Source organism: Streptomyces sp. NPDC029216, from assembly GCF_040648015.1.
Lineage (GTDB): Bacteria > Actinomycetota > Actinomycetes > Streptomycetales > Streptomycetaceae > Streptomyces.
Map to the genome: position 1 here is coordinate 1 of NZ_JBEZWL010000060.1, position 43,067 is coordinate 43,067.

General features: G+C 70.0%; 39 protein-coding genes and 10 pseudogenes. 23 read left to right on the forward strand and 26 right to left on the reverse strand.

All coding sequences use genetic code 11. The features are described 5' to 3' along the window. Positions 1-133: pseudogene (locus tag AB0F18_RS21560) on the reverse strand (IS5/IS1182 family transposase); the annotation flags it as partial. Positions 134-397: 264 nt separating this feature from the next. Here AB0F18_RS21560 and AB0F18_RS21565 point away from each other — a divergent pair. Then, positions 398-925 carry a hypothetical protein gene (locus AB0F18_RS21565; RefSeq protein WP_362063030.1) on the forward strand — a complete coding sequence of 176 codons (528 nt, stop codon included), beginning with the start codon at positions 398-400 and terminating at the stop codon, positions 923-925. 192 nt (positions 926-1,117) lie between these two features. On the opposite strand, the gene AB0F18_RS21570 is transcribed toward AB0F18_RS21565, so the two are convergent. Both AB0F18_RS21570 and AB0F18_RS21575 read right to left on the reverse strand, forming a co-directional pair. Then, on the reverse strand, positions 1,118-1,537 hold the full coding sequence (locus AB0F18_RS21570) for a hypothetical protein (RefSeq protein WP_362063032.1): 420 nt from the start codon (positions 1,535-1,537) through the stop codon (positions 1,118-1,120). Continuing rightward, positions 1,537-1,800 (reverse strand): GlsB/YeaQ/YmgE family stress response membrane protein, encoded by a 264-nt coding sequence (locus AB0F18_RS21575; protein WP_362063034.1) that lies wholly within the window; start codon positions 1,798-1,800, stop codon positions 1,537-1,539. Before AB0F18_RS21575 ends, AB0F18_RS21570 begins: the two co-directional genes overlap by 1 nt. 447 nt (positions 1,801-2,247) lie before the next feature. Between AB0F18_RS21575 and AB0F18_RS21580 the strand changes: the two are divergent. Next, a pseudogene (locus AB0F18_RS21580) lies at positions 2,248-2,820 on the forward strand (glycosyltransferase); the annotation flags it as partial. A gap of 315 nt (positions 2,821-3,135) precedes the next feature. On the opposite strand, the gene AB0F18_RS21585 reads toward AB0F18_RS21580, so the two are convergent. The 3 genes from AB0F18_RS21585 to AB0F18_RS21595 all read right to left on the reverse strand — a co-directional run bounded on the left by AB0F18_RS21585 (position 3,136) and on the right by AB0F18_RS21595 (position 4,756). Continuing rightward, positions 3,136-3,636, reverse strand: a complete 501-nt coding sequence (locus tag AB0F18_RS21585) for a GNAT family N-acetyltransferase (protein ID WP_362063036.1) — start codon at positions 3,634-3,636, stop codon at positions 3,136-3,138. A gap of 146 nt (positions 3,637-3,782) precedes the next feature. Further along, positions 3,783-4,430 carry a hypothetical protein gene (locus AB0F18_RS21590; RefSeq protein ID WP_362063038.1) on the reverse strand — a complete coding sequence of 216 codons (648 nt, stop codon included), beginning with the start codon at positions 4,428-4,430 and terminating at the stop codon, positions 3,783-3,785. A 71-nt stretch (positions 4,431-4,501) separates the two neighbouring features. Beyond that, on the reverse strand, positions 4,502-4,756 hold the full coding sequence (locus AB0F18_RS21595; protein ID WP_362063040.1) for a hypothetical protein: 255 nt from the start codon (positions 4,754-4,756) through the stop codon (positions 4,502-4,504). Positions 4,757-5,153: 397 nt separating this feature from the next. On the opposite strand from AB0F18_RS21595, the gene AB0F18_RS21600 reads away from it, so the two are divergent. Continuing rightward, on the forward strand, positions 5,154-6,023 hold the full coding sequence (locus tag AB0F18_RS21600) for a hypothetical protein (protein WP_362063042.1): 870 nt from the start codon (positions 5,154-5,156) through the stop codon (positions 6,021-6,023). After that, on the forward strand, positions 6,020-6,853 hold the full coding sequence (locus AB0F18_RS21605) for a patatin-like phospholipase family protein (protein ID WP_362063044.1): 834 nt from the start codon (positions 6,020-6,022) through the stop codon (positions 6,851-6,853). The genes AB0F18_RS21600 and AB0F18_RS21605 overlap by 4 nt, the downstream gene beginning before the upstream one ends. Here AB0F18_RS21605 and AB0F18_RS21610 read toward each other — a convergent pair. Next, a complete protein-coding gene (locus AB0F18_RS21610) occupies positions 6,846-7,766 on the reverse strand; it encodes a DUF2199 domain-containing protein (protein WP_362063046.1) in 921 nt (306 codons plus the stop codon). The two genes, AB0F18_RS21605 and AB0F18_RS21610, sit on opposite strands and share 8 nt — an antisense overlap. A 613-nt stretch (positions 7,767-8,379) precedes the next feature. Between AB0F18_RS21610 and AB0F18_RS21615 the strand changes: the two are divergent. Together AB0F18_RS21615 and AB0F18_RS21620 are read left to right on the forward strand one after the other, a co-directional pair. Then, positions 8,380-8,760: pseudogene (locus AB0F18_RS21615) on the forward strand (transposase); the annotation flags it as partial. A 111-nt stretch (positions 8,761-8,871) separates the two neighbouring features. Then, positions 8,872-9,018: pseudogene (locus AB0F18_RS21620) on the forward strand (peptidase); the annotation flags it as partial. A gap of 57 nt (positions 9,019-9,075) precedes the next feature. On the opposite strand, the gene AB0F18_RS21625 reads toward AB0F18_RS21620, so the two are convergent. Then, complete coding sequence (locus AB0F18_RS21625; RefSeq protein ID WP_362063048.1) at positions 9,076-9,894, reverse strand: glutamate ABC transporter substrate-binding protein; 819 nt, start codon at positions 9,892-9,894, stop codon at positions 9,076-9,078. A 593-nt stretch (positions 9,895-10,487) separates the two neighbouring features. Here AB0F18_RS21625 and AB0F18_RS21630 point away from each other — a divergent pair. The 6 genes and pseudogenes from AB0F18_RS21630 to AB0F18_RS21655 all read left to right on the forward strand — a co-directional run bounded on the left by AB0F18_RS21630 (position 10,488) and on the right by AB0F18_RS21655 (position 16,229). After that, positions 10,488-11,212, forward strand: a pseudogene (locus tag AB0F18_RS21630) (transposase family protein). Between the two features lie 142 nt (positions 11,213-11,354). Continuing rightward, positions 11,355-11,792 carry a hypothetical protein gene (locus AB0F18_RS21635; protein ID WP_362063050.1) on the forward strand — a complete coding sequence of 146 codons (438 nt, stop codon included), beginning with the start codon at positions 11,355-11,357 and terminating at the stop codon, positions 11,790-11,792. A gap of 276 nt (positions 11,793-12,068) precedes the next feature. Then, positions 12,069-12,830 (forward strand): serine protease, encoded by a 762-nt coding sequence (locus AB0F18_RS21640; protein ID WP_362063052.1) that lies wholly within the window; start codon positions 12,069-12,071, stop codon positions 12,828-12,830. Positions 12,831-13,170: 340 nt separating this feature from the next. Beyond that, entirely contained in the window at positions 13,171-13,908 is a 738-nt protein-coding gene (gene uppS / locus AB0F18_RS21645; protein ID WP_362063054.1) for a polyprenyl diphosphate synthase, read from the forward strand. 50 nt (positions 13,909-13,958) lie between these two features. Further along, the gene (locus AB0F18_RS21650) at positions 13,959-14,954 is read left to right on the forward strand and encodes a hypothetical protein (RefSeq protein WP_362063056.1); all 996 of its coding nucleotides are present in this window, start codon (positions 13,959-13,961) and stop codon (positions 14,952-14,954) included. 825 nt (positions 14,955-15,779) lie between these two features. Beyond that, positions 15,780-16,229 carry a hypothetical protein gene (locus tag AB0F18_RS21655; protein WP_362063058.1) on the forward strand — a complete coding sequence of 150 codons (450 nt, stop codon included), beginning with the start codon at positions 15,780-15,782 and terminating at the stop codon, positions 16,227-16,229. A gap of 31 nt (positions 16,230-16,260) precedes the next feature. On the opposite strand, the gene AB0F18_RS21660 is transcribed toward AB0F18_RS21655, so the two are convergent. Together AB0F18_RS21660 and AB0F18_RS21665 are read right to left on the reverse strand one after the other, a co-directional pair. Continuing rightward, positions 16,261-17,484, reverse strand: coding sequence for an oxygenase MpaB family protein (locus AB0F18_RS21660; protein ID WP_362063060.1), 1,224 nt, complete (start codon positions 17,482-17,484; stop codon positions 16,261-16,263). 353 nt (positions 17,485-17,837) lie between these two features. Continuing rightward, the gene (locus AB0F18_RS21665; protein ID WP_362063062.1) at positions 17,838-18,359 is read right to left on the reverse strand and encodes a hypothetical protein; all 522 of its coding nucleotides are present in this window, start codon (positions 18,357-18,359) and stop codon (positions 17,838-17,840) included. 769 nt (positions 18,360-19,128) lie between these two features. On the opposite strand from AB0F18_RS21665, the gene AB0F18_RS21670 reads away from it, so the two are divergent. Both AB0F18_RS21670 and AB0F18_RS21675 read left to right on the forward strand, forming a co-directional pair. Continuing rightward, positions 19,129-19,260 carry a hypothetical protein gene (locus AB0F18_RS21670; protein WP_362063064.1) on the forward strand — a complete coding sequence of 44 codons (132 nt, stop codon included), beginning with the start codon at positions 19,129-19,131 and terminating at the stop codon, positions 19,258-19,260. Beyond that, the gene (locus AB0F18_RS21675; protein ID WP_362063066.1) at positions 19,257-19,745 is read left to right on the forward strand and encodes a nucleoside 2-deoxyribosyltransferase domain-containing protein; all 489 of its coding nucleotides are present in this window, start codon (positions 19,257-19,259) and stop codon (positions 19,743-19,745) included. Before AB0F18_RS21670 ends, AB0F18_RS21675 begins: the two co-directional genes overlap by 4 nt. Before the next feature lie 180 nt (positions 19,746-19,925). Here the strand turns inward: AB0F18_RS21675 and AB0F18_RS21680 are convergent, their stop codons facing one another. The 3 genes from AB0F18_RS21680 to AB0F18_RS21690 form a co-directional block, all read right to left on the reverse strand. After that, a complete protein-coding gene (locus AB0F18_RS21680; protein ID WP_362063068.1) occupies positions 19,926-20,177 on the reverse strand; it encodes a hypothetical protein in 252 nt (83 codons plus the stop codon). Next, positions 20,177-20,398: a hypothetical protein gene (locus AB0F18_RS21685; protein WP_362063070.1), complete on the reverse strand. Its 222-nt coding sequence runs from the start codon at positions 20,396-20,398 to the stop codon at positions 20,177-20,179. The genes AB0F18_RS21680 and AB0F18_RS21685 overlap by 1 nt, the downstream gene beginning before the upstream one ends. 290 nt (positions 20,399-20,688) lie before the next feature. Beyond that, positions 20,689-20,913, reverse strand: a complete 225-nt coding sequence (locus AB0F18_RS21690; RefSeq protein WP_362063072.1) for a hypothetical protein — start codon at positions 20,911-20,913, stop codon at positions 20,689-20,691. A gap of 566 nt (positions 20,914-21,479) precedes the next feature. Between AB0F18_RS21690 and AB0F18_RS21695 the strand changes: the two genes are divergently transcribed. The 3 genes from AB0F18_RS21695 (at position 21,480) to AB0F18_RS21705 (ending at position 23,522) form a co-directional block, all read left to right on the forward strand. Beyond that, a complete protein-coding gene (locus AB0F18_RS21695; RefSeq protein WP_362063074.1) occupies positions 21,480-21,887 on the forward strand; it encodes a hypothetical protein in 408 nt (135 codons plus the stop codon). Between the two features lie 56 nt (positions 21,888-21,943). Beyond that, positions 21,944-23,020, forward strand: coding sequence for a hypothetical protein (locus AB0F18_RS21700; RefSeq protein WP_362063076.1), 1,077 nt, complete (start codon positions 21,944-21,946; stop codon positions 23,018-23,020). A 205-nt stretch (positions 23,021-23,225) separates the two neighbouring features. Beyond that, positions 23,226-23,522 carry a hypothetical protein gene (locus AB0F18_RS21705; RefSeq protein ID WP_362063078.1) on the forward strand — a complete coding sequence of 99 codons (297 nt, stop codon included), beginning with the start codon at positions 23,226-23,228 and terminating at the stop codon, positions 23,520-23,522. A gap of 706 nt (positions 23,523-24,228) precedes the next feature. Here AB0F18_RS21705 and ligA read toward each other — a convergent pair. Then, the gene (ligA, locus tag AB0F18_RS21710) at positions 24,229-26,283 is read right to left on the reverse strand and encodes an NAD-dependent DNA ligase LigA (protein WP_362063080.1); all 2,055 of its coding nucleotides are present in this window, start codon (positions 26,281-26,283) and stop codon (positions 24,229-24,231) included. A gap of 241 nt (positions 26,284-26,524) precedes the next feature. Beyond that, entirely contained in the window at positions 26,525-27,313 is a 789-nt protein-coding gene (locus AB0F18_RS21715) for a hypothetical protein (RefSeq protein ID WP_362063082.1), read from the reverse strand. A 644-nt stretch (positions 27,314-27,957) separates the two neighbouring features. Here AB0F18_RS21715 and AB0F18_RS21720 point away from each other — a divergent pair. Together AB0F18_RS21720 and AB0F18_RS21725 are read left to right on the forward strand one after the other, a co-directional pair. Further along, positions 27,958-29,088: pseudogene (locus AB0F18_RS21720) on the forward strand (IS110 family transposase). A 46-nt stretch (positions 29,089-29,134) separates the two neighbouring features. Beyond that, the gene (locus AB0F18_RS21725) at positions 29,135-29,443 is read left to right on the forward strand and encodes a hypothetical protein (RefSeq protein WP_362063084.1); all 309 of its coding nucleotides are present in this window, start codon (positions 29,135-29,137) and stop codon (positions 29,441-29,443) included. 481 nt (positions 29,444-29,924) lie between these two features. Here the strand turns inward: AB0F18_RS21725 and AB0F18_RS21730 are convergent, their stop codons facing one another. The 7 genes and pseudogenes from AB0F18_RS21730 to AB0F18_RS21760 all read right to left on the reverse strand — a co-directional run bounded on the left by AB0F18_RS21730 (position 29,925) and on the right by AB0F18_RS21760 (position 36,891). Then, complete coding sequence (locus AB0F18_RS21730; protein WP_362063086.1) at positions 29,925-30,809, reverse strand: alpha/beta fold hydrolase; 885 nt, start codon at positions 30,807-30,809, stop codon at positions 29,925-29,927. A 102-nt stretch (positions 30,810-30,911) separates the two neighbouring features. Next, entirely contained in the window at positions 30,912-31,649 is a 738-nt protein-coding gene (locus AB0F18_RS21735) for a class I SAM-dependent methyltransferase (protein ID WP_362063103.1), read from the reverse strand. 18 nt (positions 31,650-31,667) lie between these two features. Next, positions 31,668-32,858, reverse strand: a pseudogene (locus AB0F18_RS21740) (glycosyltransferase); the annotation flags it as partial. A 290-nt stretch (positions 32,859-33,148) separates the two neighbouring features. Then, complete coding sequence (locus tag AB0F18_RS21745) at positions 33,149-34,366, reverse strand: serine hydrolase domain-containing protein (protein WP_362063088.1); 1,218 nt, start codon at positions 34,364-34,366, stop codon at positions 33,149-33,151. Between the two features lie 61 nt (positions 34,367-34,427). Then, positions 34,428-35,093, reverse strand: a complete 666-nt coding sequence (locus AB0F18_RS21750; protein ID WP_362063090.1) for a DUF4097 family beta strand repeat-containing protein — start codon at positions 35,091-35,093, stop codon at positions 34,428-34,430. Positions 35,094-35,181: 88 nt separating this feature from the next. After that, entirely contained in the window at positions 35,182-36,168 is a 987-nt protein-coding gene (locus tag AB0F18_RS21755) for a GNAT family N-acetyltransferase (protein ID WP_362063092.1), read from the reverse strand. 81 nt (positions 36,169-36,249) lie between these two features. Further along, a complete protein-coding gene (locus AB0F18_RS21760; protein ID WP_362063094.1) occupies positions 36,250-36,891 on the reverse strand; it encodes a hemerythrin domain-containing protein in 642 nt (213 codons plus the stop codon). Positions 36,892-37,034: 143 nt separating this feature from the next. Between AB0F18_RS21760 and AB0F18_RS21765 the strand changes: the two genes are divergently transcribed. Then, complete coding sequence (locus AB0F18_RS21765) at positions 37,035-37,928, forward strand: LysR family transcriptional regulator (RefSeq protein ID WP_362063096.1); 894 nt, start codon at positions 37,035-37,037, stop codon at positions 37,926-37,928. 199 nt (positions 37,929-38,127) lie between these two features. On the opposite strand, the pseudogene AB0F18_RS21770 reads toward AB0F18_RS21765, so the two are convergent. Beyond that, a pseudogene (locus AB0F18_RS21770) lies at positions 38,128-38,250 on the reverse strand (IS5/IS1182 family transposase); the annotation flags it as partial. A 7-nt stretch (positions 38,251-38,257) separates the two neighbouring features. Between AB0F18_RS21770 and AB0F18_RS21775 the strand changes: the two are divergent. Beyond that, positions 38,258-39,146, forward strand: a pseudogene (locus AB0F18_RS21775) (IS256 family transposase); the annotation flags it as partial. A 90-nt stretch (positions 39,147-39,236) separates the two neighbouring features. Here AB0F18_RS21775 and AB0F18_RS21780 read toward each other — a convergent pair. Next, complete coding sequence (locus tag AB0F18_RS21780) at positions 39,237-39,887, reverse strand: hypothetical protein (protein WP_362063105.1); 651 nt, start codon at positions 39,885-39,887, stop codon at positions 39,237-39,239. A gap of 284 nt (positions 39,888-40,171) precedes the next feature. On the opposite strand from AB0F18_RS21780, the gene AB0F18_RS21785 reads away from it, so the two are divergent. After that, positions 40,172-40,654: a hypothetical protein gene (locus tag AB0F18_RS21785; protein ID WP_362063098.1), complete on the forward strand. Its 483-nt coding sequence runs from the start codon at positions 40,172-40,174 to the stop codon at positions 40,652-40,654. Between the two features lie 57 nt (positions 40,655-40,711). On the opposite strand, the gene AB0F18_RS21790 is transcribed toward AB0F18_RS21785, so the two are convergent. Then, positions 40,712-40,939, reverse strand: a complete 228-nt coding sequence (locus AB0F18_RS21790; RefSeq protein WP_362063099.1) for a hypothetical protein — start codon at positions 40,937-40,939, stop codon at positions 40,712-40,714. A gap of 262 nt (positions 40,940-41,201) precedes the next feature. Continuing rightward, complete coding sequence (locus AB0F18_RS21795; RefSeq protein WP_362063101.1) at positions 41,202-42,266, reverse strand: hypothetical protein; 1,065 nt, start codon at positions 42,264-42,266, stop codon at positions 41,202-41,204. Between the two features lie 589 nt (positions 42,267-42,855). On the opposite strand from AB0F18_RS21795, the pseudogene AB0F18_RS21800 reads away from it, so the two are divergent. After that, a pseudogene (locus tag AB0F18_RS21800) lies at positions 42,856-43,067 on the forward strand (hypothetical protein); the annotation flags it as partial.

The window sequence follows — 43,067 nt, forward strand, 5'->3', positions numbered from 1 at the left end:
CAAGCAGGGCCTGACGGCCGACGGACAGGCGCCGCCATCGCGTACCGATCTCCCGCTGCCGGACGGTGAGCTGGTCGGTCAGGTGCCGCAGGGTACCGCTGGACAGATCGATCGACGACGGGCAGGCAAGCACGCGAAGCTCCTGGCGGACATGGGTGATCTTGGTCGAGAACCCGTCTACCAGGAGCTTCGTTGTTGCGTACAGCCCTTGGCCCCCAACAGGCCGACACCGCAGTCAGGTTGGAAAAGGCTCACTGTGAGGGCATGGTTCGAAGTGACTCCCGAAGGGGCTGTCCTTGCCCGCAGGGGATCGTGGATGCCTCCGATCAATGGAAAGTGGGATCTGCGGCCCGATGGGCCCTGATGTCGACATATTCCGCACCCGAAAGGACGGCAAATGACTCAAAGTGACTTGGATTCGACGGAATACCAGCTCTATCTGCTCAAGACGATGGATCCGCAGCCGGAGATCCTTGACAGAGCCCTTACGGAGATCGGATTCTCTAAAGATCAAATGGAGCAAGAATGGGAACGCGTTAAATCAGTAATTCTGATGCCGTCCGGGTCGGCAGGTCGGACACGGGACATCCTGAGAGACGTTCGGACCCACCAGGAGCAGGATGGGCTCGTCGAGCGTTACAAATTTCCTCTCTGGCCGGACTATGAACTCGAAATCGAATACCATTCGGCAGGGGATTTCTTCATGCGGCTCTGGTTCGTCCGAGCCCCCGGAAGTAGGCCACCCGTTGGTCAGCCAACGCCGTGGACCTGGCTCAAGGATGAGGTCCTCGCGCAGTACCAGGACGTCAAGGAACTCACGCTCTGGCTTCCCTACGAAACCTATGACGTACTGAATCCGCAGGATGGGAAGCGGTATTTCCTCCGCTTCGGATGGCACGTCCTGCAGGAAATCGAGGAGATGTAACCGAACAGCCCCCGGGGATTCCACCGCCGGGTGGAATCCCCGGGGGCTCGGTGACTATCCGCCGGAGAAGATCGCCTTCCAGACGCGGACGCCGGTCTGCTGCCGCAGCCAGGCGTCCGAAATCGGCGACGCCTGACGCCAGGTCGCCGACCAGCTGCTGGAGGTCAACGTCCTCTATCGGCTCCGCGCTGCTCAGGGGGTGCTCGGTCTGCGGAAGAAATACGGTGAGACACGGCTGGAAGCCGCCTGCGCGAGAGTCACCGCGGTCGGTGGTCCGTCCTCCCGCACCATCAAGGGCATCCTCATCGCCTGCACCGATCCCGATCCCAGCGGAGACGCCGGGGCTGCGGCTTTCCTCCACGGCTCCGCCCGGCTCTTCGCCACCGTCGCGACCCCCGAGACGACGACCAGGCCCACGGCGGCGAACTCGGCCGTCTCGACTTCCTTCAGGTCCCCTGCCAGGACGAGATCACCGGCCGCGAGACCGTCGCTTTGCAACGCCGCCTGCAGCGGGCGAAGTTCGAGCAACAGGTGACCGTGGAGGAGTTCGACTTCACGGCCTCCTCGAAACTGCCCGCCGCCCGGATTCCCCCGCCCCACGAGGGCCTTCATCACCTCCTCCGGCCCGCCACGAGGCGGTAGACCCCCAGCAGGATGAGGGCGCCGACGATCGCCGCGATCCAGGTGGACAGCTGGAAGAACCCGTCGATGGATTCGACGTGGAAGATCACCTTGCCGAGCCATCCTCCGAGGAGGGCGCCGGCGATGCCGATCAGGATCGTCACGACGCAGCCGCCCGGGTCCCGCCCCGGCATGATGGCCTTCGCGATGATCCCGGCGAGCAGACCCAAGACGATCCAGCCGATGATGCTCATGAGGCGCCCCTTTGCGACGGTGTGAGCTGTGTGGTCCTTCTGCGCCGTCCCACGGATTCCAAACGCGCAATCGCCAGGGCGGGTGAATGCCTCCCCCCGGATGACGCCATGTGTGTGCACGGCGACGTTGGGCACACGCGGCCATGACCGTACCCAAGACGAGCGTCCTCGTACGGGACTGCGCGGAACCCGAACCGCTGGCCCGCTTCTACGCCGCCCTGCCGGGCGCCCGCGTCGACCCGGCCGAGGGCGACGCCGACCTCCTCCTCGTGGCCGACCTCTCCGGCCCGGTGCCGGGCATCCGCCGGGACCCCGACCGCGTACGGCCCAGCTGGCCGCCGCCGGACGGCCCCCAACAGCCCCACCTGCGGATACTGGTCGCGCCGGAGGCGCTCGACGAGGCGAGGCGCAGTTGCGGTCGCAGAAGCCGCAAGCTCCGCGATCGTCGTGCCGACCTCCGCCCTCGCCAACCGCATCGACCACCTCACCGGACACCAGTTCACCGACCGGCTCACCGTCCTTCCGTGGGGCATCCCCGTAAGCGATGCCCGGGTACGCGATCAACCACCTGCCGACACAGGAGCCCTGTCTCTGGTACACGCCGGCCGCCTGGACGAGAACAAGTCCACCATCACCGCCATCGAAGCCCTCGCGCTCACGGACCAGCCGCACCACCTGACCGTGATCGGCCACGGAACCCTCCGGGAGCACCTGGAACAACGGGCCACCGAACTCGGGCTGCGGGAGCGCATCCGCTTCGAGCCGTTCCTGCCCCGCGCCGAACTCTGGCGACGCCTGCCGAACTTCGACGCCTTCGTCTTCACGACCAGGGGCCTGGAGGCGTTCGGGCTCGTCCTCATCGAAGCCCAAGCCCACGGACTCCCCATCGTCTACTCCGACCTCCCCGGCGTCAGACAGATCCTCCGGGGCGCCGGCGTTCCCTACACCCCAGGCGACCCCCACTCACTGGCCACGGCCCTCGACGACCTCGGCCGAGACTTCCACCGGCGCACGGCCCTCGCCAATGAGGCCCTCAACAATGCGCGCCGCTACGACATCGCGGCCACCGGCCGCCAGCTTCGCGACCTGACGCTCCGCGTGGGGAGGGATCGGTACAATAATGAGGCGGAGCCGTCCGCGTGGACCGAGAGGCGGGTACGGGCCGACCCATTGCTGAGTGGGCCCTGCGCACGGGCGCATATGATCGAGCTTCCTTCCCACTGGACGGGGAAACGCTTCCGCAGGTCCTCATCGACCCTTCGTGGGGTCGCAACACGCCGACAAGCCCGGCGGCCACGAGGTCGCCGGGTCGGCCGCGCTGCGGGTGGAGGATGTCTACGGGTGGCGAGTGAAGGAGTGCAGCCGGTCGACCTCGGTGAAGCCGACCCGGTCGTACAGGCCGTTGGCTGGGGTGCGGTCCCGTTCCGGGTCCCCGGCAGGGGCGTCGTCGTCGACGAAGAGGATCGTCTCGACCGCGCCCAGTCCGCTCAGCAGGCCCAGGGCGGAGCCGAGGAGGGCCAGGCCCAGGCCTCGCCCGCGGGCGGCGCGGGTGACGCCGATCCACCACAGCACCCCGATGCCGACGGTGGGGCCGATGGTGGCCTCCGCCAGGAGTTCCCCGCCTTCACGGACTTCCAGACGCTTGCCGGGCGGGTCCTGGCAGTCGGTGACGGTGCAGTGCGCGACGTGCGGCAGGCAGGTGACCGGCAGGTCCGCATGCATGTATCGCCACAGGTCGCGCCCGGTGAACCCGGCGGCTTCCAGCACCCGGCGGGTTGCGGGGCGGTGGCCGGCGGGCAGGCCCACCAGGCCCAGGGTCAAGGCGGGGGCGAACACGGCTCCACTGGCATCGCAGGGGAGGACCCGCATGAAGCGAAGGGGGACGGGTGAGTCCCCGTCCTGGGCAAGGCGCTCTCCGGCCCGGACGGAGAGCTGAACGAGGATCTTTGGGAGGAGCTCGTCCTGCCCGGCGAGGCTCTGGGCTATGCCGGTTCCAACAGGACTGCCGGCAGGGTGCCGCTCACGATCGGGCCTTTCGGCAGAGAGAGCCCGAAGAACTTCTCGACGACGCCCAGCGCGGTGCTGTGTACCTCCCTTTCGTCCCGCTCCGGGTCCGGGAGGCCGGCAGCGGTCAGCAGCTGCTGCAGGCGGGCGGCCGTCGCGGGCTCGCCGTCGACCCCCTGGTAGCCCCACGAGGCGTCAAGGTGCAGGTTGCAGGCGCTCAGCAGGCGGCCGTCGTGGAAGTACTCGAACTGCGGCGGGACCGGCTTGCCGTTCTCCTCCTCGTACTCCAGGAGGCAGACGTGCGCACCGTCGCGGGAGACCGGTGCCAGTGGCCCGAACTCGCCTGGCCAGCCGCCGTACGTGACCGCGTACGTCCAGTCACCGGCGCGTCCGAGACGCAGGCCGATGCCGTCGAGGGGATCGCCGTAGGTGTCGTCCATGAGCTCCAGAAGGGAGTCTGTGGTGTGCTCCCCGACCGCCACGGCGGAGTGCTCGGCCTCGTACTGCAGGGTCGCGGCGAGGCGCTCGGCGAGCTCTTGCGGCGACAGCCCGCGGGCGAGCACCACGTGGTAGCCCCCGAAGGCGATGGATTGCGGGGCAGCGAGCCAGGTCGTTCCGTCTGTCATGACCGTCATCCTGATCGATGCCTCTGACAACGCGCGCACGTACGGGCGTACCGCACAGCTTAGGAGTCGGGTCAGCGCAGGCTGGTGCCGTAGGAGTCGGTGAGCTGCCATACGCGGATGTGGGTGGTGGGTGCGGGCCAGATCTGGATGAAGTGGTGTTCGACGGGTGTGTCGTCGTCGATGATCTGGATCTGGTCGCCGAGGTCCCGGTCGCGTGCGTGGACACGGACACGGCTGTCGGTGTTCGTGTAGACGGCGAGGGCCGGCCATGCCTCGAACCGGTTGCCCCGGTTGGGCCCGGGTACGCACTCTGCGGCAACGGGCACATGAGTGAACCCAGCGCTCAGAACTGCGGTAGGGAAGGCAGCCGCCTCGATGGGCACGCTCTGCGGCAGCACCACGGCCGTCACCACGAGTGCCACTCCAGGCAGCTGTGCACGTCAGCTTATTCACCACTTCGTCCGACGGTCAGCCCAGCCCATGTGTCCATGCCCCAACCGGATACCGCACGGCATCCCATCTGCCGGCGGGACATCGCCGCATGGTCACTCCGACGAAGGACGTTGCAGGGGTGGGCACGGTCCGGAATGCCCGCCATTCCCTGATCCAGTCAGCGCCGCTGTGGTGCCGGCATACCCCGGTAGGAGCGGAAGACGCGGATGTCGCCCTGTCAGGAAGGTCGTACTCGCCAGCGTGGTGGTCACGGCGGAGAGGGGCAGACTGATGGCGATGCTGGTCGTGGGGTACAGGCTGGCCAACGACGTCGCCACCCGCCAGGTGACAGCTCTGGTGACCGAGACCGGCACCATGTACCGCGCGCACGGCCTCTACGGGAAACACGCACAGATCTCCAAGCCGGAACCATCCGTCGCCCTGCTGAGCCCGGTGCGCGCGGGCGAGAACCCGCTCGCCCGCCCCATCGCCGACCTCCGCACCCACCACGTCACGTACACGAAGAAGGGCTTCACCCGCGCCCTCATCCCACCGGCAGCCGTACGCCTGGACCTCGACGAGGACGCCCTGCGCACCGTGGACTCGCATCACGAGCTGTTCGAGGCCTTCACCGGCGCGGCACCACACATCCCCCCATTGTTGGATGAGGCGATCAGGGAATTCCGTACCGCGCTTGGACTGGCCAGCCGGCCGGCCAACGTGCCCTGGTCTCCCCGCGCCCGGGCGTTGCCGCCGAGGGTCGAGGCGATGCTGCGCACCCTGGCCCACGGCTCCCAGATCAGTTCCCCGGCCCGGCTGCCCGTAGGCTGGACGGTCACCGGCGGGCACGTGCGCCTTCACGTGGGCACCACGGGCGAGAGCCTCGACCGGCAGGCGGTGATCGAGCTGCAGGCAGCCCTCAGCGCCTGGCTCCACTTCACGAAGAACACCGTGCGCTCATCGCCCGGCTCCCGTATCGGTCAGCATCTCCGTCGTCTGGTGAGACCTCCTGGCCGTGGCGGCCGGACCTGCTGCAGCACTGCGACGGCTGCGAACGGGCCTTCCGCGCACCGAACCGGGCCGCTGCCGGGACTGTCCGCCCGAACCGTCCTGGGCCGCCGCCTAGGGTGGATCCCGCAACGGCAATGGATGGGGGAATGATGTATTCATCGGACAGCGCGCTCGTGCTCGGGCCGGGCGGGCCCGTCGGCACCGCCTGGATGGCCGGACTGGCCCACGGCCTGCGCGGCCTGGGCGTCGATCTGGGCGGGGCGGATCTGGTCGTGGGGACGTCGGCCGGTGCGATCGTGGGTGCGGTGCTGCTGAGTGGCCAGGACCTCGCGCGCTTCGCCGACCCCGCCGCCGGCGGTGGTGAGGGTCCCCGGCCGCCGCAGGCCGATCCGCGGCTCATGAGCGAGGTCTTCGCGGTCCTCGGTGCCGGCCTGCCGCCGGAAGAGGCCCGCCGCCGGGTCGGGCGGATCGCGCTCGACGCGGCCGATCCGGAGGCCGGGCGGGCCCTCGTCGCTTCGCGCCGCCGGCTCGTTGGTACGGACACCTGGCCGGCCGGGCGCCGTCTGCTCATCCCCGCGGTGGAGGCGGGAAGCGGCGTGCCGGTCGTGTGGGACCGCGACAGCGGCGTCCCGCTGGCGGCTGCCGTCGCGGCCTCCAGCGCGTTTCCCGGCGCGGCGCCTCCCGTCCCGGTCGGCAAACGCCACTACATCGACGGTGCGTTGCGTGCCGGCACCAACGTGGACCTCGCCACGGGCGCGCGTACGGCGGTGGTCGTGGAGCCGATGGCACGGGAGGCGTCGCAGGCGACGGGCGTGGAGAGGGTGGTGTCGCTGTTCCCCGACGAGGCTTCGGCGGCGGCACTCGGTCCGGACCCGTCGGACCTGTCGGCGTGGGTACCTGCGTTCCGGGCGGGGCTGCGGCAGGCCGACACGGCACGGGAGCAGTTGGCCGGAGCCTGGGGCGGTCGAGCCCTCAGCTGATCTTGTTCGGGGTCGGGGCGTACTGCAGGGAGCGCCAGATCCGCTGTGCCCAGGCCAGGGCGTCGGGGGCTTCGTGGGTGCAGAAGATCCCGGCGCCTGTGCCGGAGGGGTGCAGGGTGAACCCGTAGAACTCGTGGCGCGGGCGGCCGTTGTCCTGCGGGGTCTGCCAGAACGCGTAGCGCAGGCCGCCGTCGGGCAGCGTCTCACGCAGCCGCTGGGCGGGGCGGGTGTCGGGGGCGCCCGACAGCAGGGCGGTGAGGAAGTCCTCCGGTGTGCGGTCCGGGACGTCGTCGCGCTTCAGGCTGACGGCCGCGGTGCGGTCGGGGGCGGTGAAGTGGTCGTAACCGTCGGCGAAGCCGGCCGTGAGTCCTGCGTCGCGTACCACCCACCAGCCGTCGCCGAGGTCGGTGCGCACGTCCACCGGCAGCGGGTGCGGGAAGCGGCTGAGGACCTCGTCGCGGTCCCAGACCTCCGTCAGCACGCGGGCGGCCACGGGGTGGCGCACGTCGGTGACGACGGGCAGCTCGTCCGGGTCGGCGACCCGGGTGGCGACCTCGGCGCCGAGCAGGGCGTCGCCCCAGGGCTGGATCCGGTTCGCGAACGTGCCCGTGAAGGCGAAGTCCGCGTACCCCGGCTCTTCCCACTGCTCGTGGGCCCGCCGCAGGGTGGCGTCGTCCACCCGCACCCAGGCGCCGAGGACGAGCTCGGTGTCGTGGCTCAGCCGCACGGGCAGCAGGCAGCGGATGAAGGAGCCGACCCCGTCCACCCGCAGCAGGGCGCGCACGCCGAGCCGGTGAAGGGCCTCCTCGGGCAGGCCGAGGGCCACGTCGGGCAGGTTGTAGCCGAAGTCGATGCGCCGCTCGTCATCGAGCGAGTCACCGCAGCAGGAGCAGGTCGGGAGGTGCGTCGTCACCCGGGCACCCTACGCGGGGTGCGCGGGTGGGGCGGCACCGGGCCTGGGGGCATGGGTACGCGCAGGGTGGTGCTGCGGGCGCCGGACGCGCGGCCTGCGCGCGGGCACCATCTGTTTCAGGGGGTGGGGCCTCGCCGCTATGCGCGCCTGTGACGGAGACGCGCACCTACGCGGGGTCGGCGAGGATGCCGAGGGGGACCCGGTCCGGCGCACTTCGGCTGTTCACACGCGCCTGCTGCCGCAGTACGCGATCGTCGTACCCAGGCCGACGGCCGCAGCCTCACGACGTGTGGGAGGGGTTCATGAAGATCGACGAGACATGGACATCAGACGAGTCCGGCACATCGCACGAGGGCCGCGTCGGGGTAGTCCTCGCGGACGGGGCCGTGCCCAAGCCGGTGTGCTTCGACTCGGCGTCGGGCTCGGACGGCCGGGAGGTCAGCCACTGGAGCGTCTACGACGGCACCACCCACCCCACACGCCCGAAAGCGGACGCCCTGCGGCCCGAATGCTCATGCGGCTGGACCGGGACCGCCTACCCCGTGGAGGACTTACTCGTACTCGGCCTGTTCCCACCAGCACTTCTCGCTGGCGGAGCGGCGGATCTCCATAGGACGACGGCCGCCGCGACGGGCGCAAGAGCTTCTCCTGGCGCGACTACCAGGACCTGCTGATCGCCGCGCACCAGCAGCTCGGCGGCCCGATCGTGCTCGTCTGGGACAACCTCAACCTCCGCAAAGCCGCCAACCTGCGGGAATGGGCCGAAGCCCGGGACTGGCTCACCGTCTACTACCTGCCGCCCTACGCACCCGACCTCAACCCCGTCGAAGGGATCTGGTCCCTCCTGCGACGCGGCTGGCTCTCCAACGTCGCCTTCGCCGCCCCCGAACACCTCATCCAGCGCATCCGACGCGGCCTACGACACATCCAGTACCGCAGCCACCTCATAGACGGCTGCCTCGCCGAGACCGGCCTGACCATCAGACCCACCTGACCAGCAGCACGACATCACGAGTTCAATCTCAGTAACGCCATGGCGCAGCGCCGCCGCCTGCCCCGATTCTCATAAACGGTCCTTTGCGCGAGCAAGATCAACCACCGGCCGCCGGGCCTGAAGGCGGCGGGGGCGGTCTTCGAGGACTCCGAGGCCGTGGTCGACGGCACCCTCGTCTCGGCCCGGGCCCGGCCCGACCACCCGGCATGGATGCGGGAGTTCCTCAAGGTGCTGGCCGGCAAGGCGCCGGCGACCTGACCCGGGCGTGGCGAGGGGGCGTGTTCCCCTCCTGCCGCGCCCCGGGGCGTGGCGTCGTCAGCTGCTCGCGGAGGTGACCTGCGGCGCGGGCTCGTGCTTGAAGTTGGCCTGGCCGAAGTTCTTCTTCACGGCCGCCTCCCAGGAGCCGTCCTTGACCATCTTCTTGAGGGCGGCGTTGATCTTGGTCTGCAGATCCCGGTTGCCCTTCTTGATGCCGATGCCGTAGCTCTCGTTGCTCAGGTTCAGCCCGACGAGGCGGAACTTGCCCGTGTTGCCCTTCTGGGCGGCGTAACCGGCCAGGATCGCGTTGTCCGTGGTCATGGCGTCGACCAGGCCGTCCTGGAGGGCGATCACGCACTCCGAGTAGCCGTCGAGCTCAAGCAGGCTGGCCTTCGGTGCCAGCTTCTGCTTGACGTTCTGCGCCGAGGTGGAGCCGGCGGTGGAGCAGAGCCTCTTGTTGTTGAGGTCCTCGGCCTTGGTGATCGTGGCGTCGTCGGCGCGGACGAGCAGGTCCTGGTGGGCCGTGAAGTACGGGCCCGCGAAGTCGACCTTCTCCCGGCGCTGGTCGTTGATCGAGTAGGTCGCGGCGACGAACTTGACCTCGTTGTACTGGAGCAGCAGCTCGCGTTCGGAGCTGTCGACCCGCTTGAACTCGATCTGCTCGGGCTTGTAGCCGAGCTCCTTGGCGATGTACCTGGAGACGTCCACGTCGAAGCCGGTGAAGGTGCCCCCCGCTTCGCGCAGGCCGACACCGGGCTGGTCGAAGGCGATGCCGATGGAGAGGGTCCCCTTGGGTCCTTCGTCGCCGCCGCAGCCGGTGGCGGTCAGGGCGAGGCCGATCACAGCGGCCATCGCACCAGCCTTGGGGACCTTCATGTGGCAACTCTTTCCTCGGGGACGCGGGACGCGGAGCGGGATCGCCGATGCGCGTGGAACCGCGAGGGTACGTAGAAGCGTCAAGACGCGTGTAAGGGGAAGCTAAGAATGCTGCCGCCGCGATGTCACTGGATCTGGGCAAAACTTGAGGTAACGATCCGGCTCGATCGTCGTTTCTACGGCGATTATTGCTTCAAACGGGATAAAGGGGGAGTCCGCGGTGACAGGTCCGGTACGGGTCGATGGAAATGCACTGTTCCTTGATGAAGGGGTGTAGATCCGTTTTATCCAGACATCGCGGCTGCCGGAGTCCGGCACCCACGCACTGCCCCCGGGCCTGGGGGAGTTCCCCCTGCGCCGGGTCGAGGACTACCCGGACACCGTGCCGTATCGGGTCGCGGTCATTGAGCATCGCAGCTTCCGGGGCGGGTGTCGGCCTGGTGGACGGGGTCCGGCGGTCTGTGGCTGCGCCGTGTGGACGCGAGTGACCGGAAGCGTGGCCGCGGGCAGCGGCGGGGCCTGAGGACCCCGGGGGTCTGCCGCACGATCGGGTGACATATGAAGTGGCTTGCCCTGTGGGGCAGGTGGGAAGGATGTCGCTGTGCCGCACCCTGCGGTACCTGACCGGACGACTCGCTGTGCGGCGAGGGGAGATCGGGACCCGGTGGCGGCGTCTGACCGCCGGCCGTCAGGCTCTCCTCGCCCTGGCCCATCTGCGGTGCGGTGACACCTACGCCCAGCTCGCCGCCGGGTTCGGCATTGCGACCGCGTACCGCTACATACGCGAGGCCGTCGACGTACTGGCCGCGCTCGCGCCCACCCTGGCCGACGCGATGCACGTCGCGCGGACCAAGGCGTTCGTGATCCTGGACGGCACCCTGCTACCGATCGACCGGATCGCCGCCGACACCCGTACTACTCGGGCAAGCACAAACGTCACGGCATGAACGTCCAGGTCCTCACCGACCCGTTCGGCCGCCTGCTGTGGGCCTCGCCCGCGCTGCCCGGCTCTACCCACGACCTGACCGCCGCCCGCACCCACGGCATCATCGACGCACTCACCGACGCCGGCCCCAAGTGCTGGGCCGACAAGGCATACCAGGGCGCCGGCGGCTCCATCCGGGTGCCCTTCCGCGGACGCCGCCTCAAGCGGTGGCAGCGCCGCCACAACAGCACCCACGCCAAGATCCGCTGCCTCGGCGAGCAGGCCATGGCCACCCTGAAGGGCTGGCGCCTCCTACGCAAGCTCCGCTGCAGCACCAACCGCATCACAGCGGTCGTCCAAGCCGTCCTCGTCCTTCACCACGCGTCAACGTGAGGTTGGAAAAGGCTCACTCACACCGCCGTACCCAGCTCAAGCTCCTGGACAACTCTGCCCTTCCTGCCGTCCGCAGGGCACTGATCGGCCGGGAGCTGGAGCGAACCGAAGCCGTTCTGGCCAAGGTCCACGAGGAGACGACGTGACCGCACCGCACCGCCGCACTCTCACCGAAGACGGAGTCTCCGCGAAGACCGCCGCAGCCCTGCGGGCGGCGATGCAGCGGCTCCTCCACGGCAAACCACAGCACACCGACGGACGCCTCACCAAGGAGAACCTGTGGCGGGAAGCTCAGGTCAGCAGGGCCACCATGAACCGGGCCACCACCATCCTCACCGAGTGGGACAACCACATCGCCGCCCACGGCGTCGCCACGCCGGGTGAGGCGCGCCGCGACGACGAGATCACCCGACTCCGCCGGAAACTCGCTGAGAAGACCCGCGAGTGCACCGTCGCCAACAGTCGGCTCGAAGCCGCAGCCACCGCGATCGCAGCCCTCCACCACGACAACACCCAGCTCCGCCAAGAACTCGCCACCAGCCGCGCCCGCATCACCCCACTACGTCCCCGAAACGGCTGAACCACCCCCGCCGCCTCACAGTCAGGAGCCCACGTCTCATGAGACGTGTGAACCGACCGCGCGGAGAACCTCGTCCGCAACCCGGCTCAGACGCCCGCAGGGCCGACCCGACCTCCCGACGGCTTCGCGGTCAGCACCGGCCGCCTGACCCTCAACACCCCGAACCTCACCTGGCGAGTGCACAATGCGCGGTGATCCGCCTACTTTCGGTAACCTCCTCGGGTCATGTCATTAGGGGGTGCCCGCTTCGGTGTGCCGTCTCGTCAGGAGTACCCGTTGTACCGCAAATTGGCGGTATCCACCGTGGTCGCGCTGGGGCTGATCGCACCGAGTTCCTTCCCGGCCGCCGCCGTGGCCGGCGGCAGCGCCACCAGTTTCGACACGGCCCCGTACGAGGTCAGCGTCAGGAGCCAAGACTGGACTGGAAGCCTCAACCACATCTGCGGCGGCTTCCTCCTTGGCCCGAACAAGGTCGTCACCGCAGCCCACTGCGTCAACGGCGCCACGGCGTCCAAGATGAACGTTTCCTGGGGCGGCACCAAGCGTTCCTCCCTCGCGCAGAACTCCGCAGTCGCCAGCATCCACGTCCACGAGAACTTCGACGAGCAGACCAACTACGGTGACGTCGCGGTCCTGACCCTCTCCAAAGCGGCCACCGAGTCGTACGGGGTGCGCTTCGCCTGGCTGGCGGACACCGCACCAGCGGCTGACGCCGTCGGCACGTTCACCGGCTGGGGGCGCACCGGCCCGGCATCGACAATGCCGGAGGACCTGCAGGCCGCGCAGTTGTCCGTCATGAGCCGCGCCGCCTGCAAGAGCGCGTACCCGAAGACCGACCTTGACGGCAAGCTATGCGCCAGGGCCGCCGGCACTGGCAGGACGCCCATCTGCGAAGGCGACGATGGCGGACCGCTCGTCATCAACGGGCGCGTTGTCGGCATTGCCGCCCGGCGCCACGGCCCCTGCGACACGACGAACGCCGCGCCGTCCGTCTTCACCAACGTGGCCCAGTTCAAGAACTGGATCGAGAGCCGGTAGAGCGCGCCCCAGCCAGCGGCTCCCTGGCTCAGGGATGCGAGATCGGACCGGATCGAACTGCTGATGCCAGCCGATCCGGTCCATGGAGACACGGGGCCAATGGCGGCGGCGATGAGGCGGACAGTGGTCCGACACGGGTCGAAAGCAGGCGACGCCTGCGCCGAACCATTCCGCCAACAGGGTGACACCGTGTCAACCTGCCGAGGTTCCCAGCACACGGGCCACACCTTCACCAGGCGGCCAACTTGCCTCTCCCACACCACAGATGACCAGACGCTGTCGTCATTCACGCGCGCATCGGTGCCCCGTAGAAAGGCGGAAGATCGTGTAGAACGGCGCCATGACCAGCGCAGCGTACTCCCCGCCGCGGACAGCAGCCTTACCCCGCACGCCCCGGCACCTGGCCCTGATCCTGGATGGGAACCGGCGCTGGGCCCAGGCACACGGGCTGCCCGCCGCCGCCGGCTACCAGCGCGGAGGCGAGCGCGTGCTGGAGATGCTTCCCCACTGCGAGACGGCAGGGATCGAGGTAGTCACCCTGTGGCCGCTGTCCACCGCCAACTTCGCCCGGCCGGCGCACGAACTGGCCCCGCTCATGGCGGTCATCGCCAACGTGGTCACCCGGCTCGCGGCCGCCCGGCGGTGGAACCTGCGCCTGATCGGCAACACCGCGATGCTGGATCCGAACCTCTCGCGCACACTGGACGCCGCCGTGACAGCCACCACCCGGCCGCACGCCATGACCGTGAACATCGCCGTCGCATACGAAGGCCACGACGAGATCACCCGCGCGATCAGCCGGATGATCACCGACCACCGGCGAGCCGGCACGCTGGACCGCCTCGCCGACGGTGTCCGCCCCCAGGACTTCGCCGCCTACCTCGACACCGCCGGACAGCCCGACCTCGACCTGGTCATCCGCACCTCCGGCGAACAGCGCCTGTCCGGCTTCCTCCCGTGGCAGGCCGCAACCGCCGAGTACTACTTCAGCGACGCCCTATGGCCGGACTTCGACCGCGAGCAACTGCGCCGGGCCCTGCACACCTACGCCGGCCGCCACCGCCGGTTCGGACTCTGACCACCTCTGGCCCGCACGCCGCGAGGAAACGCCCCACCCATGGAGACGTGATGCCCTCAGACGTCGACTTCCACCTCCCCTTCCCCTCAGTCATCAGCCCCGACGCTGACGTGGCCGAGGCCCACACCATCGCCTGGCTCCTCCACCACGGCGTGCTGCGCAACCAGGAAGAGGCCCGCTACATCCAAGCCATGAGGCCGGGCGACATCGCTGGCCGGATGTACCCAGAGGCCCGGGGTGCCGATCTCGACCTCGCGATCGATCACATGTGCCTGGTCTGCCTGGTCAACGACCAAGTGGACAGCACCACAGGGCAGCGCGCAAGGCAGGCCGCCGCGATCTGCCACGATGTGCTGGCCCTCTTGCGGAGCGATCACAGCAGCCGGCCCACGACAGCGTTCGGGACCGCCTGGTGTGAAGTTTGGGACCGCCTGTCCCGCGGCATGTCACCGCAGTGGCGGGACAGGACGATCAGCGACCACGTCGCGTTCTTCAGCGAGCTTCTCAGCGAGCAGCGCCTGAGCCGGACGTTCTCCACCGTCGAGGACTATGACCGCAGGCGCCAGGTGAGCACAGGCACCCAGATCTGGCTGGATGTGACAGAGCGTGTGGGACGCTACGAAGTCCCCGACCGGGCTCTCGCGTCCGAGGTCGTGCAGGGCCTGCTCAAGGAGGCCAACACCCTCGTCTACCTCCCCAGTGACGTGCACGGGGTCGAGCGCGAGGAACTGCGCGGGGAGACGGACAACATGATCCTCGTCATCGAACACACCACCGGCCGCCCACGAGAGGACGTCATCGCCGAGATCCAGGCGGTGGTGCACGACGCGGCCGAACGGTTCCTGCGGCTGCAATCCGAAGTGCCCGGCCTGTACGCGAGGCTCCGCCTCGACGCCGCCGAGCAAGCGGCTCTCGCCTCGCACATCCGAGCCATGACGCACATCATCCGCGGCTCCTACGACTGGGCGAGGACGGGAACAGCCCGCGGCGACCTCAACGGCGTCGAACTGGCTGTCGCCTCCGGCTACGAAGACATCCACCACTGATGCCCCCTTCCCGGTGTCTGTCGGTGCTCCTCAGTGGCCAGCGGGCGGACCCGGAGTGGGCGCGCCTCTTCGACGTCGCGTGCTTCTCGGCCGAGCACCTCACCCGCAGACGGGACGGGGCCGGGGGTCGCAGCGATCTGGAGCACCTGCTGCCCCGGACCGGTGAACTCCTCTCCCGCCGGTGGCGGGGCCATCGGCTTGCCCTTGCCGCGTACGGGCAGTGGTGGCCGGAATGGCAAACGGCGCTCGCCAGCGCCGGCCTGCGTGTGCAGGCCCCGGGGACGGGACCGTTGCCCGACTTCCTCGTGGACAAGACCCGCATGCGGCCATGGCTCAGGTCGCTGGATGTGGAGACCCCGGCCGACCTCGTCACAGCCCAACTCGACCACGCTCTGCTCCGCCGTCGTTTCGGCTCCCCGTACGTCGTGCAACAGCCGCGCGGCACGGACGGCCACGGCACCTACCTCGTCCACGACGGCCGGGACGTGGGGCGCATCGCGCCCGGCGGTCCCTGGCTGGTCAGCCGGTACGCCGACGGCGTACCGGTGAACCACCACGGCCTGATCGGCTCCGGCGGCGCTGTCGTCGTCCTCCCCGCCTCCGTGCAGCTCACCGATCTCCGGGACGGCACCGCCCCCTTCGGCACGTACTCCGGCTGCGACTTCGGCGCGGTCCGCATGCTGCCGACTGCCGGACGTGAGCGCGCCCGCCGGGCCGTGGAGCGGATCGGACAGGCACTCGCGCAGGTGGGCTACCGGGGATCATTCGGCGCGGACCTGCTCGTAAACGGCGACGAGGGCTCTCGTACTGGAGGTCAACTGCCGGATGCAGAGCTCCACCTGGCTCCTGGGCGAGCTGGAACGCGCCGCCGGTGTCCTGCCCACTCAGCTACGGCACGTCCTCGAACAGCACGGCCACGGCACCGCAGGAGACCACCTGGCCGAGGCGCCCGGCGCGGTGCAGTTGATGCTGTGCCACGACGGGCCCACCGCCCGGCTGACGGGCGCGCCCCGTCCCGGCCGGTACGCGCTCACCAGCGCCGGAGATGCCCTCTGGCGGGGCGAGGGTCACGGCCTGATGGAATGCGGCACGGACGAGATCGTGCTGCTCCACCTGCCCCGGCCGGCCACCATCCTGGCATCCGGGGCCTCGCTCGCCCGCCTGATCAGCCGCCGCCCTCTGACGACTCCAGACGGCCGGGCCCTGACCGCCCACGGGCAGCGAGTGGTTGCCGCAGCCAGGTCCCTCTTCACACTCGAACTCACCGCAGCGTAGGCCACTACCGGGCCTCCGGTTGGTCGGCCGGTCAGCGTGCGGGCATCTGGAGGTCGTAGTCGCGGAAGTCGACGGCGTACCAGGCGACCATCTGCGACGCGATCTTGAACATCTGTGCGTGCACCGGAGCGAGGAGCGGGAACTTCTGCTGGACCTCGTACGCGGGGCGGTACAGGTGCGGGGCGAGCGTGGTGATGGAGGCGTCGAGGGGCGGGTTGGCGCGGATTTCCAGCACGTCGGCGACGTGCGCGTCCATCATCCGCACCATGGACCCCCCGATCGCGCCGGCGCCGGGGAAGATCTTCCGGTCCATCCAGTCCAGCATGTTGTGCGCCAGCTTGATGCCTTCGTCGGAGGAGGCCCGGTGGTTGGCGGCGGCGTCCGCGAGGACCTGGTTGGCCTGCTCGATGGTCTGGGGGTTGTACTGGTCCTGGATGCCCAGCAGTCGGCCGCCGACCCGCACCATGGCCGTGAGCTCGTCGATCTGCCGCCCGGTGGGGTGGAATCCGTACTTGGCCGCCAGCTGGACGTTGTAGGCGCCCACGTACGTGAGCTCCTCGACTTCCAGGCGCTGGCTGATCGGCATGCCGTCCCGGGCCTGGTTCCACCCGTGCGCCAGGCCCATGTGCCGGGCCGCCGCGTGCACGAGCCGCAGCTTGACCAGAGTGATCACCGCATTGCCGGACGGACCCCAGCTGTCGGTGCCGAGCATGTCCCACAGCGTGTTCATGGTGCGGGAGAAGCGACGGCCAATGTCCATCACCAGGTCGTACTTCGCGTACCACACCGACTTGGCCAGCAGCGGGTCGGCGAGCGCGGCGAACAGACCACCGAACGCCTCGGTCACCGTGAGGGCTTCCATGTTGCCCTGGATGAGCTTGAGGGTGTCGCCGTGCGCCACGCGGTCGACGGCCGTACGCTCCTGCGCCGTCAGGACGGCGTTGCGCTGCAGGAAATCTTGCAGCACCCGCGGGGCCATGTCCGGCACGGGCTGGTCGTTGCGGGTCCAGGCATGGAAGGCCTGGTTGGCCACTGCCATCTGGTCGTCGCGCACCAACTGGTCGATGACGTCGTCGGCTTCGGGGTCACCCTCCAGCGCCGCCTGGCCCGTTGGCAGCACCCACTGCGACTCGCCGGCCACAGCCGGGCCGCGCCGGTCGGTCGCCTGGGCAGCAGCGGAGGCGGGCAGTCCGGCGGCGGCCACACCGGCGGCCAAGGCGGCGAGCGTGGCTCGTCTGGTCACGAATTGATCCATGCGGACCATGCTGAGTGATCCACTTCCCCCAACTCCAATGGTCACCGTCCGTGTCACCCGGATGGACCACGAAGCACCATCTGGATCTCCTGCCCGGCGATGCGGACGCAAGGGGATCGCAGAACGAGGCCCAGCACGTGCGCTCGACCGTCAACGCCCCGGGCTTCCGGCAGTCCGCCGCTGGACAAGCCGGAGGAGCCGGAGAACCGGTAAAGGGCTTCACCGCCCGAGGCGGGCCGGGCTGTCAATCACTGCGACAGCCGCAGCAGCCAGACGTGGGTGGGGGTGGATGCAGACGTAGGCACGGAGGCGGGCGCTTATCCGAGGGTGGCGCTGGTGGCGGCTGCGGGTGCCTACAGAGGGGACAGGCCGAGCGGCGTGCCGATCTTCAGGTTGCTGGAACCGTCGAAGAGCTTGTCGCCGGCTTTGAACACCTGCTCGCCGAAAGCCGTGTTGACCGCGGTGGCGCCCTCGGAGGTGAGCTTGACCTCGGTTCCGGTGGCACTGACCGTCATCGCGTCTGCCTTCACCTTCGTCGGATCGACGGCGTACGTGCCCAGTGCGATGCGCTTGGTGGCGTCGCCATCGACGACCGCCGTAGCGGTGCCGCGGGTCAGGTCTGTCTGCCCCTTCGTGAACTCGATCTTGTGCTGCTGGGTGTCGACAAAGCGAAAGCCACCGGCACCGTAGTTCAGCGATCCCTGGAACGGCACCGGAACAATCGACCCCGCCTCCACAGGCACCGAGACACCGGCCGTCGCCCCCGCCACAGCCTTCGCCGGGGCGACCGGCTCCAGGCTGATGTCGTACGCCTTGAGCGCCGCGGCAGCAGACTCAGTGAGGACGAACGAGGTAGAACCGCCAGTGATCGTCAACGGCGCCGCCTGCGCCCGCCAGGGGACCTTCGCTCCGGACGTGCTGGGCCCTGCGACAGCCAGAGGGGTGGCCGCCGCCGCGAAAGCGACGGCAGCCGCCAGGACGACAATAGGACTACGCATCGGAAGTGCCTCCAGTACACGGGGGCCGGACCGTGCCCGGACGCGCGGTCCGCACGCAGACGCTACGGGCGAGACACCGCCGACCGCCTGGCGACACGACGACTTGCCTCTCGCCTCCACCGCTATGCCCGCAACCTCGTCTGCTATCGCAGACCCCGGCTCGGAGATCGCGCTCGGCATCGAGCTCAAACACGTCGCCACCTGAGCCCTCGCCAACTGCTCCACCCGCGGCTATGCCGCCTCCGACAGCGTGTGGACCGAGCCTCCAAACCGCTGTCGTTACGGCCAAGTTCCGCCGCATCAGGGACCTCTGCAGTGAACACACGAGCAGCAAGGCCATCGGCTTCAGGTACCGGTGCCGATCGGGGCAAGGAGACCTTCGACCAGATCAAAGAGACGGTTGCCGCCCACGTCGGTGACGCACGCGTCGGTGGCAGCCTTCTGCGCCAGGCCCGCATCGCGATCCGCTTCGTGGCGCTGAACCAACCGGCCGGCTGGAAGTCGCAGCCACCTCGATCGCAGCCCTCCACCACGACAACACCCAGCACCCCCAAGAACTCACAACCAGGCGCGCCCGCGTCACCCCCGCTCCGTCCCCGAAACGGGTGAACCACCCGACCTCCTGACAGCCAGGAGCCCACGTCTCGTGAGACATGCGAACCGCGAAGAACACCTCCACGTCCACGTCGTGCCCCGCCAGGACGGCGACGACCTGCCCCTGCCCTGGACCCCGCAGCACGCCGCCCGCACCGCCGCGCAGAACGGAGCCTCCTCGTGACCGGCATCAACCTCGTCATGGCCCGCGAGCCCATCCCCGCCGGCCCGTCCGTCTTCCTCGCCGGCCCCACCCCGGACAAGAGCGCACCCGTCCCGTCCTGGCGGCCCGCCGCCGCTGAAGCCCTGGCCGCCCAGTGGACCGGCGCCCAGCCGCTGACCGTCCTGAGCCCCGAGTCCCGGCACGGCCAGCGCGCCGACCGCTACGAGACCCAAGTCGACTGGGAGACCGAGGCCCGCTCCGCGGCGAGCGCGATCCTCTTCTGGATCCCCCGCGACCTCAAGACCATGCCCGCCATGACCACCAACGTGGAGTTCGGTCTGGACGTGTCGACGGGCCGGGCGGTGCTGGGCTGCCCGCCCGACTGCCCCAACCCCGAACGCAACCGCTACCTGATCTATGTGGCCCGCCGCCACGGCGTGCTGGTGTGCACCACCCTGACCGCCACGGCCGCCGCCGCCCTCTCGCTCGTCCCCGGCAACCACTGATCCCGCCGCACCGACCGATCACCACGGAAGGAATCCCTCATGGAACGCCTCTACCTCAACCACCCCAACCGGTAACCCGAGCCCGAGAGATCATCGGACCGGTCCCGGCCCGACGAACAGAGCCCCGGACCTCGCGTCCGGGGCTCTGCTACGGCCAGGTGTTCGGGGTGGTCCGGGGAGTCAGTCGGTCTCGACGTAGGCGACCAGGACGAGCGTGCCCAGGGCAGTCGGCACGTACAGGATCCGGACGCCGTCCTCGCGGTGCTCGCGGATCGAACCGTGCTTGGACAGCACGCCGATCTCCGGATCTTTCGAGACGGCCGCCAGCACCGGGTCGAGGCGGAGCCGCTCGGCTTCCGTCATCTTCTCGATCTGCTCCTGCGCCACGTCGTAGAAGACGATGCGGGCGCGCCTGGGCGCGTGTCGGCCCATCAGGCGACGTGCGAGGTGGGAGCGGAGTCGTCGAGCGGGGGCTGCCCGAGCTTTTCGCGCAGCTCCTCCCAGGAGGTGACGGCGTCCAGGTCGACGCCCTCACCGGCCAGGCGCTCCAGGACGTAGGCGATCTGCGGGTCGCCGTCAGCCATCTCCCGCGCGTCGGCCCGCAGGGCCTCCTGCTCGGCCGGGTCGAAGACGATCCGCATCGCGGCCTCCAAGTCGTAGATGCTGCAACGAGGCTAGCGCAGGAGTACACGACCGGAACCCGGAAGGCGAAGAGGAAGCGGAGACCACCTAGGACCGTGCTCGACGGCCGTCCCGGACTACCAACAAATGCTGAGGTCCGGACGGCCGTCGGTCCGCCGCGCGGTAGAACTATCCCTACTCGATCAAGAGCCGCCCGCTACGCGGTCGGCGCGGCCCGCTCGGCGACCGGGCCGCTCCTGTCTCCGCCCCGCTCCCCGGCCTCCGCCCGGCCCGCCAGCACCGGTACCGGGTTGTCCGCTTCTCAGCGCCCCGGCGGAGAGGTCGCCGACAACGAGGGCGTGGCGGCCGGGGCCTGCTTCGTCGCCGGCGCCTGTACATCGGTGCTGACCTCCGACCCCAGGAGCACGTAGAGCAGACCGATGACCGCGACGCCGACGAGGATCGCGGCGCCCTTCTTCTCATCCTGGTACGCGGCCCAGGTTGCAAAACCGCCTAGGGCCAGCACAACAATGACCGTCAGGGTCATCGGGACCTCCCAAGTCCAGACCCTGGGCCCGCTCGCCGCGAACGGCCAGAACTCGGCGAGCGGGCCCACTCCGACACCACGGAAGATGTGGCTTAGCTCGCACTGTAAGCACACGCCAAGAGGAGTACACGAGACGGCCCCCCCTCGCCGTGAGCTGCAAAACTCAGCAGCACCAGGCACAACTGAGGTAGCACCACCCGACGCTCAGCACGCTCTGCGCCCACACGCCTCACGTGGGGAAAGCCATCCGCTTGCCCGCCACGTTCTGCTCGTCAGCGTCCTGTGCGCGACCGTCCTGGGTCGTGGCCCTGTGCCGCGCGCACCGGACAGACATCGTCGCCGTGGTCCGCGCCTTGGCCGACCTCGTGGCCACCTTCCTCCGGTACCGCCGGAAGAAGCCATAGCGCCGGTGCGCGGAGGGCACCCTGCGGCCGGGAGAAAAGAAAGCGGCCGGCGCCCACTTCCGCCGAGGCGGGTGGCAAGGGCGCCGGCCAACCGAAAACACACACTCCGGGAGGGTGGTGGCAGCCCGCGGCACCGAACACACACCCCACCCAGGAGGCCCCATGCCCTTCCCCCTGATCCGCCCCGCCGGCAGCGCGACGCAGACCGCAGCCGCCGCATCCGCGTGGCCAGCCACTGCCGCGGCCGCCGATGCCGAACTCGCCCACCTCGCCGAGCTCCTGGCCGAGGCCGGCGTCACCGCCCTCCCCGCTGCGGGCGTCCTGGCGGTCCCCGGCCTCGCCGCCGGCCCGGGCGACACCGTCGGCATCCGGGTGCGCACCACCAGCAACCCGCCGCACGCCCTGTACGTCATCGCCGCCGGCCACCTCACCCCGCACGCCAGCGCCGGCAGCGCCTTCGCCCACCTCCACCCGCTCATCGAGGCGGCCGCCCGCCCCTGCGACGGATGCGGTGCCGAGGCCGGAGAGCCGTGCAACCCGGGCTGCCTGCCCGACCCCACGACCGACTGACACCCCCGACCGGCGGGGCGCCTCGCGCGCCCCGCCCCGTGATGAAGGAGACGAACGTGATCCGCGCCGGACGCCTGCAGTACGTCCAGACCATGTCCGACCTGGCCGACGCCCTCGGCAAGAAGCTCACCACGATCCGGAACCAGAAGCCGTACGCGGCGGAAGGCCACCCGGCGCCGATCAGCTCGCCCGACGCCCGCAACCAGCTCTGGGACTCGGAGCAGACCAAGGCCTACTACGCGGGCGAGCCCATCCCCGAGCTGCCGCAGGTCGACGACGACGAGGACCTCCTGGACCGCCACGAGGCCGCCGAACTGCTCGACATCGCCCCCGTGACCTGGAACACCTACAAGAAGGACCCGGACCTGGCTGCCGGCATGGTCCTCGTTCCTGCCGGCCCCAAGGGCACCGAGCACTGGCCCCGCCGCCTGGTCCTTGCCCATAAGGACAGTCGGCCGGGCCGCGGCGCCGGCGGCGGCCGTCGTGAGGGGAGCGGCGACATGATCCCCCGCGACGAGATCCTGCCGCGGATCGCCGAGCTCCTGGACGCCGACCCCGCCGTCACCGTCGAGACCGTCTCCGACACCCTCGGCATCACGAAGTTCCCCACTGCGCAGTCCGGCCTGGCCACCCTCCGCGGCCGGCGCATCGCCGACCTCGTCGAGCAGCAGCCCGGCCTCGACCTGAAGGACGCCGCTCTCCAGCTGGGCTACCCCGCCATCACCCACCGCGCCGCCGTCGCGTTCGCCGAGCGGGAGCTCCGCGCCCGCAGCACCCAGCCCTACCTGCAGCACACCGCCGACGTCCTGGCCGCGGCCGGCATCGCCCAGCAGGCGCAGGTCGAGATGCGCCAGCTCGACGGAGGAGCCCTGGCCGCCGCCGTGCTGCTCGACACCGACCAGCCGGCCGCCGCCGCGGTATGGGACTCCCGCTACGGCTGGCGCACCTCGACCAGCCGCCGGCACCCCATCGGCAAGGACACCGACACCGCGCCCGAGGGCGAGGGGATCCGCTACCTGGGCAGCGGGCTGCGGCCCGAGCCCGAGGAACTCCTCGCCGCACTGCGCGACGGCCGCAAGGGCACCAGGCGCCCCAAGGCCGCCACGGACGAGCCCAACGGCAGCGAGGACTGAGGAAAAGCCATGCCACACGAAGAAGAACCCGAGCCCGTCTACTGCTTCTGCAACTCGTGCGGGGACGAAGTCGACGAAGGTGACGAGTGCTGCCCCGACGGCGAAGTCGAACCGGCCTACGACGACTGATCGGAGCCCAGACAGGCGCACAACCGCACGCTCCGCACCCGACCCCGCACAAGCGAGACAGAAGGAGAACGCAGACATGGACACGTCGTCGAGCCCCATCGCGGGCCACCCCGCTACGGGCAAGAACCCGCCCCCGGACAACGCCGGCACCGCCGAGTGGATGCGCCAGCTGCGCCGTACCGTGCGGGAGGTCGAGATGCGCGAGCAGGCCCCCGAGCTGGTCGCCCGCGCTCCGCACGTGCTCCACGCCGACCCGCAGCTGCTGCGCCGCCGACACGCCGACAGCCCGGCCCTCCTCCAGCTCCTGGAGATCGTGGAGAACCGCGGGCCGGCGGTCGACGTCGTGCTGTGTCAGCCCCACGGCGCCGGCTGAAGAACCGGTGGACACCAAGCCGTGGCGGCCATGCCCGCGCGACCCCACAGCGAAGAGCACCCAGGCCTTGAAGTCCTCCACACGGGGGGGCACCGGGGCAGATATCTTCACGACGACGGACGCCGACGCACTCGACGCCCTCCGCCAGCCCCAGGTCGAAGCCTGCTCGATCTGCCCCGCCGCCCGAGAGCTCGGCATCACCGACCCCTGAGCTGGCCGCGCACGGGCCGTCCTGACGCAGCCCGCCCTTTCGTTCTCCGACTCGCTCCTGGTCCACGCGAGGCAGGCGGCGGAGCGCGGCACCGGCAACGTGGCCCTGGACTTCTTCGCGACCGGCGTCGTCGACCTGGAGCGCGCCGTCGAGGCCAGCCCCGGCCGCGGAGCCGGCGCTCCACCCGCCGAGGACACCCCCGCCCTCGGCGAGCTCGCCAACCGCGTCCGCACTTCGACCGCACCGGCCTGGTGGCCTGACCGGCAGGGACGACCAACGCCCGGCCCTGGACGAGGGCCGAGCGTTCCCATGTCCGCCTGGGAGAGCTGCCGTGCCCCGAACGGCCTGCTGCGCCCGGCTTGCCCACGATGTGCGCAGGCTTGCCCAGGCCGTCGCGACCAGGGCTTGCCCAGGGGGGTGTGAGGCTTGCCCGGGGCCGCAGATCGCCAGCTCAGGAGGCTTGCCCACAGCTGCGAGGGCCGGCGGGCCCGAGGGCTAGGCGGTGGGGAGGAGGTCGGCGACGAGGGCGGCGAATTCCTCGGGGTCGAGGATGCGGATGCCCAGTTCCTCGGCCTTGGTGCGCTTGGAGCCAGCCTTCTCGCCCGCGACCAGGAGGGTGGTTCGCTTGGACACCGACGACGATGCCCTTCCGCCGGCCCGCTCGATCAGCTCGTTCATCTCGTTGCGAGACAACGCCGCGAGGGCGCCGGTCATGGAGCCGGTGACCACGACGGCCTGTCCTGCCAGCGGGCCGCCCGCCGAGTCCTCACCGTCACCTCCTGCGTCGGTGGCGGGTTTCTGCGGCTCGGTGACCTGGGTGCCGACCTGCTGGGCCTGGAGCTTGTCGAGGAGCGGGGCGAGTTCGACTAGTTCGGCCGCGATGACGCGGGCCTTCTCGGTGCCGATGCCGTCGACTCCGGCCAGCGTGTCCGCGTCGGCGGCCCGGATCGCGGCCATCGACCCGAAGTGCGCGGCGATCCGGCGAGACATGGTGCGCCCGGTGCCGCGGACGCCGAGGGCGCAGAACACGCGGCTCAAGGCGGCCCCGCGGGCGGTCTCGATGGCGGCAAGGAGGTTGCCGGCGCTGGTCTCGCCCATCCGCTCCAGACCCAGGAGCTGCTCCCGGGTCAGGGTGAACAGGTCGGCGATGTCCTTGACCAGACCGGCTTCCACCAGCTGGATCGCCCGCGTGCCGCCGAGACCTTCGATGTCGAGCTGGTCCCGGCCGGCCGCGTAGATCACCGAGGCAACGGCCTGACAGCTTCGGCCGCGCACGCACCGCCACCGCTGTTCGGCGGTGTCGATCGCGTCGCCGCAGCGGGGGCACGCCTCGGGGAAGACGATCGGGCTCTCGGCGCCGGTGCGCTGGTCGACCAGCGGTGCCTCGACCCGTGGGATCACGTCGCCGGCCCGGTACACGAACACCTGGTCGCCGACCATGAGCCCGCGACGGGTGATGTCAGCCGGATTGTGGAGCGTGGCGTAGGTGACCGTCACCCCGTCGATGACGACGGGCTCCAGGACGGCGCGCGGGGCGATGATCCCGGTCCGGCCGACGTTCCACTCCACTGCCAGCAGGCGCGTCACCTTGTGCTCGGCCGCCAGTTTCCGGGCCACCGCCCACCTCGGGGCGCGCGAGCCGTTGCCCGCCTGCTGCTGGTCCTCGGCGGAGTCGGCCTTGACGACGACACCGTCGATCCCGAACGGCAGGTTCGCGCGCAGACCTGCGATCACGTCGATGCGTTCCTGCACCTGCTCCACGGTCTCGCATCGCATCGGGGCGGCGGCCGTGCTGGCGGCCGTGTTCGCGCCGAGCGCGGCCAGGGTCTCCAGCAGTGCGACGTGGCCGAGGTCGTCCAGGCCGATCGCGCTGTAGGCGAAGAACGTCAACTCGATCCGGTAGGGGCGGTCTTTGGCCCGAAGAGTGCCGGCCGCTCCGCTGCGCGGGTGCGCGAAGGGCGTGGCCTCGTGGGCGAGCCGGATCCGGTTGGCCTCCTCGAACTGCGCGGTCGTCAGCAGCACCTCGCCGCGCAGCTCGACATCGATCGGCTCGGTGAGTACCGGGGGCAGGCCGAGGACGGCGTCGGCGGCGTGGGTGATGTCCTCGCCGGCCAGGCCGTCGCCGCGGGTGAGGACCTGGACGAGCCGGCCGCCCCGGTACCGGGCGGCCACCGCGAGGCCGTCGAGCTTCGGCTCAACACACCAACCGGCCACAGGGCGCCCCAGACGCCGTTCCAGTCCTGCGGCCCACTCGGCGAGCTCGTCGGCGTCGAAGACGTTGTCGAGAGAGAGCATCGGCACCGAGTGCGGCACGTCACCCTGCACAGCCCCGCCCGCCACCTTCCCGGTCGGCGACTCGGCAAGCGCCTCGTCCGGGTGGGCCTCCTCATAGACCGCGATGGCGCGCAGCAGCCCGTCGTACTCGTCGTCACCGAGCGGGGTGGTCCCGTCCCCGTAGTACGCGGCCGACGCCGCCACGGCGGTGGTCACAGCCTCCGCGTAGGCGGCAGGAGAGAGGAGCAGGGCACTGTTTTCAGTCATGAAGGTCATCATCCTGCCCTGCACTGACAACCGCGGAAGCCTGTCGCACCCCGAACTGACCGGCTGCCCAGCTTGCTGAACCCGGCTTGCCCACCGTGCACGCAGGCTTGCCCCAGCCGGAATGCCCAAGGCTTGCCCATGGAGTGGCGAGGCTTGCCCGGCCCGCAAGATGCCCGCCATACGACGCCGAGTTCGACGAGCCAGGGAGCGGCGGCCCGGCGATGCCTCCCGCCACGCACGGGGCGGCCTGCTACTGGAGGTTCAGGCGGATCGGGTGCGAGGCGTCCACAGAGCACGTAAAGATGCGCAGCTCGCCGAACCGGCCGACGTTGAGGTCCGGATCGCGGCCGCTGTCCATCGTGAGGAACAGGCGGGCCCTCGCGCCGCAGGCACAGTCGATCGGGACCAGGTCCGTGAGGTGCCAGCTCGGCCAGCCGCCGGCCTTCCATCCCCTCAGGCAGGCCAAGGTGCGGTGGTAGTCGATCCCGTGCTGGTCGGCCCAGTCCTCCGCCTCGCCGAAGAGATCCTCTGGCAGTTCGTCCTTCTCCGGGAGGTCGGTGGCCTCGACCGGGTCGAGGAGGCAGGGCCGCGGCACATACGAGGCCACGGCGTCCACCGGTCTGGGGACATCCTGTGCGACGGCGAGCGAAGCGGCCGAACGATAGTGCATCTCGACAGCGGGCCCCCAGTAGTACCCCTGCCCCGGCAGCTCGGAGTGTTCCTGGGGGCACCACAGCACCTGCAGCACGTCCATGCCTTCCGGCCAGTCAACCGCGGGCACGTCCTGCTTGAGGAGCTGCAGGACCCCGATCAGGGGCACGCCGGAGTCGCTGGGGACCGGCACCCGGCGGATCCGCTCCCACGTGATCCTGTCGAGCACGGTGGCGCCGTCCATGATCCGGGAACGGATGCGGGATTCCTCCCTGATGACCTCGTACGCGTCATCGGCTTTGCTTGCCCGCCGGGCTCGCGCGACCTGGTCGATCCGCTGCAGAGTCTCCCGATCCGCGTCGGAGAGCTTCTCCCGTACTTCGACCATGTGTGGCCCCTGACACCGGGGCCACTCCTGGTCGGCCGGCCACAGCAGAGGGCCACCGACGTGGCTGCTGTGCGGTGACGGCTCACCCGTCCGGGGGCGCAGCAGGGTGGCCTTGCGGGCGTAGGGGGCAAGGGCGGGTATGCCGGCGAGTAGCGCCTCGACGGTCGGATTCACGGCTGTCACGCGGACGATGGTCCGGTGCGCTGCCGAGGTGGGCAAGCCCCATCGCCACGACGACACCTCTAATTCGTTAGTAATGAGAGGTTTTGGACCTCTGATGGGCCCGGGGCGGCGTTGTCCAGCCCGGGGCAGGACGTGTGTGGTCCGGTCGGTGCCGTGGTGACCCCTACGACACCTCCGACCGTGCGAGGTCTTTGTAAAGACTGGTGGCGCTGGGCGCCGGCCGGTCCTCGCACGTTCTGCCCCACGGGCCCGTCGGGCTCGGGATCCTCGATGGATGAGCTGCCGCACGGTGACGCGTTTCTCCTCACGAGCTCCGAGCTCTGGACACGGCGCGCGCCCGTGCGGCCTTGCGGCGCCGCGCACGGCTGATGAGGTGGCGGACCACAGAGTCCTGGAATTAGTGCGCCGTGCGGCCCCGCGTGCTCGCCTTCGAGAACGGCACCGGAGAAGGGGCGGGATCCATGGACGTGTTCTGCGGGATCGACTGGGCGGAGGGACACCACGACGTCGCGCTCGTCGACGACACCGGCAAGCTGCTGGCCAAGTGCCGGATCAACGACGACCTGGACGGCTACCGGCTGCTGCTCGACCTGCTGGCGGAACACGGCGACACCGCGGAGACGCCGATCCCGGTGGCCATCGAGACCAGCCGCGGCCTGCTGGTCGCCACGCTGCGGCAGGGCCCCGGAAGATCTATGCGGTCAACCCGATGGCTGCCTCCCGCTACCGCGACCGGCACGGAGCCAGCCGCAAGAAGTCGGACTCGGGTGACGCCCTGGTCCTCGCCAACATCATCCGCACCGATGCGCCGGTGCACCGCCCACTGCCCGCCGACACCGACCTGGCCCAGGCCGTCGCGGTCCTGGCCCGCGCGCAGCAGGACGCGGTCTGGAGCCGCCAACAGGTCGCCAATCAGCTGCGGTCCCTGCTGAAGGAGTACTTCCCGGCGATGATCGAGGCGTTCCGGGACAAGCCGGGAACCCTGACCCGCCCCGATGCCCGCCGCATCCTCGCCGTCGCACCCACGCATGCGCTGGCTGCCAGGCTGCAGATGTGGAGGCTGACCGCCATGCTCCGGCGGGCCGGCCGCCGCCGGGGCATCGAAACGGACGCTGAACGAATCCAGCAGCTCTTCCGCGAGGAAGCTCCGCGGCAGCTGCCCCTCGTCGAGGAGGCCATGGGCAAGCAGGCCCATCATGCTGAGCTTCCCCGGGATCGGTCCCCAGGTCGGTGCCCGCATTCTGGGCGAGATCGGCGACGACAGGAGCCGCTTCGCCACTGCTGGAGGACTGAAGGCGTACGCCGGCTCGGCCCCGATCACGCGGGCCTCCGGGAAACGCCGCTACGTCGGACGCCGGTTCGTCAAGAACAACCGGCTCAACCACGTCGGCCACCTTTGGGCCTTCGCCTCGCTCAGCGGCTCCGCCGGCGCGGACGCCCACTACCGGCGCCGCCGGGCAGGAGGAGACTGGCACATGCAAGCCCTGCGGCACCTGTTCAACCGCAGGCTCGGCCAACTTCACCACGGTCTCCTGGCACGCGTCCCCTTCGATGAAGCGACCGCGTTTCCCCCTCCTGCCCCGGCAGGCTGATCGCGGTCCATGACAGGCTGTCCCTTCTGAGCGCGGAGGGGGAGTCATGGCAGAGGTCGGGGGATGGATCTGGGAACGCAACCTGCGGTTGTTCCTGGAGTTGCTGTCGCACTACGTGGGCTTCGGGTTCGATGCCACCGACTGGGAGACGGTGGCACTGGCGGTCAAGGGGACCGACGACGAGCAGCCCGACGGCTGGTACTCGTACCCCCTGGTCGGTGAGCAGCGACAGGTCGAGGTTCGGCTTGCCCGTGCGGTCGGCGGTGACGAGCTCATGGTGGCCGTGAAGGGAGCCCTGACGCCCGAACTTGAGGTCCGGGCAGACACCCTGCTGGCCGCCTTTGCAGCTGGATGACCAAGGTCAACTTGACGGCTTAACTGCATAAGGTTCTCCGCGATAGCCGGGGAAGAGGACCTACCCAACGACGGGGCGCCGCAGCGGCGTATAGCGCGCCCATCTGGAGCCTGATTCGGCAGGGCCCACTGGCCCTATCCGCCAGGCGTTGCGTGCCTGGCCGGGGGAGGCTGTCGTTGCCCGGCCCGAAGCGGCGGCGAAGGAGGCCATCCCCGAGTGCTTCTCATCCCGCCCTTCGAGCCGATGCTCGCCCAGGCCGCCGAGTACGTCCCCGGCTCCGGCGTCCTGGCGAGCGGCTTCGCGGCGGAGCAGAAGTTTTGGAAGCTTCTTGGCCAGGCCGACCATCCTGGGTCGGCGTGGAGCCCGGGTGACGGCCGTGGCGAAGGCTGTCACCCGGGCGGCGTCCGATCTCAGTGGCGGGGCGGTGGAGGGTGCACCCACAGGGACGCTCTCGTTCCTTGTCCCACCACCGCCGAACCGTTCACCCCGTTCCGGTCGCGCCCTCGGCGGACGGGACGGGGAGCGTGGCAAGTTCGCCCAGAACGCGGGCGGCCGGCGCGGGGTCGACCAGCCACTTCAGGTGGCTGCCCTCCAGCGTGCGGACGTCGTACGCGTTGTCCGGCGTCAACTCGTTGCCCTCGCGGATCAGGCGGTCCTGCATGGCGAGGGGCAGGCTCGTGTCGTCGGCCAGGCGGATGTAGGTCTTGGGGATGCGGCCCCAGGTCGCGGCCTGCGCTCGGTCGGCGGAGCCGCCGGCGTCCAGGTTCTCGTCGGGCTGGAAGGTGTTGAGGAAGGTGAGGAACTGCTCGTCGGTGCCGTCGGCGAAGAAGGCCCCCTTGAGCGCCGCGAGCGCGTCCGGGTTCGCCGTGCGGAAGTTGACGCGGAGCAGGCCGAGCTCGGCGGGGTTCCCGGCCAGCGCCGGGGCGAAGGCCGCGGGGTCGACCGTGGCCATCTCCGGCTCGGCGTAGTAGTCGTTGACGTCGAGGTCGACCGGGGCCCAGGCCGAGACGTAGACGAGGCGGTCGATCAGGTCCGGGCGCGCGTTGGCCGCGGCCGTGACCGTGGCACCGCCGCGGCTGTGGGCGACGAGGATCACGGGGCCGTTCCGCTTGGCCCGTTCGAGGATGCCGATCAGGTGCGCGACGTTGTCGGCGAGCGTGACGCCCTTGATCGAGCCGGGCGCGCTCGCGAGACCGGCGGGGTCCTGCGGTGCCTGATAGGCGTGGGTGAAGGTCGCCTGGAACCCGTGGCCGGGCAGGTCGACGGCGACAGAGCGGTGCCCTAGGAGGCCGAGTTCGGCCTGAAGGGGCGCGAAGGAGAAGGAGTTCGCGAATGCTCCGTGCACGAGTACGAACGTCGGTTGCATCTGTTTCTTCACTTTCCGGCCGCCACGGGGGCGGGCGGCCATGGAGGGGCCCCGGGTGCGGGGGACGTCTTGGGTGCGTGGGCTTGCCGGCGGCCTACGCGATCACTCCGAGGTCCGACGCAGCACCATGCAGACGAAGCCGAAGCTGTCCCGGTAACCGTGCAGCCACTGCGAACGCTGGGCGTTGGCCGTTTCCAGCACCTGCGCGGCGGCCGGATCCGCGGGGTGGTCCAGAGCCCATGCGGCCAGCGAGCCCCAGCAGGCCCACTCGTAGGCGTCCAGCTCAGCCCGGGTGCTGACGTGGCCGTGGACCGGGGTCCAGCCGTCGGCGACGAGGCGGTCCACCGTCGTCGCCAGGTCGTCGAGGTCACCGAACATCTCGACGGCCGCCGGTGACGGGTCGCGGTCCCAGAACGACTCGCCGATCAGGACGCGGCCGCCGGGAGCCAGGTGCTCGCGGGCTGCCGCGAGCGTGGGCAGGAGACCGCCGAAGGCATGAGTGGCGCCGACGCTGATCACCAGGTCGAACGGCTGTCGAGAGACGAAGTCCGCGGCCTCCTGCTGGTGGAGGACCAGGCGCTCGTCGACTCCGAGTCTGCTCGCTGCCTGGCGGGCCTGCGTCAGGGCGACTTCGGAGACGTCGACGCCTTCGGCGTGCAGGTGTGGGCGCGTGGCCAGGGCGCGCAGCAGCCATTCCGCCGTGCCGCATCCGAGGTCGAGGACTCGCTCGTCGCCACGCGGCAGGCCGCGTTCGAGCAGCCGGCTGACCGAGTCGTCGTCGAGCGGGGACTTGATCGGGTGGTCGGCATGGGCGATCTTGGAAATCTGTTCGCGGCTCATCGGCGCGGCGTGCTCCGTGTCGAGGAGCAGCTTCGCGGCCACCGTCGTCCCGTCGGTGCGGATCGTACCGGCGAGGGCCTTCGCCCGCGCTGCCGTTTCGGGGGTCAGTGCCGTCCTGAGGGCGGCCGACAGGGACTCGAAGGTCGGGGTCGGGCCGTCGTGGGCCGCTCCGATGCCGAGTTCCGCCACGCGGGCGGCCCAGTGCGGCTGGTCCACGAACTGGGGGACCACCACCTGGGGTGCACCGGCCAGGGCCGCGGTGGTCGTGGTGCCTGCGCCGCCGTGGTGTACGACGGCGGCGACCCGGCGGAACAGCGCCTGGTGGTTGACGTCGCCGACGGCGAAGCAGTCGTCCGCATCGTCGAACAGACCCAGGTCTGCCCAGCCGCGGGAGACGAGCACGCGGCGGCCCTGTGCGCGGGCCGCCTCGACGGTTGCCCGGGCGATGTCGGTGGCTGCGGCCATGGGCATGCTGCCGAAGCCGACGTACACCGGCGGGGTGCCGGCGTCCAGGAACGCCTCCAGGCCGGCGGGCAGGGGGCGTTCGTCGGGCAGAATCCACGCACCGGTCTGCACGACGTCGAGGTCCGGCAGTTCCTGCCACGGGCCCAGGACCGGGTCCACCGCCAGCCACGGCCGTTCGGTGAAGACGTGCGCGCGGACGTCGTCCACGGGGGCGAGGCCGATCGCCGCACGGTGGGCGTTGAGGGGCTGGAGGTAGAGGGCGTTGACCTTCTGGGTGTCCAGGTCCCACAGGGCCCGGCGGTCGGTCGTGTCGGCCGGAGCCGGCGGTCCGGGCCGCGGCGGCGGCGGGTAGTGCGGGGAAGGCATCTCGAACGGGTGGAAACCCGCGTACACGTAGCGGATGCCCAGCTTCTCGGCCACCGAGCGGGCGCCGGCCGGCATCGGACCGCTCGCCACCAGCACGTCACAGTCCTCGGCCGCCTTGCCGACCATGTCGAAGTGCGCGGCGACCAGCTCGGCCGCGAACGCGGCCGCGTCCGACGGCGGCGGTCCCGTCCGCAGCGCGCGCACGTCCCGCCCGAAGGGCACCAGCTCCGCACCGACACCGGCCAGAAGTTCGGCGAACTCCTCGTCCGGCGGTGCGCACACGCGTACCTCCGCGCCGAGCTTCCGCAACTGCGCCGCCAGTCCCGCCAGCGGCGCTATGTCGCCGCGCGATCCGTATGCCATCAACAGCACACGCATGTCGTGATTCTCATTTCTATAGGTGCCGGCATCGGCCGGCGTCGGTGCGGCAGCATCCGGGTCTTCCGGCTTGCCTGCCTCGCGCCCGTTTGGGCGGGTTCGTGTCGGGAGGTGCTGATCAGCGGGATCAGCGGGCCCAGGGGAGTTCGCGGGTGCCTTCGGATCCGGGTACGGAGACGAGGGCGTAGCAGTCCATCGCGACGTGGGCCCCGGCCCGCTCCGGGCGCGGCATGGGTGCAGTCCGACCACTGCCCCATCCGCATGTGCTGAGGGAACGGACGTGCCGGCGATCAGTCCTCGATCGCCTGGTACAGAGTGGTCCAGAAGTCGTGCATCAGGTGGACCGAGTCGGGGACCGATGTGCCGACCTGGGTGAGGAGGATGCCGACGACGTTGTTCACGGGGTCGGCGTAGGTGGAGGTGCCGGCGCCGCCGTCCCAGCCGAACTGGCCGACGGGAGCGTAGTCGCCGCGGTAGGTCCGCACCGCCATCCCGAAGCCCCAACCGCCGTGCTGGCCCTGGCCGAAGGAGATGTGGACGTTGTTGGTGGCCAGCTCGGTGCGGGCGGCGTTCTGCGCGGGGGTGAGGCGGTTGGTGGTCATCAGCTGCACCGCCTGCCTGGACAGAACGCGCTCGCCGCCGTGCTTGCCGCCGTTCAGCAGCATCTTGAAGTAGGCGTGGTAGTCGTCCGCGGTGGAGACCAGACCACCGCCACCGCCATGGAACGCCGGAGGGATGTTCCACCGGCCGCCCTTGGACTCGTCCCATACGTGGAACTCGCCGGACTCCGGGTCGGGCGCGTAGAGGACCGGCAGCCGTTCGATCTTGTCGTCCGGGACGTGGAAGCCGGTGTCCTCCATCCCCAGCGGGCCGAAGACGTGTTCGCGCAGCGCCTCCTCGAAGGTCTTGCCGGTCACCCGGGAGACCAGTACGCCGGCCAGGTCGCTGGCGAGCTGGTACTGCCAGTGGTCGCCGGGCTGGTGCATCAGCGGCAGCGCGCCCAGGCGGCGCAGCCACTCGTCCTGCTCGGGCATCGGCGTGGGCAGGTTGGGCGTCAGCCCCTGTGCGAAGACCTCGTTCATGATCGGCGTACCGATCGAGGTCATGTCCATACCGAGGCCGAAGGTGGACGTCAGCACGTCCCGGACGGTGATTGGACGGCGCGCCGGGACCGTCTCGTCGATCGGGCCGTCGAACGCCTTCAGCACCCGACGGTCGGCCAGCTCCGGCAGCCATCGGTCCACCGGGTCGTCCAGCCGCAGCCGGCACTCGTCGAGCAGCACCATCGCCGCCGCAATCGAGACCGGCTTGGAGGTGGACGCCATCCGGAAGATGGTGTCCCGGCGCATCGGCGCGCCGCCGTCGTGCTCCATCGCGCCGAGCGTCTCGACGTGCGTCTCGTCGTCCTTGCTGTACAGGGCGACGACGCCGGGGATCTTGCCGGAGTCGACGTGGCGGGCCAGCACGTCGCGGATCTTGCGCTGTCCGGAAGCGGTGAACTGGGACATGGTGGGGTGCTCCCTGGTCGGGTGGAAGTGTCGGGAAGGAGGAGGTGACGGATGAGGGGGGTCAGAGGCTGCGGGCGGAGATGTCGCCGTTGCCGCTGGTGGCGCTGATCTCCAGCACGGGGGAGCCGTTGTTCTTCAGGGCGTTGCTGACGCGGCCGTGGCGGGGGTCGGCGTCCAGCGTGGCGGAGACGCCGGGGGCGGCGGCGATCGAGATGTCGCCGTGCTGGGTGCGGAGCACCACCGTGCCGCGCACCGCCTCGCCGATGGTGATGCCGCCCCGCGTGGTGGAGATCTCCGCGGGGCCGCCCAGCCGGCCGACGTGGACATCGCCGTCGACAGAGGTGAGGCGCAGGCCGTCCACGTCGGCGATCTCGATGCGGCGGTGGGCGCCATGGACGGCGACGTCGCCGAGCCGGCCTTCGGTGCGCACCTCTGCGGCGGCGGAGGCGGCCTCGACGCGGGAGCCGGTGGGGAGCTGAAGCGTCACCTCGACGGATCCGGGGTTGCTCAGCACCTGGTTCCTCGCCTCCGGCGCGATGACGCGCAGCACGCCGTCGCCGAATTCGACCGTGGTCTGCTCCGCGGCCTTCACATCGCGGCCCTTGCCGGCGTCCGCGGGACGCACCTCGACGGTGGTCTCGGCGCGGTCGGCGGCGAGGAGGCTGATGCGTCCGGCGGGTATCTCCACAATGGCGGCGATCGCGTCGGGGGTGTCGAACTTCTGCATGGGACGTTCTCCTTGGTGGGGTGGTCAGGCCGTGGAGTGGTCAGGCCGTGGAGTGGTCAGGTGGTGGAGTGGTCAGGTGGTGGAGTGGTCAGGTGGTGGGCAGGTCGAGTTGGTGTTCGTGGGTGCTGCGGTGGAAGCGGAAGCCCAGCTGCCGGTTCACGGCGAGCATGTGTGTGTTGTCCTGTGCGTTGTCGGTCTCGATCTCCACGATTCCGGGCTGCTCGGCGCGGAGCCTGCGCACCATCTCTGCCTTGACCCACAGCCCGAGCCCGTTGCCGCGGTGTGCGGGCACCACGACGGTGTCGTACTGCAGTGCCCGGCGGGTCTCCCCGGCACGGATGACGATCTCGGTGTATCCGGCCATCTCCCCCTTGCAGAGCGCAGCGGTCGTCAGCAGTACGTCACCGCGGTCGGCCAGCACTTCGGCCATGGCCCGGACCCGGTCGGCGGTCCAGGTCTGGCTGCCGTAGTCCATGTCGCCCATGGGCATGTCGTTCATCGCGTTCTTGGCAGCGGCGAACGCCTCGGCCAGGTCGTCGGGGACCGTGCCGGTCCAGCAGGCCAGTTCGTAGCCGGGATGCTCGGCGTCGGCCGCGGCATCGTCGGCCCGCGCGACGTCGAGCAGCAGGTGGTCCAATGCCAGCACCCGGCGGAAGCCGTGGCGCTCGCTGAACGCCTCGCCCGGGCTGTCGGCCGCGGCTGTCGCGACGAGGCTGCGCCGGCCCTCGGCGCGGCAGGCCGCAACGACCGCCGACAGGAGGAGGGTGCCGGTTCCCAGGCGCCGGTGTGCGGGATCGACGTGGAGTTCCAGTTCGGCCAGGTGCTGCTGGCCCGTTGAGGTGAACAGCCGCAGGCCGGCAACACCGACGGGGGCGCCGTCCGCCGCGGTGGCGAGCCAGGCCAGCCGGCGGCTGCCGAGGGCAGGCTGGGTGAGCTGGGCGTGGATGTGTCCGGGGTCGGGGGTCGGTACTCCCGGCAGGTCGTGGGCCGTCGAGGCGGCGACGACCTGGTGCCACGCGGCGGCTTCGGTATCCGAGGCGCGTTGGAGCTGAGTGACGTGTGCGGAGGGGGACACTGTGATGGCTTTCGTGGTAGATGTCGAGGGGCGAATTCGGCCGGGCGATGGACCGAGAGAGCGGCGGGTGGTGAAGGTGTGTCAGGCCGTGGTGCCTGGACTCCAGCGGTCGAGAGCGGTGTAGGCCGGGATCCATCGGGCGGTGCAGGCGGCGTACTCGTGCGCGGGCAGCTGGGCGAGGAGCCTCGTCATGGTCTGCTTGTCGGCGCCGTCCAGCAGCCACGGCAGCAGAAGTGGTGCGTCCTTGCCGATGTGCTGGGCGTGGACCTGGCTGAAATGGGCCCACTGCTCGGCGGTCAGCGTCCGCCGCATCAGCGGGAAGGCCGTGTCCTCCTCGTGCTTGAGGTGTCCGGCCAGGCCGCGGGTCAGCGCGTCGGTGAGCTGGCCCAGCCGCAGCGGGTCGGCTCCGGGCTCGGTCAGCAGCTCGTCGATGGCCTGGATCACCGGAGCAATGGCGGCGTGCTCGGCCTCCATCACCTCCAGCAGCGCCAGGTCCTTCGGGCTGCCGGCCAGATTCTGCCGCAGTGACGGCCACAGCGCGCCGTCCTCGGCAGCGTGGTGCGCGCGGAGGGCCTGCTTGAACAGTGTCCATCCGGCAGCAGTGGCCAGTACGCGCACGGGGTCACGGTCCGCGGCGGTGGTGACCCGGTCGAGCTGGGCCAGTTCCCGGCGCAGGGCGCCATGCATCGCGTACATCACGGTCAGGTCGATGGCGTCGCTCATCGGGCCGGACGAACGCGGCGTTCTTCACGGTTCTTCATGCGTGCATGCATGACTCAAACGATCTTGCGATCCGTGCATATGATCAAGCCACAATCCCACGCGGTTCGATAACCGCTGGGTTATCGACAGGGGGGCGGGGGCCGGTGGAGCTGCGGGACATCGAGATATTCCTCGTACTGGCGGAGGAGCTGCACTTCGGCCGGGCCGCACAGCGGCTGCACGTCTCCCAGGCACGCGTCAGCCAGGCCATCAAGAAGCAGGAGCGGCGCATCGGGGCCGAGCTGTTCGCCCGCACCAGCCGCACGGTTCGCCTGACGGAGGTCGGCCGGCAGTTCCGCGACGACCTGCAACCGGTATACGCGGGCCTGCACGAATCCCTGGAGCGAGCCCAGCTGGCGGCCCGCGGCATCACCGCACAGCTCCGCGTCAGCCTGATGCCCTTCAACGTCGTCGATCTGCACCCCTACTGGAAGGCGTTCCGCGCGCGCCACCCGCAATGGGGCCTCCAGATCCGCCAGACAACCTTCACCGATCCGTTCGGCCAGCTCCGCAGCGGCGCCATGGACGTCATGATCGTCTGGCTGCCGGTGGAGGAACCGGACTTCACCGTCGGGCCGACCTTGTGCACCGACCCGCGAGTGCTTGCCGTGGCCACCGACCACCGGTTCGCGGCACGGGACTCCGTACCGGTGGAGCTGCTCGCCGAGTTCCCACACGCCACTGCCCTCGGCCTGCCGGACTACTGGGAGGACAGTTACCTGCCCTTCTCCACCCCACGCGGCCGTGCGATCGAGCGCCTCACGAGCGCGGCCTCGGACAACGCCGATCAGCTGATCAGCCACATCGGCATGGGCGACATCATCCACACCTTCCCCGGCCATGTCACCAGATACTGGGGCATGTCGAACATCCGATTCCTCCCCATCCCCGAGATGGCCACCCTGACCTTCGCTCTGGTCTGGCGGACCGAAGCCGAAAACGACCTCATCCGCGCCCTGGCCGACACCGTGCGCGACCTGGGTGTATTCCGCTTCTGACGCAGCCTGCCGACCCCACCACGTCGTAGGCGCCGCAGCCTCGCGGCTCGGTCACCAGGCTCGTGATCTCTTTACCGAGGGCGAGCCGGACTGCGGTGCCCAGATCCGGGAAGTGCAGCTCATCGACGCCGTCGCGCGGCCGTGTCAGGGCGATGTGGACTACCTGGTCCTGCCCTCCCCTGCACGCGTTGACGCACCTTCATCGGGGTGAGGTCAAGCGTCGCCAGCAGATCAGCGCGCATCCCAGGGTGAGGAACGTTTCGTGGATGCCGTCGCGGACTTCCCAGCGGATCCGCAGGCGGCGGAACCAGTGCAGGTGAGCGAACGCGCTGCCGCTGCTCTACCTGCACGGACTGTCCTCTGGGGACTTCGTGCCGGCGCTGGAGCAGTTCCTCGGCGGCACCGCGGGCCTGTCGCCGGCCACGGTCACCCGGCTGACCAAGCAGTGGGCCGACGACCACGCCGCCTTCCAGGCCCGTGACCTGGCCGACCGGGACTTCGTCTACGTCTGGGCCGACGGGGTGCACCCCAAGGTGCGGCTCGGACAGGCGCACTCGTGCGTCCTGGTCCTGCTCGGCGTCCGCCTGGACGGCACCAAGGAGCTGATCGCCCTGGCCGAGGGGCTGCGCGAGTCGACCGAGTCGTGGGCCGACCTGCTGCGCGACTGCCGCCGACGCGGCATGCGCGACCCCGAGCTGGTCATCGGCGACGGCGCCATGGGCCTTTGGAAGGCCCTCGCCGAGGTCCTCCCCGCCGCCCGCCACCAGCGCTGCTGGGTCCACAAGGCCCGCAACGTCACCAACTGCCTGCCGAAGTCCGCGCAGCCGGGCGCGACGAAGGCGATGCAGGAGATCTACAACGCCGAGGACCGCGGCCACGCCGAGAAGGCGATCGACGCCTTTGCGAAGACCTACGGCGCCAAGTTCCCCAAGGCCGTCGCGAAGATCACCGACGACCGGGAGGAACTCCTGGCGTTCTACGACTTCCCTGCGGACCACGAACCCCATCGAGTCGACCTTCTCGACGGTCAAGCTCAGGACCAAGGTCACGCGAGGTGCGGGCAGCCCGGCGGCCGCGCTCGCGATGGTGTTCAAGCTGGTCGAGTCAGCTCAGGCTCGATGGCGTTCGATCACCGGCGCCCATCTGGTGCCCCTGGTTCGCGCCGGCGCACGCTTCGAGAGCGGCGTCCTCGTCGAACGCGAGGAGCGGGCCGCTTGAACGGCTGAAGGAGCCACACCGGACCCATGGCTGAGCCGATCTGTCCTCCGTCGGGCCACTTCGGGGTACCGAGAGCTTGGTGCGGCTGGACTACCGGGCCCAGCGTCCCATGGCCGGCGCGGTTCCGATCAGGCACTCGATGTCGGTCGGGAAGCCGACGAGGGCGTAGGCGGTCAAGCGCAGGTGGCCCTCAAGGCAGACCAGGTTGTCCTGTCTCTCGCCGACGAGGATGAGCGGAGGAAATCGCTCGCCTCTGCTGAGCGCGTAGGCCGCGTCGATGAACGGTTCGTTGGGCACGTCGAACGCCCGTAGCCCCGCGTTGATGCGTGCGGCAGCGTCGGTCGGCTGGCGGCTGCCACCCGACAGTTCGACCCAGTAGGAGTAGTCGAGGTAGCGCACGCCGGCCGCCTCGTCGGCGGACAGGAGTGCCCTGGCCCACCTGACGTGAGTGGGGAAGTTCTCGAACAGGCCGCGGTTCTCACCGTACCCGCGCGTGGCAGCGAGCAGAGCGCGACGTGCGAGGTTCGCTCCAGTGTCGGAGAGGTCCGGATGCGTCAGCAGCTGCTCGGCTTGCCCGGCTGCCGCCAGGTGGGACCGGAGGTTCTGGCCGAACCGCCCGCTGGATAGCTCGCCGCTCAAGAAGCAGGCGACCATCTCGTCCTCACTACTTACACCCAGTAGCTGCACGACCGTCAGCATAGGACCGACCCCGTTGGGCGCAGCAGCCTGCTCGCTCGTCATCTCGTCCACAGATCTTGACTATTGCTCCCCAGAAGAGGGCCGCCGACTTCGCGGGTCGCCTGGACCGATGTGCTCGGCGAGGACGACCGCTGCCACACGTGCTCGCCTGGACCGGCGTGGTGTCCGCTTCCGGCTGACCGGACGTGCGATCGACGCCCGGGCACCGGGGGTCGCTCGTCCGAGGCGGTTTCGGGGCAGGGCCGTGTCGCTTCTGGGTTCGCGGCATTGAGCGGGCATGAGCACCCTCAAGCGCGCGGCGGTGGCCGCGCTGGGCCGTCGCGGCCGTGGCGGCACCCACAACACCCAGTGCCACGGCAGCGCCGGCCTACAAGTGCGCGTCCAGCGCGCAGGACATCGACGACAGCAGCTATGACGGGCCGTGGCCGGACAACTGGAAGATCACGGTGAAGACGTGCGCGGCCCGCTCCGGGGGCACCGTGTACGCCTACGCCGAAGCGAAGTGGGACGGCACCGCGTTCCGCGAAGTGGACGATGTGACGATCTTCGACGGGGCCAAGCTGCGGTTGCAGATCAAGCAGTCCCGCGACGGCACCGACCCCGTGGTGATCGAACGCGACTTCACCGCGATCGAGGACCGGTTGGAGGACAGCACGTCGAGCGGCAACTACAACGGCCACTACCGAACCCCGACGATCAGCCACCGGGCCGGCCGCGGAGCCCTGGCCGACTCCACCCTGTTCCTGGACTGGCACGGAGACGGCCGAGGCTACGGACGCCACGACTACACGGCCTCGCCCACCGTCTGAGTCAGCGCAGCAGTGCGGGCCGCCACCCTCGCCGGGTGACGGCCCGCACTGCTGCGCTCAGGCTCCGCCGGTATCCGGACTCCACACGGCCGGCCCGCCGCCGCGCCACTCGATGAGCAGCGCGTCGTCCAGGCGGACGTCGTCCGGGTCCAGGCCGGCCCGCCGCAGGAGCTCCAGAAGATCGCCAGGGCCGAGGGCGCGGCCGAGGATCTCGCCGTCTACGCGGACGCGGCGCCCGCCCTCGGCGTCCGGCGGGTAGACGATGACGCGCAGGCCAGGGCTCATCCCTCCACCGTGCCGGTACCCGGTCATTCGAGCACTCCGAGGGCGGTGTCCGGGCGACAGTGGAGACAAGCCGGCACGTCGTCGGCCAGGAGCCGGCGCAGCTGCTCGGCGGCGGCCGGGACGCAGACCTGTCCTGGCTCGAGGTCTGCTTCTTGGGCCAGGACAGCGTGACATCGGCTGACGCGCCACTGATGCTGCGCTCGTGGACGCTGACCGTTCCAGCAGGAGCGGGCGCGCCAGTGCGGCTGGGTCGTGCTGCGTGTCAGGGGGTGGAGCGGAGTGAGTCGTTCGCCCTCTGCATGGCGTCCAGGAGGTGCTGTGTCGGGGCGCGGAAGACGTGGTCGGAGTCGGCGGCCTCCACCGCCGACGTGGCGACGTTGATCGCTTCGGTGAGATCGGTCGCCGACTGGGTGCGGTCGAAGCGGCGCGACAGGGCGTAGGCGAGGTCGTACTTCACTGCGACGGGGTCGAGGAGGCGCGCGCGGTCGGCGTCGAGGGTCCGCCTCATGACGTCGATTGCCCGGTCCAGATCGGACTCGGCCCCGGCGCGTTCGAATCGGTTGAGCAGGGAGTCTCCCAAGCTGCTCAGCCACTTGACTGCGGCATTGTCATCGGCAGACGCCACTGCGCCACCGGCTTCACAGCATTCGATCACCCGGTCCAGATCCGCCGGGTCGGCCGTGGCCGCCAGCCGGTGCCGGAGCGCCTGCACCAGGGTGGAAAGAATGGCTTCCCGCTGGTCGACGGCACGGGCCAGCGCCGTCTCAAGCAGTTCGATGGACTGATCGAGATCCTCCGCGGAGCCGCCGTTCTCGAACCGGAGCAGCAGCAAGAGGCCCAGATTAGCAGTCATTCCGGGCCGGAAGGGGTGGTCGGGATCGAGGTGGGTCACGATCTGCCGGGACAGGATGAGCGCGCTCTCGATCTCGGCCGGGGACTTCGTTTCGGACGCCCCCTGTTGGAATGAGGCGGCCATGGGAACCACCCGCTCCGCGAGTGTGGGAAGCATGGGATTCGGGATGTCGTCCAGCCCCAGGATGAACGGCAGCTCGAACAAGGCCAGCGCGGCATCGTAGTCGGCGTGTCCCTGGCCCTCGGGCACCAGCCGAGACCGGTGCCAGCGAAGCCTTGCCAGCAGGTGCTGCGCGACGGCCGTCAGGCTGACGTCGATGTCCGCGTTGCCCTCGGCGAGTATCGCGTCGAGCTGCAGCACTTCCGGAAGGTCGCCTGACGCCAGGACTGTGCGCAGGTCGCCGGAAGCGTTCGCGCTTTCCATCTTCCTGTTGATGAGGTGGATCAGTTCCCACACGTCGTCTCGTCTGTTCATGCCCCGACCCTGGCAGATCTTGAAGCGATCGGCCAAAACAGCTCTCGCGGGATCAGGCACTCCGGTTTCGGGGCGAGTTGCGCAGTGAACCTTGAGTTCGTCGATCTTGATCGCCAGCGTGTCCGAGATGCGCGCTGATCTTGTGCATGACGGGCCTGTGGGAGCGGGTAGCTCCGCAGCTGCACCGGCGCCGTTGCCGTCCGGGGTGGCTGTGTCGGGCGGATGCAGAGGAGGAGCCGGTGGTCAGGTGAGAGGGGTGACCGGTCCGGGTGGAGCGGTTCCGGCTGACGGACACCCCGCTGTACGGCGTGCACGGCGGCACCTTCGCGGCGGAGCCGGCCGACCGCCTGTAGGCCGTCCGGGGGAGGGGCGGGGGTCGCGGCGACGGCCCCCGCTTCCAGCTGCCTGGCGCCGGTTCGCGGTAACCCGCCCGGGTGAATCCGGGCCTCGTGTACGCGTACGCGGCTCGTGCGGTGTGGCCCCAACTCACCTCGAAATCGAGGCCATTGACAGCAAGCAGGATCTTTCGTCATGTTTCGGGCGCTGCCCGATCGTCGGGCCACCGATGCGTGATCGGAGTGCGACTCAGATGGTGCGTTCGGTGTGGGAGCAGTACGACGAGAACCAGGCCGCGGGCCGGCTGCGGGTGCCAGTCGCTGCCTGGCGGTGGGCGGCCGGTACGGGCCTGGTCCCGCCGGCGGATGCCGGCCCTGGCCTGTGGTCGCGGGCGGTGGTGGAGGCCGCCGACCCGGAGCAGGTGCGCGCGGCGCTGCGGGGGTCGGTGGGTGCGGGGTGGGCGGC

Bases quoted from the DNA above. Each gene is read 5' to 3' on its own strand.
- AB0F18_RS21735 (WP_362063103.1), bottom strand. From the start codon at position 31,649: ATGAGCCGCGAACAGATTTCCAAGATCGCCCATGCCGACCACCCGATC.
- AB0F18_RS21730 (WP_362063086.1), bottom strand. From the start codon at position 30,809: ATGCAACCGACGTTCGTACTCGTGCACGGAGCATTCGCGAACTCCTTC.
- AB0F18_RS21680 (WP_362063068.1), bottom strand. From the start codon at position 20,177: ATGGGCCGACACGCGCCCAGGCGCGCCCGCATCGTCTTCTACGACGTG.
- AB0F18_RS21605 (WP_362063044.1), top strand. From the start codon at position 6,020: ATGATGTATTCATCGGACAGCGCGCTCGTGCTCGGGCCGGGCGGGCCC.
- AB0F18_RS21660 (WP_362063060.1), bottom strand. From the start codon at position 17,484: ATGGATCAATTCGTGACCAGACGAGCCACGCTCGCCGCCTTGGCCGCC.
- AB0F18_RS21570 (WP_362063032.1), bottom strand. From the start codon at position 1,537: ATGAAGGCCCTCGTGGGGCGGGGGAATCCGGGCGGCGGGCAGTTTCGA.
- AB0F18_RS21725 (WP_362063084.1), top strand. From the start codon at position 29,135: ATGGCAGAGGTCGGGGGATGGATCTGGGAACGCAACCTGCGGTTGTTC.
- AB0F18_RS21705 (WP_362063078.1), top strand. From the start codon at position 23,226: ATGGACACGTCGTCGAGCCCCATCGCGGGCCACCCCGCTACGGGCAAG.
- AB0F18_RS21590 (WP_362063038.1), bottom strand. From the start codon at position 4,430: ATGACAGACGGAACGACCTGGCTCGCTGCCCCGCAATCCATCGCCTTC.
- uppS (WP_362063054.1), top strand. From the start codon at position 13,171: ATGACCAGCGCAGCGTACTCCCCGCCGCGGACAGCAGCCTTACCCCGC.
- AB0F18_RS21795 (WP_362063101.1), bottom strand. From the start codon at position 42,266: ATGAACAGACGAGACGACGTGTGGGAACTGATCCACCTCATCAACAGG.
- AB0F18_RS21715 (WP_362063082.1), bottom strand. From the start codon at position 27,313: ATGGTCGAAGTACGGGAGAAGCTCTCCGACGCGGATCGGGAGACTCTG.
- AB0F18_RS21600 (WP_362063042.1), top strand. From the start codon at position 5,154: ATGGCGATGCTGGTCGTGGGGTACAGGCTGGCCAACGACGTCGCCACC.
- AB0F18_RS21695 (WP_362063074.1), top strand. From the start codon at position 21,480: ATGCCCTTCCCCCTGATCCGCCCCGCCGGCAGCGCGACGCAGACCGCA.
- AB0F18_RS21760 (WP_362063094.1), bottom strand. From the start codon at position 36,891: ATGAGCGACGCCATCGACCTGACCGTGATGTACGCGATGCATGGCGCC.
- AB0F18_RS21790 (WP_362063099.1), bottom strand. From the start codon at position 40,939: ATGAGCCCTGGCCTGCGCGTCATCGTCTACCCGCCGGACGCCGAGGGC.
- AB0F18_RS21780 (WP_362063105.1), bottom strand. From the start codon at position 39,887: ATGACGAGCGAGCAGGCTGCTGCGCCCAACGGGGTCGGTCCTATGCTG.
- AB0F18_RS21575 (WP_362063034.1), bottom strand. From the start codon at position 1,800: ATGAGCATCATCGGCTGGATCGTCTTGGGTCTGCTCGCCGGGATCATC.
- AB0F18_RS21750 (WP_362063090.1), bottom strand. From the start codon at position 35,093: ATGCAGAAGTTCGACACCCCCGACGCGATCGCCGCCATTGTGGAGATA.
- AB0F18_RS21690 (WP_362063072.1), bottom strand. From the start codon at position 20,913: ATGACCCTGACGGTCATTGTTGTGCTGGCCCTAGGCGGTTTTGCAACC.
- AB0F18_RS21655 (WP_362063058.1), top strand. From the start codon at position 15,780: ATGCAGAGCTCCACCTGGCTCCTGGGCGAGCTGGAACGCGCCGCCGGT.
- AB0F18_RS21745 (WP_362063088.1), bottom strand. From the start codon at position 34,366: ATGTCCCAGTTCACCGCTTCCGGACAGCGCAAGATCCGCGACGTGCTG.
- AB0F18_RS21565 (WP_362063030.1), top strand. From the start codon at position 398: ATGACTCAAAGTGACTTGGATTCGACGGAATACCAGCTCTATCTGCTC.
- AB0F18_RS21650 (WP_362063056.1), top strand. From the start codon at position 13,959: ATGCCCTCAGACGTCGACTTCCACCTCCCCTTCCCCTCAGTCATCAGC.
- ligA (WP_362063080.1), bottom strand. From the start codon at position 26,283: ATGACCTTCATGACTGAAAACAGTGCCCTGCTCCTCTCTCCTGCCGCC.
- AB0F18_RS21625 (WP_362063048.1), bottom strand. From the start codon at position 9,894: ATGAAGGTCCCCAAGGCTGGTGCGATGGCCGCTGTGATCGGCCTCGCC.